58 protein-coding genes, 2 tRNA genes and 1 pseudogene (2 of these 61 only partly in view) are annotated in these 54,538 nt (G+C 66.7%); 40 read left to right on the top strand and 21 right to left on the bottom strand.

The window, feature by feature from the left end; genetic code table 11:
• Both D9601_RS06785 and D9601_RS06780 read right to left on the bottom strand, forming a co-directional pair.
• Nucleotides 1–514: the 5' portion of a pseudouridine synthase gene (locus tag D9601_RS06785; RefSeq protein WP_198353078.1), read on the bottom strand. It extends 29 nt beyond the left edge of the window; 514 of the gene's 543 nt are visible here — the first part of the coding sequence; it begins with the start codon at nt 512–514; its stop codon lies off the left edge, out of view.
• Nucleotides 511–2,127: an NAD(P)/FAD-dependent oxidoreductase gene (locus D9601_RS06780; RefSeq protein WP_198353077.1), complete on the bottom strand. Its 1,617-nt coding sequence runs from the start codon at nt 2,125–2,127 to the stop codon at nt 511–513. Before D9601_RS06780 ends, D9601_RS06785 begins: the two co-directional genes overlap by 4 nt.
• 176 nt (nt 2,128–2,303) lie before the next feature.
• Here D9601_RS06780 and D9601_RS06775 point away from each other — a divergent pair, with 176 nt between their 5' ends.
• Genes D9601_RS06775 through D9601_RS06760 form a run of 4 tightly spaced genes read left to right on the top strand, consistent with a single transcriptional unit; the run spans nt 2,304 to nt 5,377 of the window.
• Complete coding sequence (locus D9601_RS06775; protein ID WP_198353076.1) at nt 2,304–2,864, top strand: CvpA family protein; 561 nt, start codon at nt 2,304–2,306, stop codon at nt 2,862–2,864.
• Nucleotides 2,861–3,298: an iron-sulfur cluster assembly scaffold protein gene (locus D9601_RS06770; RefSeq protein ID WP_198353075.1), complete on the top strand. Its 438-nt coding sequence runs from the start codon at nt 2,861–2,863 to the stop codon at nt 3,296–3,298. Before D9601_RS06775 ends, D9601_RS06770 begins: the two co-directional genes overlap by 4 nt.
• The gene (locus D9601_RS06765; RefSeq protein WP_198353074.1) at nt 3,291–5,051 is read left to right on the top strand and encodes a cation:proton antiporter domain-containing protein; all 1,761 of its coding nucleotides are present in this window, start codon (nt 3,291–3,293) and stop codon (nt 5,049–5,051) included. The genes D9601_RS06770 and D9601_RS06765 overlap by 8 nt, the downstream gene beginning before the upstream one ends.
• Complete coding sequence (locus D9601_RS06760) at nt 5,051–5,377, top strand: DUF423 domain-containing protein (RefSeq protein ID WP_198353073.1); 327 nt, start codon at nt 5,051–5,053, stop codon at nt 5,375–5,377. Before D9601_RS06765 ends, D9601_RS06760 begins: the two co-directional genes overlap by 1 nt.
• 115 nt (nt 5,378–5,492) lie before the next feature.
• On the opposite strand, the gene D9601_RS06755 is transcribed toward D9601_RS06760, so the two are convergent.
• From D9601_RS06755 to D9601_RS06745, 3 genes are read right to left on the bottom strand one after another with little or no spacing between them, the layout of a single operon-like run.
• Nucleotides 5,493–5,666 (bottom strand): DUF2256 domain-containing protein, encoded by a 174-nt coding sequence (locus tag D9601_RS06755; RefSeq protein WP_198353072.1) that lies wholly within the window; start codon nt 5,664–5,666, stop codon nt 5,493–5,495.
• Nucleotides 5,666–6,769, bottom strand: coding sequence for a 3-dehydroquinate synthase (gene aroB, locus D9601_RS06750; RefSeq protein WP_198353071.1), 1,104 nt, complete (start codon nt 6,767–6,769; stop codon nt 5,666–5,668). The genes D9601_RS06755 and aroB overlap by 1 nt, the downstream gene beginning before the upstream one ends.
• Nucleotides 6,766–7,329 carry a shikimate kinase gene (locus D9601_RS06745; RefSeq protein ID WP_198353070.1) on the bottom strand — a complete coding sequence of 188 codons (564 nt, stop codon included), beginning with the start codon at nt 7,327–7,329 and terminating at the stop codon, nt 6,766–6,768. Before D9601_RS06745 ends, aroB begins: the two co-directional genes overlap by 4 nt.
• Before the next feature lie 74 nt (nt 7,330–7,403).
• On the opposite strand from D9601_RS06745, the gene D9601_RS20010 reads away from it, so the two are divergent.
• From D9601_RS20010 to D9601_RS06730, 4 genes are read left to right on the top strand one after another with little or no spacing between them, the layout of a single operon-like run.
• Complete coding sequence (locus D9601_RS20010) at nt 7,404–7,538, top strand: hypothetical protein (protein WP_269769645.1); 135 nt, start codon at nt 7,404–7,406, stop codon at nt 7,536–7,538.
• Nucleotides 7,522–9,324, top strand: a complete 1,803-nt coding sequence (locus D9601_RS06740; protein WP_232473844.1) for a hypothetical protein — start codon at nt 7,522–7,524, stop codon at nt 9,322–9,324. Before D9601_RS20010 ends, D9601_RS06740 begins: the two co-directional genes overlap by 17 nt.
• A complete protein-coding gene (locus D9601_RS06735) occupies nt 9,321–10,217 on the top strand; it encodes a tyrosine recombinase (RefSeq protein WP_332837920.1) in 897 nt (298 codons plus the stop codon). Before D9601_RS06740 ends, D9601_RS06735 begins: the two co-directional genes overlap by 4 nt.
• A 10-nt stretch (nt 10,218–10,227) precedes the next feature.
• A complete protein-coding gene (locus D9601_RS06730; protein ID WP_198353068.1) occupies nt 10,228–11,175 on the top strand; it encodes an acetyl-CoA carboxylase carboxyltransferase subunit alpha in 948 nt (315 codons plus the stop codon).
• A gap of 102 nt (nt 11,176–11,277) precedes the next feature.
• Here D9601_RS06730 and D9601_RS06725 read toward each other — a convergent pair whose 3' ends face one another.
• A complete protein-coding gene (locus tag D9601_RS06725) occupies nt 11,278–11,445 on the bottom strand; it encodes a Flp family type IVb pilin (protein WP_198353067.1) in 168 nt (55 codons plus the stop codon).
• A gap of 113 nt (nt 11,446–11,558) precedes the next feature.
• On the bottom strand, nt 11,559–11,759 hold the full coding sequence (locus D9601_RS06720; protein WP_198353066.1) for a Flp family type IVb pilin: 201 nt from the start codon (nt 11,757–11,759) through the stop codon (nt 11,559–11,561).
• A gap of 31 nt (nt 11,760–11,790) precedes the next feature.
• On the opposite strand from D9601_RS06720, the gene D9601_RS06715 reads away from it, so the two are divergent.
• Nucleotides 11,791–12,237 carry a (deoxy)nucleoside triphosphate pyrophosphohydrolase gene (locus tag D9601_RS06715; protein WP_198353065.1) on the top strand — a complete coding sequence of 149 codons (447 nt, stop codon included), beginning with the start codon at nt 11,791–11,793 and terminating at the stop codon, nt 12,235–12,237.
• Nucleotides 12,238–12,281: 44 nt separating this feature from the next.
• Nucleotides 12,282–12,355 (top strand) — tRNA-Cys (locus D9601_RS06710).
• A 32-nt stretch (nt 12,356–12,387) separates the two neighbouring features.
• Here D9601_RS06710 and D9601_RS06705 read toward each other — a convergent pair.
• The 4 genes from D9601_RS06705 to D9601_RS06690 are packed head-to-tail and all read right to left on the bottom strand — an operon-like array spanning nt 12,388 to nt 14,349.
• Nucleotides 12,388–13,536, bottom strand: a complete 1,149-nt coding sequence (locus tag D9601_RS06705) for a site-specific integrase (RefSeq protein ID WP_198353064.1) — start codon at nt 13,534–13,536, stop codon at nt 12,388–12,390.
• Nucleotides 13,533–13,712: a hypothetical protein gene (locus tag D9601_RS06700; RefSeq protein WP_198353063.1), complete on the bottom strand. Its 180-nt coding sequence runs from the start codon at nt 13,710–13,712 to the stop codon at nt 13,533–13,535. The genes D9601_RS06705 and D9601_RS06700 overlap by 4 nt, the downstream gene beginning before the upstream one ends.
• Nucleotides 13,709–14,167 carry a hypothetical protein gene (locus tag D9601_RS06695; protein ID WP_198353062.1) on the bottom strand — a complete coding sequence of 153 codons (459 nt, stop codon included), beginning with the start codon at nt 14,165–14,167 and terminating at the stop codon, nt 13,709–13,711. Before D9601_RS06695 ends, D9601_RS06700 begins: the two co-directional genes overlap by 4 nt.
• On the bottom strand, nt 14,164–14,349 hold the full coding sequence (locus D9601_RS06690) for a hypothetical protein (RefSeq protein ID WP_198353061.1): 186 nt from the start codon (nt 14,347–14,349) through the stop codon (nt 14,164–14,166). Before D9601_RS06690 ends, D9601_RS06695 begins: the two co-directional genes overlap by 4 nt.
• A gap of 363 nt (nt 14,350–14,712) precedes the next feature.
• On the opposite strand from D9601_RS06690, the gene D9601_RS06685 reads away from it, so the two are divergent.
• From D9601_RS06685 to D9601_RS06630, 12 genes are all read left to right on the top strand, one after another.
• Nucleotides 14,713–17,424 (top strand): hypothetical protein, encoded by a 2,712-nt coding sequence (locus tag D9601_RS06685; RefSeq protein ID WP_198353060.1) that lies wholly within the window; start codon nt 14,713–14,715, stop codon nt 17,422–17,424.
• An 8-nt stretch (nt 17,425–17,432) separates the two neighbouring features.
• Nucleotides 17,433–17,957: a hypothetical protein gene (locus D9601_RS06680; protein ID WP_198353059.1), complete on the top strand. Its 525-nt coding sequence runs from the start codon at nt 17,433–17,435 to the stop codon at nt 17,955–17,957.
• Nucleotides 17,938–18,225 carry a hypothetical protein gene (locus D9601_RS06675; protein WP_232473843.1) on the top strand — a complete coding sequence of 96 codons (288 nt, stop codon included), beginning with the start codon at nt 17,938–17,940 and terminating at the stop codon, nt 18,223–18,225. The genes D9601_RS06680 and D9601_RS06675 overlap by 20 nt, the downstream gene beginning before the upstream one ends.
• Nucleotides 18,226–18,237: 12 nt before the next feature.
• Nucleotides 18,238–18,771 carry a hypothetical protein gene (locus tag D9601_RS06670; RefSeq protein WP_198353058.1) on the top strand — a complete coding sequence of 178 codons (534 nt, stop codon included), beginning with the start codon at nt 18,238–18,240 and terminating at the stop codon, nt 18,769–18,771.
• A gap of 20 nt (nt 18,772–18,791) precedes the next feature.
• Nucleotides 18,792–19,178 carry a hypothetical protein gene (locus D9601_RS06665; RefSeq protein ID WP_198353057.1) on the top strand — a complete coding sequence of 129 codons (387 nt, stop codon included), beginning with the start codon at nt 18,792–18,794 and terminating at the stop codon, nt 19,176–19,178.
• Between the two features lie 34 nt (nt 19,179–19,212).
• Nucleotides 19,213–19,722, top strand: a complete 510-nt coding sequence (locus D9601_RS06660) for a TIGR02594 family protein (protein WP_198353056.1) — start codon at nt 19,213–19,215, stop codon at nt 19,720–19,722.
• A complete protein-coding gene (locus D9601_RS06655; protein WP_198353055.1) occupies nt 19,722–20,156 on the top strand; it encodes a hypothetical protein in 435 nt (144 codons plus the stop codon). The genes D9601_RS06660 and D9601_RS06655 overlap by 1 nt, the downstream gene beginning before the upstream one ends.
• Before the next feature lie 90 nt (nt 20,157–20,246).
• Nucleotides 20,247–20,546 carry a spike base protein, RCAP_Rcc01079 family gene (locus D9601_RS06650; protein WP_198353054.1) on the top strand — a complete coding sequence of 100 codons (300 nt, stop codon included), beginning with the start codon at nt 20,247–20,249 and terminating at the stop codon, nt 20,544–20,546.
• The gene (locus tag D9601_RS06645; protein WP_198353053.1) at nt 20,546–20,698 is read left to right on the top strand and encodes a hypothetical protein; all 153 of its coding nucleotides are present in this window, start codon (nt 20,546–20,548) and stop codon (nt 20,696–20,698) included. The genes D9601_RS06650 and D9601_RS06645 overlap by 1 nt, the downstream gene beginning before the upstream one ends.
• Nucleotides 20,695–22,380: an SGNH/GDSL hydrolase family protein gene (locus D9601_RS06640; RefSeq protein WP_198353052.1), complete on the top strand. Its 1,686-nt coding sequence runs from the start codon at nt 20,695–20,697 to the stop codon at nt 22,378–22,380. The genes D9601_RS06645 and D9601_RS06640 overlap by 4 nt, the downstream gene beginning before the upstream one ends.
• 64 nt (nt 22,381–22,444) lie before the next feature.
• Nucleotides 22,445–23,701, top strand: a complete 1,257-nt coding sequence (locus D9601_RS06635) for a DUF1996 domain-containing protein (RefSeq protein ID WP_198353051.1) — start codon at nt 22,445–22,447, stop codon at nt 23,699–23,701.
• Nucleotides 23,702–24,003: 302 nt separating this feature from the next.
• Nucleotides 24,004–24,279, top strand: coding sequence for a hypothetical protein (locus D9601_RS06630; protein ID WP_198353050.1), 276 nt, complete (start codon nt 24,004–24,006; stop codon nt 24,277–24,279).
• Nucleotides 24,280–24,297: 18 nt separating this feature from the next.
• Here D9601_RS06630 and D9601_RS06625 read toward each other — a convergent pair whose 3' ends face one another.
• Complete coding sequence (locus tag D9601_RS06625; protein WP_198353049.1) at nt 24,298–24,450, bottom strand: hypothetical protein; 153 nt, start codon at nt 24,448–24,450, stop codon at nt 24,298–24,300.
• 196 nt (nt 24,451–24,646) lie between these two features.
• On the opposite strand from D9601_RS06625, the gene D9601_RS06620 reads away from it, so the two are divergent.
• Nucleotides 24,647–25,396, top strand: a complete 750-nt coding sequence (locus tag D9601_RS06620) for a Mom family adenine methylcarbamoylation protein (RefSeq protein ID WP_198353048.1) — start codon at nt 24,647–24,649, stop codon at nt 25,394–25,396.
• 138 nt (nt 25,397–25,534) lie between these two features.
• On the opposite strand, the gene D9601_RS06615 is transcribed toward D9601_RS06620, so the two are convergent.
• On the bottom strand, nt 25,535–27,295 hold the full coding sequence (locus D9601_RS06615) for an ATP-dependent nuclease (protein WP_232473989.1): 1,761 nt from the start codon (nt 27,293–27,295) through the stop codon (nt 25,535–25,537).
• 1,137 nt (nt 27,296–28,432) lie between these two features.
• Here D9601_RS06615 and D9601_RS06610 point away from each other — a divergent pair.
• The 7 genes and pseudogenes from D9601_RS06610 to D9601_RS06580 all read left to right on the top strand — a co-directional run bounded on the left by D9601_RS06610 (nt 28,433) and on the right by D9601_RS06580 (nt 34,854).
• The gene (locus D9601_RS06610) at nt 28,433–28,750 is read left to right on the top strand and encodes a hypothetical protein (protein ID WP_198353046.1); all 318 of its coding nucleotides are present in this window, start codon (nt 28,433–28,435) and stop codon (nt 28,748–28,750) included.
• A 1,009-nt stretch (nt 28,751–29,759) separates the two neighbouring features.
• Nucleotides 29,760–30,074 carry an STAS domain-containing protein gene (locus tag D9601_RS06605; RefSeq protein WP_198353045.1) on the top strand — a complete coding sequence of 105 codons (315 nt, stop codon included), beginning with the start codon at nt 29,760–29,762 and terminating at the stop codon, nt 30,072–30,074.
• Complete coding sequence (locus D9601_RS06600; RefSeq protein ID WP_198353044.1) at nt 30,071–30,439, top strand: response regulator; 369 nt, start codon at nt 30,071–30,073, stop codon at nt 30,437–30,439. The genes D9601_RS06605 and D9601_RS06600 overlap by 4 nt, the downstream gene beginning before the upstream one ends.
• Nucleotides 30,436–31,086 (top strand): annotated as a pseudogene (locus D9601_RS06595) (Hpt domain-containing protein); the annotation flags it as partial. The gene D9601_RS06600 and the pseudogene D9601_RS06595, both read left to right, overlap by 4 nt.
• A 130-nt stretch (nt 31,087–31,216) precedes the next feature.
• Nucleotides 31,217–32,095, top strand: coding sequence for a CheR family methyltransferase (locus D9601_RS06590; protein WP_198353042.1), 879 nt, complete (start codon nt 31,217–31,219; stop codon nt 32,093–32,095).
• 1 nt (nt 32,096) lies between these two features.
• Nucleotides 32,097–33,164: a protein-glutamate methylesterase/protein-glutamine glutaminase gene (locus tag D9601_RS06585; protein ID WP_198353041.1), complete on the top strand. Its 1,068-nt coding sequence runs from the start codon at nt 32,097–32,099 to the stop codon at nt 33,162–33,164.
• A 7-nt stretch (nt 33,165–33,171) separates the two neighbouring features.
• Nucleotides 33,172–34,854: a hypothetical protein gene (locus tag D9601_RS06580; RefSeq protein WP_198353040.1), complete on the top strand. Its 1,683-nt coding sequence runs from the start codon at nt 33,172–33,174 to the stop codon at nt 34,852–34,854.
• Nucleotides 34,855–34,863: 9 nt separating this feature from the next.
• Here D9601_RS06580 and D9601_RS06575 read toward each other — a convergent pair whose 3' ends face one another.
• Complete coding sequence (locus D9601_RS06575) at nt 34,864–35,208, bottom strand: hypothetical protein (RefSeq protein WP_198353039.1); 345 nt, start codon at nt 35,206–35,208, stop codon at nt 34,864–34,866.
• Nucleotides 35,209–35,349: 141 nt separating this feature from the next.
• Between D9601_RS06575 and D9601_RS06570 the strand changes: the two genes are divergently transcribed.
• From D9601_RS06570 to D9601_RS06545, 6 genes are all read left to right on the top strand, one after another.
• Nucleotides 35,350–36,015 carry a protein-L-isoaspartate O-methyltransferase family protein gene (locus D9601_RS06570; RefSeq protein WP_198353038.1) on the top strand — a complete coding sequence of 222 codons (666 nt, stop codon included), beginning with the start codon at nt 35,350–35,352 and terminating at the stop codon, nt 36,013–36,015.
• A 20-nt stretch (nt 36,016–36,035) separates the two neighbouring features.
• Nucleotides 36,036–37,571 carry a TolC family outer membrane protein gene (locus D9601_RS06565; protein ID WP_198353037.1) on the top strand — a complete coding sequence of 512 codons (1,536 nt, stop codon included), beginning with the start codon at nt 36,036–36,038 and terminating at the stop codon, nt 37,569–37,571.
• 28 nt (nt 37,572–37,599) lie between these two features.
• Complete coding sequence (locus D9601_RS06560; protein WP_198353430.1) at nt 37,600–38,148, top strand: DUF2497 domain-containing protein; 549 nt, start codon at nt 37,600–37,602, stop codon at nt 38,146–38,148.
• Nucleotides 38,149–38,223: 75 nt separating this feature from the next.
• Nucleotides 38,224–40,254 (top strand): S9 family peptidase, encoded by a 2,031-nt coding sequence (locus tag D9601_RS06555; RefSeq protein ID WP_198353036.1) that lies wholly within the window; start codon nt 38,224–38,226, stop codon nt 40,252–40,254.
• A gap of 59 nt (nt 40,255–40,313) precedes the next feature.
• Entirely contained in the window at nt 40,314–42,983 is a 2,670-nt protein-coding gene (locus D9601_RS06550; RefSeq protein ID WP_198353035.1) for a valine--tRNA ligase, read from the top strand.
• A gap of 4 nt (nt 42,984–42,987) precedes the next feature.
• A complete protein-coding gene (locus D9601_RS06545; RefSeq protein WP_332837911.1) occupies nt 42,988–44,424 on the top strand; it encodes an MATE family efflux transporter in 1,437 nt (478 codons plus the stop codon).
• 13 nt (nt 44,425–44,437) lie between these two features.
• Here the strand turns inward: D9601_RS06545 and D9601_RS06540 are convergent, their stop codons facing one another.
• Nucleotides 44,438–45,322 carry a diacylglycerol/lipid kinase family protein gene (locus D9601_RS06540; RefSeq protein ID WP_198353033.1) on the bottom strand — a complete coding sequence of 295 codons (885 nt, stop codon included), beginning with the start codon at nt 45,320–45,322 and terminating at the stop codon, nt 44,438–44,440.
• Nucleotides 45,323–45,392: 70 nt separating this feature from the next.
• On the opposite strand from D9601_RS06540, the gene hemB reads away from it, so the two are divergent.
• Together hemB and D9601_RS06530 are read left to right on the top strand one after the other, a co-directional pair.
• Nucleotides 45,393–46,385, top strand: a complete 993-nt coding sequence (hemB, locus tag D9601_RS06535) for a porphobilinogen synthase (protein ID WP_198353032.1) — start codon at nt 45,393–45,395, stop codon at nt 46,383–46,385.
• Nucleotides 46,386–46,427: 42 nt separating this feature from the next.
• The gene (locus D9601_RS06530; protein WP_198353429.1) at nt 46,428–48,626 is read left to right on the top strand and encodes a spermidine synthase; all 2,199 of its coding nucleotides are present in this window, start codon (nt 46,428–46,430) and stop codon (nt 48,624–48,626) included.
• Here the strand turns inward: D9601_RS06530 and D9601_RS06525 are convergent.
• Nucleotides 48,623–49,120 (bottom strand): hypothetical protein, encoded by a 498-nt coding sequence (locus D9601_RS06525; RefSeq protein WP_198353031.1) that lies wholly within the window; start codon nt 49,118–49,120, stop codon nt 48,623–48,625. The two genes, D9601_RS06530 and D9601_RS06525, sit on opposite strands and share 4 nt — an antisense overlap.
• Before the next feature lie 84 nt (nt 49,121–49,204).
• Here D9601_RS06525 and D9601_RS06520 point away from each other — a divergent pair.
• A tRNA-Arg gene (locus tag D9601_RS06520) sits at nt 49,205–49,281 on the top strand.
• Nucleotides 49,282–49,415: 134 nt separating this feature from the next.
• The gene (locus D9601_RS06515; RefSeq protein ID WP_198353030.1) at nt 49,416–50,384 is read left to right on the top strand and encodes a bile acid:sodium symporter family protein; all 969 of its coding nucleotides are present in this window, start codon (nt 49,416–49,418) and stop codon (nt 50,382–50,384) included.
• Here D9601_RS06515 and D9601_RS06510 read toward each other — a convergent pair.
• The 5 genes from D9601_RS06510 to D9601_RS06490 all read right to left on the bottom strand — a co-directional run.
• The gene (locus D9601_RS06510) at nt 50,374–51,123 is read right to left on the bottom strand and encodes a 3'(2'),5'-bisphosphate nucleotidase CysQ (protein WP_198353029.1); all 750 of its coding nucleotides are present in this window, start codon (nt 51,121–51,123) and stop codon (nt 50,374–50,376) included. The two genes, D9601_RS06515 and D9601_RS06510, sit on opposite strands and share 11 nt — an antisense overlap.
• Nucleotides 51,105–53,018: a sulfate adenylyltransferase subunit CysN gene (gene cysN / locus D9601_RS06505; RefSeq protein WP_198353028.1), complete on the bottom strand. Its 1,914-nt coding sequence runs from the start codon at nt 53,016–53,018 to the stop codon at nt 51,105–51,107. The genes D9601_RS06510 and cysN overlap by 19 nt, the downstream gene beginning before the upstream one ends.
• Nucleotides 53,018–53,917, bottom strand: coding sequence for a sulfate adenylyltransferase subunit CysD (gene cysD, locus D9601_RS06500; RefSeq protein ID WP_198353027.1), 900 nt, complete (start codon nt 53,915–53,917; stop codon nt 53,018–53,020). The genes cysN and cysD overlap by 1 nt, the downstream gene beginning before the upstream one ends.
• A gap of 70 nt (nt 53,918–53,987) precedes the next feature.
• A complete protein-coding gene (locus D9601_RS06495) occupies nt 53,988–54,206 on the bottom strand; it encodes a hypothetical protein (protein ID WP_198353026.1) in 219 nt (72 codons plus the stop codon).
• A 53-nt stretch (nt 54,207–54,259) separates the two neighbouring features.
• On the bottom strand, nt 54,260–54,538 hold the 3' portion of the coding sequence (locus D9601_RS06490) for an N-succinylarginine dihydrolase (RefSeq protein ID WP_198353428.1). 984 nt of this gene lie beyond the right edge of the window; the window shows 279 of its 1,263 coding nt (coding positions 985–1,263); the start codon falls outside the window, past its right edge; it ends in the stop codon at nt 54,260–54,262.

The following is a 54,538-nucleotide window of genomic DNA, read 5'->3' as shown; positions in this document are numbered from 1 at the left end:
GGCCGTCCAGCGTCCAGTCGCCGATCGACCAGCGCACCAGCCGCAGCGTCGGCAGGCCGACCGCCGCCGTCATCCGCCGCACCTGCCGGTTGCGGCCTTCGCGGATCGTCAGGCGCAACCAGTGATCGGGAATGGTCGCGCGGAAGCGCACCGGCGGGTCGCGCCGCCACAGGTCCGGCGGCGCGATCGCCTCGACCTCCGCGGGGCGGGTCGGTCCGTCGTTCAGCGTCACGCCGTGGCGCAGCCGGGCCATGGCGCTGTCGTCGACCGCGCCTTCGACCTGGACAAGATAGGTCTTGGGGAGCTTGAACCTGGGATCGGCGATCCGCGCCTGCAGCCGGCCGTCGTCGGTCAGCAGCAACAGCCCCTCGCTGTCGCGATCCAGCCGTCCCGCCGGATAGACGCCCGGCAGGTCGACCAGCCCCGACAGCGTCGGCCGCGCGGTCGGCGATTTGGCATCGGTGAACTGGCTGAGCACGCCATAGGGTTTGTTGAGCAGCACCAGCCGCGTCATGCCGCGACGATGCTCTGCGCCACCGCCTCGGCCACCTTGATGCCGTCGACCGCCGCCGACAGGATGCCGCCGGCATAGCCCGCGCCCTCGCCGGCCGGGAAGAGACCGGCGGTGTTGAGGCTCTGGAAATCCTTGCCGCGGGTGAAGCGGACGGGAGAGGAGGTGCGCGTCTCGACCCCGGTCATCACCACGTCGGGATGATCGTAGCCGGCGATCTGCCGCCCGAAGACGGGGATCGCCTCGCGCATCGCCGCCACCGCATAGTCAGGCAGGCACAAGGCGAGGTCGGTCGGCGTCACGCCGGGGCGATAGGAAGGCACGATGTCGCCTAGGCCGGTCGACGGCTGGCCGGCCATGAAATCGCCCAACCGCTGCGCCGGCGCCTTGTAGTTCGATCCGCCGGCGACGAAGGCGCGTTCCTCCCAATGGCGTTGCAGCGCAAGGCCGGCGAGCGGATCGCCGGGAAAGTCGCGCGCCGGGTCGATCGCGACGACGAAGCCCGAATTGGCGTTGCGCTCGTTGCGCGAATATTGGCTCATGCCGTTGGTCGCGACCCGCCCCTCTTCGGACGTCGCGGCGACGACGGTGCCGCCAGGGCACATGCAGAAGCTGTACACCGTGCGCCCGTTCGAACAATGGTGCGAGATGTGATATTCGGCGGCGCCGAGGATGCGGTTGCCCGCCTCGCTGCCGAAGCGTGCGCGATCGATCCAGCTTTGCGGATGTTCGATCCTGACGCCGATCGAGAAGGGCTTGGGCTCGACGAAGACGCCCGCCGCATGCAGCATCGCGAAGGTGTCGCGCGCGCTGTGGCCGACCGCGAAGACGACGTGGCTGGTTTCCAGATAGCCGCCGTCGCTGAGGTGCAGGCCGCGTAGCTGCCGCCCGCCATCCGCCGCGACCGCGACGTCGATCCCGTCGACCCGCGTCGAGAAGCGATATTCGCCGCCCAGCGCCTCGATGCTCGCACGCATGCTCTCGACCATCGTCACCAGGCGGAAGGTGCCGATATGCGGATGCGCCTCGGTCAGGATCTCGGGCGGGGCGCCCGCCTTGACGAACTCGGTCAGCACCTTGCGGTTGAGATGGCGCGGATCCTTGATGCGGCTGTACAATTTGCCGTCGGAGAAGGTGCCGGCGCCGCCCTCGCCATATTGCACGTTGGATTCCGGGTCGAGCACGCCGCGCCGCCACAGGCCCCAGGTGTCCTTGGTCCGCTCGCGCACCACCTTGCCGCGTTCGAGCAGGATCGGGCGGAACCCCATCTGCGCGAGGATCAGCGTCGCGAACAGGCCGCACGGCCCCGCGCCGATCACCACCGGACGCGGCGCGCCGCTCGTCGCGGTGGCGACCGGATAATAGGACGTGTCCGGCGTCGGCCGCACGTTCGGATCGGCGGCGAAGGCGGCGAGCACCGCCGCCTCGTCACGCACCGTCACGTCGACCGCATAGACCAGCGCGATGCGGCCGCGAGCGCGGGCGTCATGGCCGCGCCGGGCGACGGCGAAGTCGATCAGCTCGGCGGGCTGCAGGTCGAGCCGCGCGAGGATCGCGGCAGGCAGGTCGTCCTCGGCATGATGGAGCGGCAATTTCAATTCGGTGACACGGATCATGGCGGCGCCATACACCGCCGCCGCCATCGCCGCCAATCGCCTCGCATCGCCGAACGCTGGTGCTGCAGCGGTCGCTATGCGGGCTCCGGCCGATGCGGCGCCGGGGGAGGAAGGGCGGGGCGATGCCGTCGCTTCCCCCCTAGCCGCCGCGCCTGCGCATCCCTATCGATACGATCATGGGGCTGACCGCACTCGACATCATCGTTCTCGTCCTCGTCCTCGGCGCTGCGGTGCTCGGCGGCCTGCGCGGGTTCGTCACCGAAGTGCTGTCGCTGTTCGCCTGGGTCGCGATCGTCGCGATGCTCAAGCTGTTCCACATCGCGCTCGCGGCCACGCTGGCGAGGACGATCGGCACGCCGTCGGGCGCGGCGGTCGCCGCCTTCGCGATCATCGCCGGCGGCACCTATGTCGTCGGCCGGCTCGTCGCCACGGCGATCGGCAAGCGCACCCGCACCTCGATCCTCGGCCCCGTCGACCGGGCGCTCGGCTTCGGCTTCGGCGCGCTCAAGGGACTGATCCTCGCCAGCCTCGGCTTCCTGCTCGCCGCTCTGGTCGTCGACACGGCGCGGGGCGGCGCCAGTCACCGTCCCGAATGGATGACGCAATCGCGCAGCTATCCGCTGCTCAACGCGACCAGCGCCGGCATCGCCGATTTCGTCGACCGTCGCCGCCGCGGCCTGCCCGTCTTCGGCGCCCGGACGCCCGATCCCTCTCCGTCAGCGAGTGACGCCCCGTGAACGCCCCCCTCTACAATGCGGACATCCTCCGCCTCGCCGCCTCGATCCCGCATCACGAGCGGCTCGAACACGCCATGGCCACCGCGGAGAAACGCTCGCCGATCTGCGGCAGCCGCGTGACCGTCGACGTCGGCGTCGACGACGCCGGCCGGGTCAGTGAGGTCGGGCTGCTGGTCCGCGCCTGCGCGCTCGGCCAGGCGTCGGCGTCGCTGCTCGCCGCCAACATCCTCGGCCGCACGCCGGAGGAGCTCGCCGCGGCGCGCGACGGGCTGGCCGGCTGGCTGGCGCGCGAGGGGGAACGGCCGGATTGGCCCGGCCTCGAGGTCTTCACCCCCGCGCTCGACTATACCGCCCGCCATCCGTCGATCCGCCTGGCGTTCGAGGCGGCGGCCGAAGCGGCGGCGGCGGCGCGCGAGGCGCATGCCCATGCATGACGCGGGCGGAACCGTCTCGCTGCTCCGCGACGGCATGGTGCTGCTCGGCGCCGGCCTCGCCTTCGTCCTGCTGTTCCGGCGCGTCGGCCTCGGCGCGACGCTGGGCTTCCTCGTCGCCGGCGCGGTCGTCGGCCCGCATGTCCTCGGCCTGGTCGGCGACGCGGAATCGAAGATCGGCGTCGCCGAACTCGGCATCACCCTGCTGCTGTTCGTCGTCGGGCTGGAACTGAATCCCAGCCGCCTGTGGCGGATGAAGCAGGAGATCTTCGGCGTCGGCCTGCTCCAGGTCGTCGCCTGCGGCCTCGCCATCACCGGCATCGTCTTCCTCGCCCGCTTCTCGGGGCCAGCCGCGCTCGCGCTCGGCCTGCCGCTGGCGCTGTCGTCGACGGCGCAGGTGCTGCCGATGCTGCAATCCGCCGGCCGGCTGCGCACGCCCTTCGGCGAGCGGGCCTTCTCGATCCTGCTGTTCCAGGACCTGTCGATCGTGCCGCTGATCACGATCGTCGCGGCGATGAGCCGCAATCCCGCCGACGCCCATGCCCCGCCGGGCTGGCTGCTCGCCATCTACACCGTCGGCGCGGTGATCGGCCTGATCCTCGCCGGCCGTTTCCTGCTGCGCCCGCTGTTCCGCCTGATCGGCAATCTCGGCGAGCGCGAGATGTTCGTCTTCGCCGCGCTGTTCACCGTCATCGCCAGCGCCGCGGTGATGGAGGCGCTCGGCCTGTCGACCGCGCTCGGCGCGTTCATTGCCGGCGTGATGCTCGCCGACAGCCCCTACCGGCACGAGCTGGAGGCGGACGTCGATCCGTTCCGGTCGATCCTGCTCGGCCTGTTCTTCCTCGCCGTCGGCATGATGCTCAATCTGCCCGCGATCGCCGACCGGCCGGCCTTCGTGATCACCATGGCGCTCGCCCTGATCGCCACCAAGACGTTCGTCATCTTCCTGATCGGCCTGGCCTTCCGCATGACCTGGCGGAGCGCGCTGGCGCTCGGCCTGCTGCTCAGCCAGGGCGGCGAGTTCGGCTTTGTGCTGTTCGCCCAGGCGCAGGCCGGGCTGCTGATCGCCCCCGATGCGGCCAGCCTGTTCGGCGCGATCGTCACCCTGTCGATGGCGACCACGCCGTTCCTGATGGGCATCACCAGGCGCTTCCGCGAGGAGCCGATCGCCAAGGATCAGGAGCGCGACGGGCCCAAGGCGGACGGCGCCAACGCGATCATCGTCGGCTACGGGCGGTTCGGCCAGACGGTCGGCCAGATGCTGCTCGCCAGCAACATTCCGGTGACGCTGATCGACACCGACATCGAGATGATCGACATCGCCGGCGAGTTCGGCGCCAAGGTCTATTACGGCGACGGTACCCGGCTCGACCTGCTGCGCCAGGCGGGCGCGGCGGAGGCGGAGCTGATTCTGTTCTGCATCGACGGCGATCAAATCCAGCCCGATACCCTGGAAGCGGTACACGAAGCCTTCCCGAACGCGGAAATCTATGTCCGCGCCTATGATCGCCGCGCTTTGGTCAAGCTGAAGCAGGGGCCGGCTAAATACGTCGTCCGCGAGGTGCTCGAATCCGCGGTGAAGATGGCGCGGCTGGCACTCGACGGGCTCGGCGTCTCGGAGACTGATATCAACCGCGCCGAGCAGATGTATCGATCGCGCGACAAGGAGCGGCTGCGCATCCAGATCGAGGCTGGCGACATCCGTGCCGCCCGCGCGCTGGTCGCGGAGCAGCAGCCTTGGGGGAACGACCGCTGATGCTCGGCTTGCTCGCCGCTTTGTCGGGTGCGCTGGCGGTCGCGGCCGGGGCGTTCGGTGCGCATGGCGCGACCGGCGCGGCCCAAGAATGGCTGAAGACCGGCGGCCATTACCAGCTGATCCATGCCGTCGCGGCGCTGGTCGCGCTGCGGATGGAGGCGCGCGGGCCGGCATGGCTGTTCGTCGCCGGTGGGGCGATCTTCGCCGGCACGCTGTACCTGATGGCGCTCGGTGCACCGCGCTGGCTCGGCGCGGTCACACCGATCGGCGGCGCGCTGCTGATCGGCGGCTGGCTGTGGCTGGCATGGCAGCTGCGCGGTGCTTGAACCGCTGTCCTACAAGGGCGCCGTTCGCTAGACCGGTGGGCACGCGCTCTTTCTGATCGTCCATAAAGCTGACGGCATGCCGCGTCTCACTATCGGGGCAGCGGACATTGCACGGTCAGGCGTCAATTCTGTCAAGACTCGCGGTTTTGCCGCGCGACTTCCGGCACTTGTCCGAGCAGTAGATCACGCTGTCCCAGTCGCGCGCCCACTTCTTGCGCCAGCTGAACGGCCGCCCGCACGCTGGGCAGACTTTGGTCGGCAGGTCCCGCTTGGCGACGCCGTTGGGCATCAGCGGGTTTGGGCGTCGAGGAAGCGCTCGACCGCGGCGAGGTCAACCGTCTTGTCGAGATAGGTCTGGCCGATCCCGCGGGCGAGCAGGAAGGGCAGGGTGCCTGCCGCCATTTTCTTGTCGTGTCGCATATGCTCGACCAACGTTGCGCCGGCCGCCGGGATCCCCGCCGCGGCGAGCCCGTCGGGCAGGCCCACCGCCCGGAAATGGCCGGCGACCCGATCGGCGTCGGTCACGCTGCACAGGCCCTGCGCCGCGGAAAAGGCGAAGGCGAGGGCGCAGCCCGCCGCGACGCCCTCGCCATGCAGCAGCGCCTGCGAATAGCCGGTCTCCGCCTCCAGCGCATGGCCGAAGGTATGGCCGAGGTTGAGCAGCGCGCGGATGCCGTTGGTCTCATGCTCGTCCGCGGCGACGATCCGCGCCTTGGCCGCGACGGCGTGGCCGATGGCATATTCGCGCGCCGCGGCGTCGCCGGCGAGCAGCGCTGCGCCGTGCGATTCGCACCAGGCGAAGAAGTCCGGATCGTCGATCAGCCCGTATTTGACCACCTCGGCATAGCCCGCCCGCGTTTCTCGCGCGGGGAGGGTGTCGAGCACGTCGGGATCGATCAGCACCAGCGACGGCTGGTGGAAGGCGCCGATGAGGTTCTTGCCCGCCCGCGTGTTGATCGCGGTCTTGCCGCCGACCGAGCTGTCGACCTGCGCGAGCAACGTCGTCGGCACCTGCACGAAGCCGCATCCGCGCTTCAGTATGGCGCAGGCGAAGCCGACCAGATCGCCGATCACTCCGCCACCCAGCGCGATGACATGATCGCCGCGCTCGATGCCGAGGTCGAGCAGCCGGTCGCACAGCGATTCCAGCTGCGCCCAGCTCTTGGTCTTCTCGCCGGGCGGCAGGACGATCGCCTCGCTCGCGATCCCGGCCGCGTCCAGCGACGCCTGCAAGGTGGCGAGATGCCCGCGCACATGCTCGTCGGTGACGATCGCCATCCGCCGCCCCCGCGCCAACGGTGCGAGATGCGTGGCGGCGCGGGCGAGTACGCCGGCTTCGATCAGGATCGGATAGCTGCGGTCGCCGAGCGCGACGGTGACGGTGCGGCTCACCGGCGGCCCGCCGGGCGCAGCGCCTTGAGGATGGCGGCGACGGTCGCCTCGTGCGGAGCCTTGTGGCTGGTGATGTGGATATGCGCCTCGGCATAGATGGGGTTGCGGACGGCGGCGAGCTCGCTCAGCACCTGGTGCGGATCGCGATTGCGCAGCAGCGGGCGGGTGTCGCGCCGGCGGACGCGCTCGGCGAGCACGGTCGGATCGGCGTTCAGCCAGATCGCCGTGGATTCGCTGAGGATCAGCGCGCGCGTCTCCGGGTTGATGAAGGCGCCGCCGCCGGTCGCGATCACCTTCGGCCGGCCGTCCATCAGCCGGGCGATGACGCGCCGCTCGCCGTCGCGGAAATAGGGTTCGCCGAAGCGTTCGAAGATCTCCGCGACGGTCATCCCCGCCGCCTCCTCGATCGCGTGGTCGGCGTCGACGAACGGCAGCGACAGGCGTGCGGCAAGGCGGCGGCCGACGGTCGACTTGCCGACCCCCATCAGCCCGACGAGCACGATCGGTCGGGTGGCGGCACCGGCCGATCCGGCGTCGTGGGGAAGAGCGCTTTGCAACATGGTCCGCCGCGCTATACAGCGGCGCAGGACGGGGCAAAAGCTCTGCTCCGTGTTTACGTGACTTAAGGTACGCTATGTCCCGCCTCGCGATCACCGCCGTCGTGCTCCTCGTCGTCATCGTCGGTGGCCTGTTCTTCCTCGCCGGCCGCGCGTCGGAGCGGCCGCAGACCCATGTCGAGAAGGCCGTCACGCTTGCCAATCTCAGCTAGGGCGCGCGTCGGCGCCGCCGCGATCGCGCTGGCGGCGACCGGCATTGCCGCCTTTGGTCCGGCGATCGGCCAGGACCGGCCCGAATCGATCCTGCCGCCCGGCTTCGGCGAACCTGCCGCGCAGCCGAGCCCGACGCCGCGCGCGACCCAGGCCGCGCCGGCCGGCGTACCGCTACCGGGCCCGACCGGCGTCGCGACGATACAGCCGCTGCCCGGCCTCAGCCCGACGCCGACGCCGAGCGCGACCCCCAGCGCGACGCCGACGATCGATCCGCGCACGCTCGCGCAATATGAGATGCCGGCTTATGCCCGCCGCTCGCTCGACATGGTCGGTCCCGCCGGCCCGCGCGAGGGTGCGCTCGGCGCCGACACCTTCGACAAGACCGACGGCCGTTTCGCCGAGGGGCTGATGCGCCGCATCGCGGCGCCTTTGCCGTCGCGCTGGATGTCGATCCTGCTGCGTCGCACGCTCGCCGCGCAGCTTTCTACGCCGGCGCGCGTTGACGGCGCCGATTTCGCGGCGGAACGCGCCTGGCTGCTGCTGCGCATGGGCGAATCGACCGCGGCGCGCGCCGTCGTCCAGTCCGTCGACACCGGCAATTACACGCCCAAGCTCTATCAGGTCGCGATGAGCGCCGCACTGGCGACCGGCGACCCCGCCGGCCTGTGCCCGATCGCTGATGGTGGCGCACGGCTCGCGCCGGCGCGCGGCTGGACGCTGGCCCAGGCGATCTGTGCCGGCCTGCGCGGAGAGGCGGCGCAGGCCAAGTCGCTGCTCACCGCCGCCCGCCGCCGCAACGTCGCCACCGGCATCGATCTGCAATTGACGCAGAAGGTCGTCGGCGCCGCGCCCGGCGGCGGCCAGGCGGTGACGATCGAATGGGCCGGGGTCGACCGGCTCGACGACTGGCGGTTCGGCCTCGCCGCCGCGACCGGCGTGACGATCCCCGACACCCTGTTCGGCAGCGTCGGACCGCAGGTCCGCTCCTGGTATGCGCTGGCGCCCGGTATCGGCCTCGCCGACCGGATAGCGGCTGCCGAGGCTGCCGCTGCCCAGGGCGTGCTGTCGAATGCGGCCTTGGTCGACCTGTATGGCGCGGTCGATGCCGCCGACGACATGCCCGGCACCTCCAGCGCTGCCGCCAGTGACTTGCGGACGGCCTATGTCGGGGCCAGCGCCGATGCCCGGCTCGGCGCCTTGCGTCAGCTGTGGGGCGATCAGACGCCGTCTTACGCGCGGCTCGTGCTGACCGCGCGGGCGGCCGCGCGCCAGCCGGTGCGGCTCGGCGTTGCCGATGCCGACCGGATCGTCGCGTCGCTGTTGACCGCCGGGCTGGACCGCGGCGCGGCCCGCTGGCGGGCGGCGGTGCCCGAGGGCGGCGACGGATGGGCGATGATCACGCTCGCCGACCCCGACACCGACGCACGCGTCGGCTATGGCGTGCTGTCGCGTTACGCCGGCAGCGGTGACGCAGCGCTGAAGCAGCGCCTGTTCTTTGCGGGCCTGGCTGGGCTCGGCCGCCTGTCGTCCGAGGATGTCGAGCGGGCGGCGCAGGCGCTCGACGTGCGGATCGGGGCGGAGACGTCGTGGACGCGCGCGATCGACCGCGCCGCCGCCGATGGCGACCGCGGCGGCGTCGTGCTGCTCGCGGCGATCGGCATGCAGACGCCGCACTGGCGGGGCGTTCCCCCGGCCATGCTCTATCGCATCGTCGGGGCTTTGCGGGCGGTCGGCCTCGATGGCGAGGCGCGGATGATCGCGGCGGAGGCGCTGGCCCGGGTGTGAGCGACCGGGCACTGATCGACCGGTTCCTCGAGATGCTCGCGGCGGAGGCGGGCGCCGCCGCCAACACGATTGCCGCCTATCGCAGCGATCTTTGTCTCGCCTCGCAGGCGCTGGACGGCGCGCTGGTCGATGCCGACGAGGCCGCGTTGCAACGGCTCACTGCCGAATGGAGCGGTCTGGCGCGGGCGACGGTGGCGCGCAAGGCGGCGGCATTGCGACGCTTCTTCGCCTTTCTGGTCGACGAGGGGCATGTCGCCGGCGATCCCACCGCGGCGCTGCCGCGCCCAGGCACGGCACGGCCGCTGCCCAAGGTGCTCAGCCATGCCGATGTCGACCGGCTGTTCGCGGTGATCGGTGAACGAATCGCAGCCGAACGGCCGCTACCCGGCGACCTGCGGCTCGCCGCCTTGGTCGAACTGCTCTACGGGTCGGGGCTGCGGGCGAGCGAGTTGGTGTCGCTGCCGCGCAATGCCGTCCATCCCGACCGGCCGTTCCTGATCCTGAAGGGGAAGGGCGGTCGCGAACGGCTGGTGCCGATCTCCGATCGCGCCCGCGCCGCGGTCGCTACCTGGCGTGCGCATGTCGCGACCGACCGCGCCTTTCTGTTTCCGTCGGGTCGCGCGCATATGTCGCGGATTCGGCTCTATCAGCTGATCAAGGCGCTCGCCGCCGACGCCGGCATCCCGCCCGACCGGGTCAGCCCGCACGTCCTCCGCCATGCCTTCGCCACGCATCTGCTGGCGGGCGGGGCGGATCTGCGCGCGTTGCAGGCGATGCTCGGCCATGCCGATATCGCGACCACGGAAATCTACACCCATGTCGACACCGGCCGGCTGGTCGAGCTGGTCAACACCCGCCACCCGCTCGTTGACGCGAGCCCGGCGCGGGCTTAACCGACTGCCGATGCCGAGCTTCCTCGATTTCGAAAAACCGATCGCCCAGCTGCAAGGCCAGATCGACGATCTGCGCGAGACTGCGGCCGACGGCAACGTCGATATCGCCGCCGACGTCGCGCGGTTGCAGGCCAAATCCGACAAGCTGTTGCGCGATACCTTCGCGAAACTGACGCCGTGGCAGAAGACGCAGGTCGCGCGCCATCCGGAACGCCCGCATTTCCGCGACTACGTTGCCGGCCTGTTCGACGAATTCGTGCCGCTGGCGGGCGACCGCGCCTTCGCCGACGACCAGGCGATCATGGGTGGCTTCGCCACGTTCCGCGGTCGCCGGGTGATGGTGATCGGCCACGAGAAGGGCTGGGACATTGCCAGCCGGCTCAAACACAATTTCGGCTCCGCCAAGCCGGAGGGCTATCGCAAGGCGATCCGCCTGGTCGAACTGGCGGCGCGCTTCGGTCTGCCGGTCGTAACCTTAGTCGATACCGCTGGCGCCTTCCCCGGCGTCCAGGCGGAGGAGCGCGGTCAGGCGGAGGCGATCGCCCGTTCGACCGAGGCGTGCCTCAATGCCGGCGTACCGGTGATCGCGGCGATCGTCGGCGAGGGTGGCTCGGGCGGTGCGGTGGCGCTGGCCGCCGGCAATCGTGTGCTGATGTTCGAACATGCCGTTTATTCGGTGATCAGCCCGGAAGGCTGTGCCGCGATCCTGTGGCGGACGTCGGACAAGGCGCCGGATGCGGCGGAGGCGATGAAGATCACCGCGCAGGATCTGCGTGGCTTCGGCATCGTCGACACGATCGTACCGGAGCCGGTCGGCGGCGCGCATCGCGATCATGCGGCGGCGATCGCGGCCCTGGGCGATGCTTTGGACGGAGCGTTGCAGGGGCTTGCCGGTATGGACGCGGCGACCCTGCGGGCGGATCGTCGCCGCAAGTTCCTGGCCATCGGCCGGCTGTAACGCCGGAGTTGTGCGAAGTCGTCGCTCGGCCGAGGTGCAATGAAAAGGGCGGCGGATCCTGAAGATCCACCGCCCCGGTCGTATCGTAAGCTGATCGTCGGCTTAGCTGACGGTCATGTTGCTCGACACGTTGGTGAAGGTCGTCTTGAGCTTGTTGCCCAGGCCCTGCATCGCGGCGATGGCGGCAACGGCGATCAGAGCGGCGATCAGGCCGTATTCGATCGCGGTCGCGCCCTTGTTGTTCTTGATGAACTTGCGAATCGTCTGCATTCCGGTCTCCACTATCAAATCACTTCAGTCACCCGGCTGAACCGGTGACACCGGAGCAGCGGAACGGGAAATAGCGGGTGAGAGGTTGCGAAAGCTTTAAAGTTGCGGGAAATTCAGTTGGCGGCCTGCACCTTGGTGCTGACATTGCCCCACAGGCTGGTGTTGGCGTTGGCGACGCCCTTCAACGACGCGATCATCGCCACGACGATCAGCGTCGCGATGAGTCCGTATTCCACGGCGGTCGCGCCGCGCGGGTCGCGGCCGAGCCGGGTCGATCCACGCCTCAGACGGCGAAGGGCAGAGCGCAGCGTCATGCCCGGTCTTTTCGCAGCAAGGCCTTAACGAATGACTGAAATCGGGGCCGATTCGGGGCTGGTCAAGGACTTAGCCCTGCTGGTCGTTGCCGCGGCGCTGATCGATCCGCGCGGCGACGTACTGTTGCAGCGCCGCCCCGAGGGCAAGGCGATGGCCGGCCTATGGGAATTTCCCGGCGGCAAGGTGGAGCGAGGCGAAACGCCGGAGGCGGCGCTGGTGCGCGAACTTTACGAAGAATTGGGCATCGTCGTCGCGCCGGCGGCCCTCTCGCCGCTGACCTTCGCCACCGCCGATCTCGGCGCGCGGTCGCTGATCCTGCTGCTCTACGGCATTAGAAGCTGGGAAGGTTCGCCGCGACCTCTGGAAGCGCCCGAGTTACGATGGGTCGCGCCAGTAGCGATGCATACGCTGCCGATGCCGCCCGCGGACCTGCCGCTCGTCGAATACCTCGCCGGCGATTTGCAGCTGAGAGGTTGACCGGGACCAAAAAAGCCATCATCAGCCCGCCTCCACCGCATCGAGGCCCGATGGCGGAGTGGTGACGCAGAGGACTGCAAATCCTTGCACCCGGGTTCGATTCCCGGTCGGGCCTCCATCCTTGCCGAAAAGGCAAGGATTTCTGCGGTGTTAGGCGCTTTTGGTGTCTAACCTTGGATCGAGGTTAGACACTTCCCACCGTGAAAGTGCTGCCACAGCAGCGTCTGCCATGCGCTTCTGATTGGCTTCTCGGGTGTAGAGCGCGACCTCGTCGTCGTTCGTGTGACCCGACATCGACTTCATCGTCTGATTGCCCATGTCGAGCTCCGCCATGCGGCGCATGGTTGCCTTTCGCAGGCCGTGAGCGGTGCACAGTGGCAGGCCAGCTTCGTCGCACCAGTCGCGCATCCGGTTGCCGAAGCCCTTCGTGCTGTAGGGGCGACCATGCTCCGTCAGCAGGAATGTCAGCGCCGTCGGGTTCGGTGGCATGGCGACGATCGCCTCCAGCAGCTGGGGCGCGATGGCGATCCACAGTGTCTTGCCGGTCTTGGACTGCGTGATGCGGAAGCGACCGTCCTGGATGTGCTGGCGGCCGAGGTGGATCGAATCGACCTTCCGCTGGTCGGTCCAGAGCATGAGCTCCATCGCGAGCCGTGCCGCTGTCCCGAGCGGGTGACGTGCCCGGTATCGGGCGATTTCGTCCTCCGTCCAAGTATGGAAGCCGCGCGTGCGCTCGGACGGCGCCACCTTGATCCGGTCGGTATGCTCGACCGGGTTGTCCGCACGAATGCCGAGCTTCACCGCGAAGGCGAACATCCGCATCAATTCCTTGCGGAGCTTGCGCGCTGCCTCGATGCCGCCCCGCTGCTTGTTGCCGGTGCCGGTCTTCTTCCGCGTGCGTGCGATGATGGCGTCGAGGTGGTCGAACCTGACGTCCCTGACCAGGCGGTGCTCGTTCCCCTCCACGAATCGTTCGAGGATCGAGCGGACGCGGTCCTGCGTCGTCTTTGTCGGGCCGAGCCGTTCCGGCGTGGCCACGTATCGCGTGAACAGGTCTAGTAGGCTGCCTGGGATGGCGCGATCGAGCCGCGCCTGCTCGGCGGCCTTGCGAGGGGCTTCCGGGTCCATGCACGCCGCGTATTCGATCCGGAAATCTTCCGTGCCGAGTGCCGCCTTGAAATAGTGCGAGGGATAGCCCTTGCGGCGAAACCGAAGCCGCTCCTTGCCGTGGCGGTCCTTGAAGCGCGTCACGTACTCAGGGAGAAACCGGTTGCTCTTGAGCATGCGGCGGTTGGTCATACCGGCAGAACATCGTCCCACGAGTTGCGATCCGCGGTGGGCGCGGCCGTCTCGCTAAGGATGACGATCCTTCCGTTCGGGTCAATCTCTATGCGCCCGACGCGCATTCCGGCCGCCACAGCGCCTTTCAGCGCCCGGGTGACGTCTTCCTGCCTGAACCGGGCACGCGCGCTCATGCGGCCTCCGCCAACCGAGCGGAGGCCATTGAACGCTCAACATCGACTTCGCCGACAACTAGGGCTGCGCCGACACGGACGCGCTGCAGGTGAGCGAGGGCCTCGTAGAAATCGGCAAGCGCCGACGCGTCCTCTGCCGCACCGGGACGCTCGGCCCGCGCGCGCTGGCGTCGGGCGGCCGTGGCGAGATCCTCGGCGAGCTCGAAGCAAAACGCGCCGAAGAAACCTGTGCGATCGTCGAATGAGGGCAGGCCCGGGCGCGCCGGATCAACTATCCAACGCCACTGCGCGACCAGGCACTCGGCGAGGCGGATCGCGCGATCGGCGTCGGCCTGCTCGATCTGGCCCTGCTCCACAAAGCGAGGAAGGGCGGCCTGACGATCGCGCAGCAGACGCAGCGCTGCGCGCGCGCAGTCCCGGCGGTAACGGGGGTCGGCGAAGCGAGGGGCCGTCATGCGGCGTTCACGGCATTCAATGCCGCCTCGACGCGAAGAATGGCGCGGCCAATCGCTTCAGGTATTTGTGGGATTACTGCGTCGCCGAACGCCTCGACAACGACGCTGGCTGCAGACTGCCCCTTGCCATTGCCGACCGCAATGCGCGTCCCAGCCAGCCAGGCGGATAACCCATCATCCAACCGTAGGTGATCGGCAAAGTGTTCGAGGGACCAATCAGGCCCGCTGTGCTCAGCTGCGTCGCGATCTGTCGCGCATATTCCCATTTGTCCGGCGCTTTCCCGGTCTGCGCTCCGTCTAATACGGCATCCATCGTCGGTGATTTTCGACGATCGTAAGCCGGGGACCACGGGTCCATGCGCTTGTCCCGCTTCGTCGGTGTCGGCAGAGAGGCCGCTGCCCCCCTCTCCATCGCCGGCGCATGCATAATTTCGCGCATGCTGATGCCACGCTTCCCATCCGGGTCGTAGCGAGCGCCGCCCTGCAGATCCCGGGCAAGGGGTGTCGGCAGGATAGCCTCCCTGATCGAGGGCGTGCGACCGGTCATGAACGCCGGGCTCCGGACTGATCGCGCTTTCACTGGCGTCATCAATCTGGGCGGGATCGCATCCGATGACACGCCCATCCGCGCGCTGATCAACGACGTCGACACCGCGCGTGCCGACGACAAGCGGGCGATCACGCAGCGGGTCGAGGACGCCGAGGCCGAATATCGCGGGCTTGATGCCACCACGAACACCCGGATCGCGCGGACCGAGACAGCCCTGAGCGATGCGCAGCGGTCGATCGCGCAGCAGATCACCGAGGTCACCACCGATTACCAGGGCTTAGATCGGGCGACGAACAGCCGGATCACCAACTCGGTCGCGTCGCTGTCGGATGCCGACCGGTCGCTCAGCCAGCGGATTGACGCTCTTGTCGCGCAGGGCGGTGGTGGCAGCGAAGGTGTCGACAGCGTTGCACGGTCGGAGGTCAGCCGGGTCGAGCAGGCCTATATCGCCGCGGACGTTGCGATCGGGCAGCGGCTCGACAGCGTCTCGGCGAGCTTCACAAGGTCGGGTGGCAATCTGATCCCAGGCAGCGAGTTCACCACGCTGGATGGCTGGTCGCTCAGCGCGGCACTCCCCGACACCACGCTGTCGCGCAATGGCTCGGGCAGTGACTGGTTTCCGGGTGGCATCGAAGATGTGATGACGGTGAGGCAGGCTGGCACCGCCAATAATGCCGGCGCGTATTGCGAGGTCATGAGCGCGCCATTCGCCGTGCAGCCGAGCGCGTGGTACCAGTTCTACGTCTTTTCCTCGTCCCATCGCGCGCGCAACTGGGTGACGCTGTTCTACTACGATGTCAGCGGCGCTTTCATCGGGTATTCGGGCGAGAACATGGCGCCCCGTTACGACAACGGCGGCCGCGACATCCGGGGCTGGGATCAGAACGGGCTCAAAGCGGTGCAGGCGCCAGCATCGGCCGTCTACGCCCGCATGGTGCTGCGCAAGTACGACACGTTTCCCGATAAGGGGGACAGCTATGCGTGGTGGTGGCACCCCTATGTCGGCGAAGCGCGCGAGGGGCAGACCAATTGGAACCCCTATGCGGTAGGGAACAGCCGCGGCGCGCAACTCGCCGCCAGCGCCCGGATCGACCAGGCGGCAACCAGCGCCGCGAACGCCACACAGGCCGTGGCGAACCTCTCGACCAGCGTCGACACCCGCTTCACCGGGGTCAACCAGACGCTCGGCACGTTCGATCAGCGCATCACCGGCCTGTCGACCGACCTGAGCGGCTATGCCGGCCGCACGACCGTGCTGGAGGCCGCGGCTTCGGCTGGCGTGGCGACGGCCCGAAACGATCGCTTCGCCTATTGGACGGATGGGCAGCGATACCCAACCGGCTGGATCGATTGGCCGAGCACTCCGCCGCCCGCATCGTACACCGTACAGCGCGTGGGGAGTGATCTCGGTTCGCCCTACGGCGTCCGGACAGAAGCCAGCGCTGGTCTCGACTGTGGCTTCTGGCAGGTAGTGCCCGTATCGCCGGGCCTCTGGATTATCGAGGTCACCGCTCGCCGGGTGTCGGGTAGTCTCAGCGGCGCTGGTGTGACGCTGAGCGGCCAATGGAACCTCGATTTTCTGTCCGACCCTGACATCAACGGCCGGGTCGGCGACAGCGTCGATGGCCAGATCCGCACTTGGTCCAAGGCCGTGAGTATCGACGAGAGGACCGGCCAGACGGTCAATCTCCATGCGATGCAGGGTTGGTCCGGCTTCGGTCGCGCCATCGCCTCGCACGTCATCGTCTGGTCGAAGCTGTCGCTTCGCCCGGCGAGCCCTGGCGACATTGCCGGCATCAAGAACGCGGCCGACCTCGTCAGCGTCACCGCGCGGGTGCGGGCCACCGAGGACGTCGTCGCCGATCTGCCGAACCGCTACGCCGCGGCGTCGCGCGTCGGCGTTGTCGAGGCGCAGCTAACCCGCAGCGTGGCCAGCCCGCTCAACAGCTACGTCGATGCGGTCAACAACCGGATCGACACCGTCAACAATGGCACCGTCGCCAGCCTCAATGCCCGGATCGAGGACAGGGCCAACGCCATCGCCGACGCGAAGGTCGGCCCCGTCGCGCAATCCGTGCAGAACGTCTCGACGCAGGCCGGCGACGCTTACAGCCGGGCGAGCGTCGCGCTGTCGGCTGCCAACGATGCGGCGGGCAAGCTGTCGGCCGCGCGAGTACAATTCGTCGCTGATGCCGGTAATGGCGTCGCCAGCTTCACGCTCGCCGCAGATGGCTTTGGTGCCGGGTGGGAATTGACAGGCAATGGGCGCATCGGGGGCAATCTGTTTGTCGATGGGACTATTCAGACGGCCAAAGTGGCGCCGAATGCTATCACTGGTGCGACGTCGGTCGTTGGCTCAACGCGATCGTTTTCTACCGCGTACACGCTTGTTGCCGAGTTGAACTATAATGTCACAGCGGGCACTTCACAGATTGTTGTTCTGGCAAGCGGCAACGCGCTGATCAGTTCAGGTGCACCGACAGGTACGACCGCGACCGTTCTGATTGCCGTCAACGGTACCGTTCTGATCAATCAGCGCGTCGGCTCTCGCCTCAACGTCTCACAATTCACCTTCATATTGCCGACATCGGGGCTTTCGGGTGTCTGCAACTTCCAAATGACGATCGGCGCCTCTGCTGGCTACGGGCAGGCTGACCCTCACCAGATCGAACGGCCGACGCTGATCGTCCAAGAGTTCAAACGCTGAGGCATCACATGGAATATTGGGTACTCTACGACCTCGCCACCGGTGCAGACCGAGTGCGCGGATCGGGGCCGATCGGCTCTGCAGCGCTTCAGTCGATACCGCCTGGCCTCGGCCTAGTGCTTGTGCCAGCTGCTGCCTTGCTGGGCCCGGAGCTCGATCTCGTCGTGATCCGCTCGTGGGTGGCAACCCAGATCGATGTTGCTGCCGAGCAGCTGCGTCAACGCTTCCTGACGCCCGGTTCGGGACAGGCCATGACCTATCAGCGCAAGGAGACCGAGGCGCGGGCGTGGCAGGCGGATCAGGCCGCCGTGACCCCGTTCCTCACCGCTGAAGCCGCAGCGCGGCGCATGACGCTCGAAGCGTTGGCGGCCGAGGTGGTCGCGCAGGCAGACGCCTGGACGAGCATCGGATCGGCGATCGAGGCGGCGCGGATGGGCGCTAAGGCCGGGCTCGCGCAAACGGCAACCTTAGGAGCGATTGTCGCAGCGTCCGCAGTCGACTGGGAGGCTGTCATTGCTGCGGCGGTCGCTTAGCGTCGCCCGCCAGCTGCTGGTCTCGATCGACCAGTTGGCGCAGGTGCTCGTCGTCGGCATGTTCTTCGTCGCGGGCCTAACCGAGGCTTGCCCGTCGGCCGACGAAACGATCAGCAGCTACGTCGGACGTGGCGAAATGCGCGGAGCGCGTTGGGCGCAGATCCTCGCATCGATCATCGACCGTCTGTTCGTCCTGCTCGGCGAGCAACCCGGCCATTGCCGACGCAACGTTGAAACCGCGTTTCTCGGCCTCCCCCCGACCGCCTGAGTGGAGATTATCATGGACAACACCAGCCTTGCCGCGCAGGCGGTTGCGAAGGGGCCACCGACGCTCGCCCCGCCTTCATTCGACGGCCATGGTTGGCTGGTCGTCGTCAACCTCGCCGGCATGACATTCACCTGCATCGTCGCGGCGATGTTCGCCTATGACGCGCTGGCGGCGATGCTGCGCAACAACGGCCGCGACCTTCCGAACCACCCGGTGACGATATGGCGGCGGGCGGGCTTCTGCTTCGCAGCCGGCATCGCGGTCAGGACGTTCTTTGCGGCGGTCGCGCTGTGGAACTGGAACCCACGCGACCCGATTGGCACGGGGTGGTTCCTCACCCTCCAGCGCTTCGCAGACCCCATCGCCCTCGCTTTCGGTCTCGCAGGGCTCGGCATGTTCTACCTCTCCGCACCCGGCATGGTCGCACACCTTCGCCGCAAGCCGTTTCCCATCGCCATGTGGGCCTCGCTCCCCATGCTCCGCCGGCCGGCCGCCATCGCGCTGCTGAGCCTCATTGCAGCCGTCGGCGTGGTGTCGACCCGATGATATGGAAGGGGGCAGCAACTATGGGGGCTCTTATCCCGGTCGCGGCGGCTGCGCTCGCGGCCGACAAGGGCGCGACGATCGCAAGCAGCCAGCCGGTCGTCTGGCATTTCTTCGGCTCGCCATTCGAGGCGGGCAGCATGATCGCCGGGCTGTGCGCCTGCCTGGCAGTCCGGTTCTACGTCTCGGCTCGCGCCGGCAAGGAACATCGCTGGACGCTCGATCTGCCGGTGACTGCGCTGGCGCTGTTGTTCACGGCCGGTGCGGTCATGCGGCAGCGGCCCGACCCGGCGCTGGCGCTGATCTACGGCACCGGCCTCGGCGCGCTTGGCGTCGGCATCATCACCTTCGCGCTGAATTTCGTCCAGGCCCGCATGCCGGGCGCTGAGGATAGCAAGCCGCCCGCCTGACGGCGAGCGCATCCAACCTCCCGAAAGGACTATCATGAACAAGGAACCTGCGTGGCTGTCGGCCGCGCGGGCGAAGCTTGGCACGCGTGAAGCGCCAGGCCTCGCCAACAATCCGACGATCATGGGCTGGGCGAAGCGCCTCGGCATCAAGCTGCTCGGCGTGGTCTACAATGCCGACAGCGTGCCATGGTGCGGCCTGTTCGTCGCCACCTGCGTGTATGAGGTCGGCCTGCCGCCGGCGCCGATTGCCGTGCGCGCCAAGTCGTGGGCGGCTTGGGGTCAGGCCGTTGCCGCTGATCAACTGGCGCCGGGCGCTGTGCTGGTCTTCGAGCGGCCGGGCGGCGGTCATGTCGGCTTCTACGTCGGCGAGGATGCCACCGCCTATCATGTCCTCGGCGGCAATCAGGGCGATACCGTCTCCATCACCCGTATCGCCAAGAGCCGCTGCGTTGCCCGCCGCTGGCCGGGGCAGCAGGCGATCGTTGGCGGGCCGGTGAAGATGACTGCCATCGCCGGCATTCCGCTGTCGCGGAACGAGGCGTGATGTGGACCGCGCTCCGCCGGTTCTGGCCGGCCCTGCCGGTGCTGCTGCTCGGCCTTTGGGCCGCGCGGCTCGATCACCTGCGCAGCAGCTACCGCGAGCAGCTGATCGAATGTCGGTCCGGCCGGCAGGTCGACCGCGCGAACGGCGACCGCGACGTTGCGAAGGCTGAGGCCAGCTTCGCTAAGCAGCGCGCCGACGCGGCCGAAACCTATGCGCAATCCGCGCAGGCGCGCGAGCCGCTCATCGTGCGCTCCACCAACACCGTGAGGGAATATGCTCAGACAGACGCTGGCCGGGCTCAGTGCCTTGGCGCTGACCGCGTGCATGGGGTCGACGAGTTCTCCGCCGCCCTCTTCGCCGACCATTCCGCCAGTTCCGGAGGCGGCCAAGGTCGAGTGCCTGCCGACGCCGGTACCGCGCCAGCCGGACGGTAGCGCGAACAGCGCCGATGCCGAGGCAGCGATCCGTAACGGTCTCGCTGATCTCGCCACCTGTAACGCCCGCCGACGCCTCGCCGTCGATGCGTGGCCAGCCAAGCCGAGGTGATCATGCAGGACAATTACCGAGACAAATGGAATGGGGTCGGGGACCCCGGCGTAGCATCTGAATCCATCCAGCCGGACGATGCCAACGACCTCAACGAGGTGCCGAAGGGTATCTATGTCGGGACGGGCGGGGATCTGGCCATGATTGGGGTCGGGGACCCTCCGGAGTCGGCAGGTGTCATCTGGCGAAACGTTCCCGCCGGTGCCCTTATACCGTTCCGGCCTCGGCGCATTCTCGCCACCGGCACGACGGCTGCCGATCTGATCGCGGTGCAGTGATGCGAATCGGAGTCGCGATCAGTCTCGCGGCGCAGCGCGCCCGCGCCATCGTCGGCCTCGCGCTCGGTGCGGCCGGCGCCATCCTCATCCCCCGCCGCTGGTCCGACGCCGGCAGCTGGCAGGACAATCAGACTTGGAAGGACGCAGCATGACGGTGCTGACCACGATCCCCAACGGGGCATCGAACCGTGATATTCGCGAAACTCTCAACCAGCTGCTGGCGGACGTCGCGGCACTGAAAGCCGGAGGCGGCACCGGCGGCACCGGCGGCACGGGTGGCACCGGTGGTACGCCGACGCCAAGCCCGACGCCTCCGCCTGCCGCGGGCACGTTCGATCGCGATCTGACCGTCGTCGGCGACAGCCAGACGGTGAACGGCGGCAACCCGATCTATGCGATGCAGACGGATTATCCCGGCCGGAACATCTCGGTCCTGGCGCAGACCGGCCGCAACCTTGGCACGCCCGACAACCTCAACGACGGCGGCAACACCGTCTACGGGCAGCTCGCCAACATCATCGCCCAGAAGGCGCGGATGTATATCATTCACGACGGCGCCAACACGCTCGGCTCCTACGGCTGGACGTCGGCACTGTGGATGGAGCGCATCCAGGACATCGCGAAGAAGATCAAAGCCGGCGTCGCCGGCACGTCCGTCTTCTGCGTCACGCCGCTGCCCAACGGGAACGCCTCGCAGGCGGCCGCCGGCTTCGAGCAGCAGCGCCAGGACGTGAACACGGGCCTGCGCGCGGCGATCGGCGGCTCCTGGCTGACCGGCATCCTGCCCTATGGCCAGCACCCGTTCCTCAGCGACACCACCGACGCGACCTACTTCCAGTCGGATCAGATCCACCTCAAGCAGGCCGCTTATGATGCGATGAAGCCGCAGCTCTACGCCGTGGTGAATGCGTTCCTCGCCGGCAGTAACGCCCTCGAGCCCAGCGCCTTCTCGCTGACCGACCTCAACAACCGGGCGGCGTCGACCTCCTACACCTCGGAAGTCGTCGTGGTGGCGGGCCTTGGCCCGGCGGTGACCGTCACCGCCTCCGTCACCGGCGGCACGATGCAGGCGCGGCAGGGGGCGTTCAGCGCGGCCAACGTCGCCGGCATGGTCAACGGCGACGCCGCCCGGCTTCGGGCGACCACGGCCGCGACCAGCGGCACCGCGACCGACGTCGTGCTGTCGTTCGGCGCGACGTCCGACACCTGGACGCTGACGACGCAGGCGGCCGCCGGCAATCAGGTGACGCTGGCGACGTCGTCGGTTCCGTTCACGTCGAACCACAACTTCGACACGGCTCATACCTATGCCGCGGTGCCGTTCCCGGCTGGCCGTCCGCTGCTGCTGCTCGAAATGAACGGCGGGCAGGCACCCTTCAGCGTCCAGATCAACGGGGTGGCGGCCCAGGTGGTGATCAGCGACGGCGGTCGCCTGGTAGCGCTCGGCGCGGCGGTGCTCGATGCCGGCAGCTATGACGTGAAGGTCACGACCGGCAATCCGGACAAGGCGTTCAATGCCGCGATCATGCACGCCGGTGCGATCACGAACGCTGCGGCCGGCAATCCGGTCGGCGGCACGGCATCGCTCGGCTACCAGTACCGCGGCGACGACGACCAGGCAGTCGGCCAGGCGATCGCTATCCCGACCTCGGGTCTGGCGGTCATCCTCTATTACAACGGCACCGCCGACTTCACGCTGCCGGACGGCTATACGCTCGCCCGCGACATGGGCGACGGCTGGTACTGGATCACCACCACCGCCAGCGACACCTACCACATCAAGTCCAACGACTATGGCAACACCATGATGCTCGCGATGGGCTTCACGGCCTGATGGCCAGCCGAGGGTGGCCCGGCCGGTCAGGCTGCGGTCATCCTCCCTTCACCAAGGAAATGACATGACCCGTTGGTTCATCCTGGCCGCGGCGCTCTTCGCCGCGCCTGCTGCTGCACAGACCGTATCCGGTTGCGGAACGACCGCGATCAGCAAGGCCGAAGCCTCCAATCCGGCAAAGCTCGCCGCCTCGGCCGATTGCTTCGGCAAGGCGAAGGTAATCGCCGCTACCGCCGAACAGGCGCGGCGCGATCGGATCGCCGCCATCACGCCGGCGCCCGTGCCGACGCCCGTGCCGTCTCCGGCGCCTACGCCGCAGCCGGCCGCAGTGACGCCGATCGCGAGCAACTTCGCCACTGCGCCGCTGATCGGGCCGGGCGCGCACAACCCCGTGCCCTCGGGCAAGCCGGACAATGTCGGCGCCTTCCGCTTCATCTGCACCGCCGGCCAGCTGAATTATGACGACCCGATCCTCTATCCGGGCATCAAGGGCGGCTCGCCGCACCTCCACCAATGGTACGGCAACGATGGCGGCAATTGGGCCTCGACCTATGCCAGCCTGCGCGTGAGCGGTGAAAGCACCTGCTCGAACAAGCTGAACCGCTCAGCCTATTGGGTGCCGGCGCTGATGAATGCGGCCGGCAAGGTGATCGTCCCCGACTACATGTCGATCTACTACAAGCGCCTGCCCGACGGTGATCCGCAGTGCCTGAAGGAGTCGGCGAAGGGCTGCGTCGGTCTGCCGACCGGCCTGCGCATCGTCTCCGGCTACGACATGAAGCGGATGGGGCAACCGCAGCCCGAGAACGCCACCTATACGCATCGCTGCATCACCGACGGCAAGCCGCAGATCGAGCGCGCCACACTCGCCGAGGCGATTTCCGACTGTGGCGGCGCCGGTCAGATCATGTCGGCGATCAACTTCGGTGCATGCTGGAATGGTGACCTCGACAGCGATGACCACCGCTCGCACGTCACCCAGGCCAAATACATCGGCGAGGCGTACCCTCAATGCCCGGCCGACCATCCCTACCTGATCCCGCAACTGCGCCAGCAGCTGGCCTATACGATCACGGCCGATGACGGTGACGTGTGGTTCGCGTCGGACCGCATGAACGGCATGACCATGCCCGGCGGTTCGACCTTCCACGCGGACTATATGGAAGCCTGGGACCCGGCGACGCGGGCCATTTGGGAGAGCCGCTGCATCGGCCAGCTGCTGAACTGCTCGGATGGCGAGCTTGGCGATGGCACGATGCTGAAGCGTGGCGGCCTGACCTATCTCGCCACTCAGCGACTGGTCGATGCGCCGACTCGCTGACGTTCTCCGCGCGATAGCACGAGAGGCCGGGCCGAGAGGTTCGGCCTTCTGCGTTTCTGCCGCGGCTGCTCAGCCGTCCGTTAGCGCCTGTCGCGCCGCGACAGCGAGTTCGCGGAATGCCGCCTGCCAAGTCGCTCCGGCTTGATCCCACGGCAGCGGACCTTCCATTCGCTCGATCCGGCTGTCCCATAGCTTCTCGGCGAGGTGCTCTATCAGTGCCTCATCATCGTTACTGGTGCATAGACGGCAGCGGGCCATCGCGAATCTCTTGCAGCGTTGTTCCTGTTGCGTTCCATAGCGCAATGGCGCGGCAGCAGCGAATCACGATCGACCTCGCGGTGAAGATCCTGCGGCAGGCCATGACTGCGACGCGGGCGACCGACGTCGAGCCGGAGCCGGTTCGCCTCGCGCTCCGTTGCCTGATGCCGCACTGTCCAGAGCGCTGGCCGCTTCTCCAATTCTGGGAGGGCTGGCTAGGCACGCATGAGATTGGGCGCGCTCAGTCGATGACGGCCGCCTTCAACGGCATTATCCGCCAGCTGCGCAGATCGGGCAGCTGGTGCGACAGCAGCGACTAGGCCGGCGTCGCCGACACGTCAGATGTCCAGGTTGCGACGCTCAATTTCGGCAAGCAGCGCCTCGACCTCGGGGTCACCAGCCTCGCCGGACGTCTGCTGATACGCATCCAGCAGCTGCTTGTCCGTCCACATGACGAGGATGGCAGGATCGGTCGTGGCCCAGCTAATCATCGCGCCATTCTATCGACCGGCGCTTCTGGCGCCACCCCAACAGTTTCTACGAACACGTCCGCAGGCCAATGGCCGAGCGGGGGTGCTGGGCTGCAACCCAGCAACCGACGGACTGGAGATCCGTCACGCGCGGCTGGCCTAGCCGCAACGCCCCGCGCCTGTGCACCAGGCGGGGCTCCAATGAGCATCAATCATCATGGAGTCGAATCCTTATCTCGCGCCCTCGTTCATCGGCGGGGCGGCCGGGGAACCTACCGGCTATCTTTTGAGCGCCAGCGGCGACCTATTCGGACACCGCGAAACCCTCGGCTTTGGTGAGCCGGCATTCTATGTCGCCGTCATGGATCGCGCCGCGGCCGACGCGATCATCTGCGCCAAGCATTACAGCAAGCGCGTCTATCGCGGGTCGACCCTCCACCTCGGCTTGTGGATCGACGGCAGCTTGGCGGGTGTACTGCAGTTCGGGTTCGCCATGAACCCTGCGTCGGCGGACAGCGTGGTGGCAGGCACCGCAATGTCGGAATACCTCGAGTTGAACCGCATGTGGTTAGATGATGCCGCCCCGCGAAACAGCGAGAGCAGAGCGCTAGGCGCGGCGATCCGGCTAATCCGTCGGCTGCGGCCGGCGGTGAAGTGGATACAGTCATTCGCAGACGAGCGCTGCGGACTGTTCGGCACCGTCTACCAAGCCGCGGGGTTCACCTTCCATGGCGAACACATTGGCATCTTCTGGGAATTGGACGGCGATTTCTACCACAACACGTTGATGACGGCCGGCGGGCAGCGGGCGCAGTCCCCTCGGGCGGCGCACCTTCTTGCGAACCGTGATCGAGCGGTTCGGCATGAATTGCGCCAATTCCGCTATCTACGTTTCCTCAAGCCGCGCTTCGCGCGGGGCTGCCGTTATCCGGCATTGCCGTTTCCGAAGCCGTCATATGCTGACTGAGTGGTGATGGAGCGGCCCGACGGGGTCGCACCGTCCTCGCACCCCCTGGGCGGGGGCTCGTCCGCTGGACGGGCCGCGTTGATCAATCTGCTGCCGCTCATTCCGACGATCTGCAAGCGGAAACCGTGCTTTATAGCGTCAAGCATTAGCCCGCCGTATCATTGCGACCAGCTCCTGCACGCGGTCTCTCAAGTCCAGCATATTTAAGTCGGCATTGCCGAGAGCTACAACAGATCTGGCTACCTTCACCTTATCAACCTTTTCCTCAACAAGGTTCGCAGTTGCGCGCAATCCACCTATCGGCTTCTTCGTGTACTTCGTTGGTCTAGTGCGAGTAAAATGTAGAGCATGATCATACTGCCCGCCGGCTAATGGGCTATCATATAGTGTCCCATATACCTGCTTAACGGATTGCTGCAGGGTCGCATGGTCGATGTAGTTTTCTACCTCACGTCCTTTCGTCAACCAACCAACAGCACCATCTTTTCTAAACTCCGCCAGTATGCGCTTCTTTGTCTCGTTGATCCGACTGTAGGGGCTTGTCCGATCGCTATCGATCATGATGGCTAGGTTTCGATTAAGAGCGCGCAATTCGATAAATTCGGACACTTCATCATCGGAGGCGGAAAGATGGCTTAGTAGTCGGCCCCCATAGAACATGATAGAATAGTGAATGCTTTCTTGAATATCGGGCGCGACGAGCCGAATCCAATTTTGGAGATAAATTCGATCCGAAGGACCCTCCACCCAAATTACCGCATTTGCTTGGATAATGTCTGAAGCTCGGTGTCCTAAGTCGACGCAGATTGCATGGCGCTCGGCTCGGAGCATAGCTTCCTTGATTGAGGTGCGTCCGTTCGTCGACGTAACATGAAATATGGCAGAGTCGGGAGTATCTATAAAGCTTGCGGAATGGGTCGCGATAAAATATTGATTGTTAGTGTTTTTGGATAAGAACTGCATTAGCTTTCGCTGAAGCAATGGATGCAGGTGTAACTCCGGTTCCTCAATGCAAACAATTTGGTAATCGTGTAATATACATTCGGCTGCAATAATGACGACTTCATGTATGCCGCTACCAAGATTCTCTAGCGGCAAAATCTTGTTGTTAATTTTCACCAAAATATGCTGACGATGGTGAGGTATCTCAATGGCAGCGGTTTCCTCATCCGTAACGAATTGAAGAAAGCTATTTATCTGATGAAATTTCTTTCGTTCGCGCATATTGAAGACATCGGGGTTTTGAAGCTCGATCAAGCGATCGATTAGCCCTGCTCCTCCAATGTCGGCGTCTGTCGCCGGACGTATCTGACGAATAGCTGGAATTAGGCGGGTTGGTGGAAGGCGTATATCCACCGCTTGCTGCGTCATCATGACCAGCTGGGGAATGCAGTGTTGTAGCACATCGGCGCCCTCCCTGCCGGTGGCAGCCCGCCAGAGACTATACCACTCTTCACGAGACATCGCCGAAAGAAGCTCTTGTGGGCGCGGTGCTGGGTCGAAGACCATCGCTTTTGCAGCAGGCAAAAACGCGGTAAGCCAAACGACCCCATCATCGTCACTCAATGCCGCGATCAGCTTATCAACTGATATGTCTAATGTTTTCGTTCGATGGTTCAATTGGGCCTTGAGGCGATTGCCCACCTCGACTGCCGGATTGCCTATCTTAAAACCAGCTTGATCAGCAACTAAGTGGAGTTCGTGGTCGTCAAGCTTAGCCGCCGACAAGTGGCGCTCACCGTTAGGGTACGGAAGATGCTTACTTATGAAATTCAGGGCAATTGACTTCCCCGAGTTGTTCGCGCCAATGAAAAAGTTAAACCTCTTGAAAGACGGCATCGAAATCCACTCAGGCCCGATGCCTCGGTAATTTTTTAACTGCAAAGCCTTAAGGAACATAATCGGCAACACTTTCGGCTATTACGTCTGGATGTGATCGGTCAAAATCACTCGTGTAGTCAAGTCCGACAGAAGATAGGCTTTCCAGACCGGCGCGCATTCGACTCAAAACGGTTATCGTGCTCCGACTGCCGCGACCAATAGGCGGAGTGCCCTCGCATGGGTCGCCTCCGGCGCAAGAGTAGGTGATTATTCCTCGCCCCACGGAGTAACCTGGTTACAAATGATCCCCCCCTCGCGCCGTGCCTCTAGTGACCTCCTAAAGGTTAGACGTTAGTGACTGGGAGCCGCAGTTCTTCGTGAGGTCGACCAAAGAGGTTAGACATCGTCGGCATACGGATTTTCGTGCTTCTTGCGGTCCCGGTCGGACTCGTTAGCCACCATCGCAGGTAGGCGGTGGCGACCCGGCTTCCGGGCTCGGTCACGACCCTGAATGTCCGCTTTTGGGGGGAGAGCGGACATTCCGGCTTCGGGACTTTACGCTACCAGCCCAGGCGGTGGCGCGTCCGCTGCCACCATGAACCGCGCCCCAAGGAAGCGGCTGCCGTAAGCCGCCTCGCCTGCGTTGCGGAGACACCGAGCAGAAGCGCGATCTCGTCCACGGAGATGTTAGGCCGTTCCTTCCGCAGGTCCTCCGCAGTCCAGACCAACGAAGGAGATAGTCGCTCTAGGAAGATGCAGGGACGAATACGCAAGGCATGTCCTGTCTTTAGCACGCGCTCGTAGCTTAGAAACTCGACTGGCCATTCGCCTTTTTGGGAAATGCGGCAGGCCTCATCTACGCTCAAACGCCGGAGGAAATACTCGTCGAAAATCCGTTCTTCCTGAGCAATCATCCAGTGCTGGCCGCACGCGCGGCACTGCGAAAGGTGTAGCCACCAAGCGTCTCCGCCGTGATCTGCAACGTTCTCGACGGTCGCGAACACCCGCTCGTCAAGACCGTCGCCCCCCATTGGCACGGCGGCCAAGTCAGGTAGGGATGCGCAGCAACAAGGGCCCGATGCTTCATTCATCGGAGGCATGATGTGGCCTAGAGCCAAAGTCCGCAACTGGGCGTTAGCGGAATGTCGGCTTCTGGGAGGAGAGCGGACATTCCGGCTGGCCTAGCGAGCAAGGCTCCTGCTAGGTCCATCTGCGATGAAGAAGGTTGCCTGCGCAGCTTGGCCGACATTTCCCGCGCTCGTCGTGCTCGCGTCGTGCGCCACAACTGGCTTCCAACAGTCCTCCTTCGAACTGATCGTTGAAGGTAATGAGGCAAGCTATCCAGCTTTCGAGACGGCGGCGAAGGATTGCGGGTATGATGGCCTTCGCAAGTTTCCCGGTGCGACGGTCCAGAACAACATCACCGTAGGTCCCCATTATAACCTATCGCGTGTCCGCAGCCGTGCTGCCCATTGCACGACAGACTGGGTGGACGCTCATCCCGAAGCCGGTCTCAAAATTAGCGAAGAGTAGGTCCGCTTTTGGGCGAAAGCGGACGTGGGTATCGCGTACGCGAGTTAGGGTGTCAGAGCCTTCTGAATACGCCGGATCGCGTCGGTGCGGCGGAGGGTATCTTCGCCGCGAATGTCTGCTTGTTGTGGGGAGATTTTGACCCAGGACAAGCCGCTAGGATTGGTAATTACCCTCTACAAGGTCGGCCCAGACATGGACGTCTGCACTCCCGTCAGGCGAGCCTGCGGCGATTGGCAGGTGAAACACAGAGGCTACGCGCAGTGTGACATCACGCTCATCCTCAATGATGGCGACATGCTCACCGACTCTTGGGAGCATCGAAAAGGTATATCGACCACGGAAGCCATTTAAGCCGCCTGACGCTTTGGCGACAAACAAAACCTCGATCATATACGTATCAGCCTATTTTAAGTTCGTGTTCAGGGCCACTGCCGGGGTTGCAATAGCGCGACCGCGGATGGCGGGGAACGTCCGCTATTGGGCGTTAGCAGCCACTAAGCTACGAGCCAAAAGGCCGCGCATAACGGTTAGACATTTGCCCTTGGGCGCCGCAGTCCGCCGTGGGTAAACCCACTGGGGTTAGACACCGCAAAGCCGCAGAAAACTCAACTTTTGCGAGGCCCGGTCGGGCCTCCACGCCGCGCGACGGCAGCGGCATTTCGCCGAGCCGGCGTCGACGTATGGTATCGTTGCGCTGACGGTCGCCACCCATCACCGTGCGGGCTTTCGCCGTTAGTAGGAAGAACCGCGACTGGCGGGATCACGCTATAATGCGAACACCGGCGACGGTGGCATTGCGATTTAACTAAAATTTCATGGCTGCCGGTCTACCGGAATACGTGTCCGATATGGACATGACGGGGCGGGAGTGGCGAGAGACATACGCCGGATGTGGCACAACAATCAACGTAAGCCGCAGGCTGTGCCGCAGCGAACGTAGATAGAATCGGCGGATGCGGCAGGCTTGGCCTGCCGCGGATCGCAGGCCTTCATATTTAGGGAATGACTGATGTCGATCACCATCGTGACGGCCAATGGGGATCTGTGCCTGCCCTCGATCGGCACCTGCGCCGCGGACTTGCGCCAGGCGTTCGACGAGGGCGGCGCCGTGCGTCTCGATCTGTCCTCCGTCCGGACGCCCGACCTCAGCGTCGTGCAGCTCGCCTGCGCCGCGCGTGCCAGTGCCGCGAAGATCGGGCTGGACTTCGGCTTGAGTACGCCGGCCCACGCGGCGCTGCGGGCCTTGCTCATCCGGGCCGGCCTGATGACCGACGCATCCGCTGACGACCTGCAATTCTGGTTCCATGGAGAAGCGACCCAATGACTGCTGCGATCCTGACGGTGGACGACAGCGCCAGTTTGCGCATGGCGATCCGCATCGCACTGACCGGGGCGGGCTATGCCGTGACCGAAGCGGTCGACGGTGAGGACGGTTTGACCAAGGCGGCGGAGACGCGCTTCGATCTGATCGTCACGGACCTGAACATGCCCAACATGGACGGTCTGGCGATGATCCGTTCACTGCGCGCGCAGCCCGCGCAGGCCGGCATCCCGATCATCTTCCTGACGACCGAATCGGATGCCGCCATGAAGGCACAGGCAAAGAATGCAGGCGCGACGGGCTGGCTGGTCAAGCCGTTCGAAGCGGAACAACTCATCCGCGTCGTGCGCAAGGTGCTCGGCCGGTGACCGCAGAGGATCCGATCGCGACCTTCCGCATCGAAGCGGCCGAGCTGCTCGACCAGATCGAGCAGAGTCTGCTCGACCTTGGGCATCGTCTCGATGATGCCGGCCTGATCAATGCGGTGTTTCGCGGCCTGCATACGCTGAAAGGTTCGGGAGCGATGTTCGGCTTCGACGCGCTCGCTGCCTTTACGCATCATTGCGAGAGCGTGTTCGATCGGGTCCGCAAGGGCGAGGCTCGCGCCACCCCGGAGCTGGTCGCGGTCATCCTTTCGGCGCGCGACCATATGCAGGCGCTGATCGACGGTGACGCGCCGGACGCTGACGGGCGCACGATCCTCGACCGGCTCGCCGCGGCGGTCGCCGGTGCGGACGGTGGCGCCACGTCGGTGGGGCAAGACAACGGCTGGCGGCTGTCGTTCCGGCTGCCGCCGAACGCCATGGCCAATGGTACCAACCCGCTGATGCTGCTGGACGAACTGCGCGAGCTGGGTGATTGCCGCATCGTCGCGCGGACGGATGCCGTGCCCCCGCTGGCGGATCTGGTGCCGGAGGAATGCTGGATCGGCTGGGACGTGACGCTGGTCGGCGACGTGCCGCGCGAAGCGATCGAGGACGTCTTCCTGTTCGTCATGGACGACATGACGCTGTCGGAATACGCTGGCGGTCGGATCATATCGGGGGGATTCTGCGCCGCGGGAGCGGCTTCATCGTCCTGCTCGACTTGCGCCATATCGTCGCGGCCGACGTCGACCTGCTGATCGCGCCGATCGACGAGGCGGCATGAGCAGCAGCCTCGTCGCCCTTCCCGCCGACGGAGTCGGCCTGCCACCCGACGACCCATTGTCGCCCGCGGATTTTCGCCGGCTGGCCGACTATATCCATGCAGCGTCCGGGATTCATCTGCCGCCGGCGAAGAAGACCATGATCGAGGGGCGGCTGCGGCGCCGTGTCCGGCAGCTGGGCTGTGGAAGCCTGGCCAACTATTGCGCCTGGCTGTTTGACGAAGGCCATCTCAGTGACGAAGTCGAATCGTTGCTTAATGCGGTAACCACGAACAAGACCGATTTCTTCCGCGAACCGCGGCATTTCACCTATCTGGCCGAGGAAGTGCTGCCGCGCTGGCGCGATGCCGGGGCCCAGCGCCTGCGGGTATGGAGCGCCGCTTGCTCGACAGGGCCGGAAGCCTACACGCTGGCCATGCTGCTCGACGCCTTCGCCCAGGATCACGGCGGCCCGGACTATGCGATCCTTGCTACCGATCTTGACACCGAGGTGCTAGAGATCGCGAGGCGTGGGGTCTATCCCGGCGCGCTGTTCGATCCCGTGCCGCCGCTGCTGCGCGCACGTTATTCGCTGCCCGCGCGCGATCCGCGCCGCGACGAGCGTCGCATCGTGCCGTCACTGCGCGCGGCGGTCGGCTTCGCCCGGCACAATCTGATCGACAGCCACTATCCGATCGGCGCGCCGATGAATCTGATCTTTTGCCGCAACGTGCTGATCTATTTCGACAAGGAAACGCAAGCGCAGGTCGTCCGGCGACTTGCACGCTGTTTGGTTCCCGGTGGCCTGCTGGTCCTCGGCCATTCCGAAACGATCGCCGGGCTCGAATTGGACGACGAATTGGTCGCCGTCTCGAACACCGTCTTCCGGCGCGTCTGACATGAGGAAGAAGATCCGCGTCCTGATCATCGACGACAGCGCGAGCGTGCGTCAGGCGATGACGGCGATCCTGTCCGCCGATCCGGATATCGAGGTGATCGCTGCGGCCGCCGATCCGTTTGCGGCGGCGCGCTATATACAGGGCGAGGTGCCCGACGTCATCACACTGGACGTCGAAATGCCGCGGATGGACGGCATTACCTTCCTGCGCAAGTTGATGACGCAATGCCCCGTGCCGGTGGTGATGTGCTCGTCGCTGGTCGACGAAGGGTCGGACACATTGCTCCAGGCGCTGGAGGCGGGAGCGGTCGACGTCATCCTGAAGCCGCGCCTCGGCGTCGCCGATCATTTGGTCGAGGCGCATCTTCAGATCCGCGAGGCGGTGAAGGGCGCGGCGAGTGCCAGGCTCGGCACGCGGCCGGTGCTCCGCCCGGCGGCGCGCCTGTCGGCCGACGCCATGCTGCCGCCGCCGAACGGCCGCGCCCTCAGCCGGACGACAGAAATGGTCGTCTGCATCGGCGCCAGCACGGGAGGAACGGAGGCCTTGCGTGCCGTGCTGGAGGCGCTGCCGGCCAATTCGCCCGGCATCGTCATTGTCCAACATATGCCGGAAAGCTTCACGCGCGCCTTCGCCCGGCGGCTGGACGGGCTGTGCGCGGTCGACGTCAAGGAAGCCGAACATGGCGACACGGTGATGCGCGGCCGGGTGCTGATCGCGCCGGGCGGCCTGCGTCACACCATGTTGGAACGCCACGGCGCCCGCTATGCGGTGGCCGTGCGCGAGGGGCCGCTGGTGTCGCGGCACCGGCCCAGCGTCGATGTGCTGTTCCGTTCCGCGGCGCGCAATGCCGGCGCCAATGCCGTCGGCGTGATCATGACCGGCATGGGTGATGACGGCGCACGCGGCCTGTTGGAAATGCATGAGGCCGGGGCGCGCACCTTCGCACAGGATGAGGAGACGTCGGTGGTATTCGGCATGCCCAAGGAGGCGATCGCGCGCGGCGCGGTCGATCGCGTCGTGCCGCTGGAGGCGATCGCCCGCGAGATGCTCCAGGCGACGGCACGATGAGAGACGGATGATGACGATGATCGAGAACTCGACCCACATCCCTCTGCCGATTGCGGAAATGGCCGACCAGCTCGACGAGATGGTCGCGGACCTCGAATTGCGCTTTCGCGGGGTCGGTGAGACCTTGGCGCAGGCGATCGAAACCATCGACCGGATGGGCGCCGATCTTGACGATATTCAGGCCTCGCTGGCCCCGGAGGTGGTCGGCACGGCGATCAAGCGGCTGCGCAACGCGGCGCACCGGTTGAAGACATTGCCGGCGGCGCAGGAACGCCGTGCCGCGGAGATCCAGGTGCTGACCTGTCGCACGCGCGAGATGCGGTCGCTGCTCGCCGATGTCGGCGAGATCCTGCATCTCCTCGGCATTTACGGCATGAGCATCAAGATCGCCTCGTCCGGCGAAACCGCCTTCTTCAACTTCGTCGCGGGGATGGAGGGCAAGCTGGAGAGCGGGCGACGCGAGCTGCGCTATTTCGGCGACGAGCTCGACCGGTTCGGCAAGGTCATCGCCGACATGCGTCAGGCGGATCATCTGCTCGCGGTCGAATCCCGCAAGATCGGGCCGGAGGCGCCGGCCGAACTGACCAGCAATGCCGACGCACTGGAGGTTCAGCTGGAGACGGTGGCGCGGATGGCGCAGGACGTGAGCGGCGTGATGCGAACCGTTCAGGCCGAAGTGGCGCGCATGCTCGGCGCGATCCAGATCGGCGACAGTGTCCGCCAGCGGGTCGAACATGGCGCGACCATCTTGCGCATGCTGCTGCCGCAAGGCGACGATGCTGCACCGCCGCCGACGGTGGTGGCGACCATGGCGGCGCTGGTCGCCGCGCAGATGCGGGCGACCGCGCAGGACTTTTCCCGGGAGATCGGCGCGTTGATCGCCGCGATCGACCAGCTCGGGCCCTTGACGACGCGGTTGCTGGGTCTGGTCGAGCGACAGGGCGCCAGCGGTGACGATGGCGATGTGCTGGTCCGTATCGAGCACGGCATCGCCGACGTCAGCCAGGTTACCGGGCAATTGTGCGAGGCGGATCGGCGGCTGGCGACGCTGGCCCAATTCGTGCGGCGGACCTTCGCCGATCTGCTCGGCGGCCTGTCGCGAATCCAGCGGATCGCCCTCGACGTGCAGGACATCTCGACCAACACCCGGCTGCTCTGCCGCCGCCATGGCACGACCGGCCGCGCCGTGGCGGTGATCGCGACCGAGGTCGCCCCCTGCGCCAGCCGGCTCGATGCATCGAGTGCCGGTGTTGCCCGGTTGATCGCCGATCTGAAGCGGGTGGAACTGACCCAAGCGCAGGGCGATGGCGAGGAGGGCCAGGACGATCTGGCGCTGGATGCAGCGTTGAAGGTCGTGCGCCAGGCCTGCGCGACGTCGGACCGCGCGGTCAGCGATGGCGGCGGCGAGGCCCGGGCGATCGTGACATCGCTGGAGCGGAGCGCCGACACACTACATGAGCAGCGTGTAGTGGTGGAGGCACTGGAACGGGCTGCCGACCTCCTGACCGGGGTGCCTGTCCCGGAGGAGCGATCGGCGGATGAGGAGGAGGCGTTGCGGGCGGTGCTGGTCCGCGCCGCCTCGTTTTATACGATGGCGCGCGAGCGCGAAGTGCATGCGCCGTTCCTGCTGCCGGGCATGGCGGTCGTCGACGCCGACGCCGCGCTGGAGGATGATGACGGGCTGTTCTGACGTCGGGCGTCAGCGGCCCTGGCGTGTCTCGACCCGAGCCGAATCGCGCGGCAGGAGCATCGGACGCAGCCGGATCCCCAGGCAGATCACCGTCGGCCAGAACAATGTATTGATGATGTCCGAGGTCGTGTCCGGCCAGCGCCACGAGCCGAAGTGGAGCCGGTCCATGACCTCGTTGAACGCCTCGGCGAGGGCGACGACCGACAGGGGCACGAAGCTGCCCAGCGACCGCCGCGTCAGGACGCGCGCGACCATCAGTACGGCAAGACCCGCGTGCAGGTGGAGGATCGTGTCGGGCAAGCCCGTGCCGTCGCCGATCCAGTCGATGAAACGGTGATAGGTCGCCGGGATCATCGCCGCGCCTTAGGCGGTGCCGCCACGCTCGCCAACCCATATTGCCCATCCCCGGCTTGGCGGCGACCGGCGCGCACGATACAAGCCGGTGGATCACGAAGTGTATTGCGCAGCTAAGACAGTTGTGCGAGAGGGGTAAGCATGAACACGAGCATCGACGGCACGACCACCCAGACGATGCGCCACGCGATGGTGGCGAGCCAGCTGCGGACGAATGCGGTCAACGACCAGCGCGTCATCGCGGCGATGATGAGCGTGCCGCGCGAGATCTTTGTGCCGGAAGCTTCGCGGCTGCTCGCCTATCGGGACACGGCATTGCCGGCGGGCAGGGGCAGGGCGATCAACCTGCCGATGGTCACTGGTCGACTGCTCACCGAAGCCTATCTGACCGCCGACGATCGCGTCCTGCTGATCGGCGCGGCGGGCGGTTATGCGGCGGCGCTGCTCGCCTCGATCGTCGCCAGCGTCGTTGCGGTCGAGGAAGACGCCGAACTGGTCGCGATCGCGCGCGATGCCCTCGCCGGCACGCCGAACGTCGAGATCGTCGAGGGGTCGCTGGCCGAAGGCCATGCCGCTGGCGCACCCTATGACGTGCTGATCGTCGACGGTGCGATCGAACAGGTTCCGGATCTTCTGGTCAACCAGGTTAGGACGGACGGGCGCGTCGTCACCGGTCTGGTCGAGAAGGGCGTGATCCGGCTCGCCAGTGGGCGCAAGACCGATGGCGGTTTCGGCCTGACGCCGTTCATGGATAGCGACTGTGTCATTCTTCCCGGCTTCGAAAAGCCGAGCGGCTTTACATTCTGAGACAAGGGTTAAGGGGGGGCATGCACGCGTTTCGGACAATCCTGGCCAGCGGTGTCGCGCTGGTTGCCGTGCCCGCGGGGGCAGAAACCCTGCGCGAGGCGATGGTCAAGGCCTATCAGGGCAACCCCACGATCACCGCGCAGCGCGCCGTCCAGCGAGCGACCGACGAGACGGTGCCGATCGCACGGGCGAGCGGGCTGCCATCGGTCAACTTGACGGGCGGCTATGTCGAGAACGTTCTGTCGCCCGGCGGTTCGAACCTGGGCAGCAACAACAACAGCTTCGCCAATCCCGCCCGCCAGGCGACGAGTGCCGCCCAGCTGAGCATCCCGCTCTATCGCGGTGGTTCGGTGCGCAATTCGATCGAGGCGGCGGAGACGCGGGTCGAGGCGGGGCGGGCGACGCTGCGCGGCACCGAATCCGATCTCTTCACCGCCGTGGTCGGCGCCTATGAGGACGTGATCCGCGACGAGGCGATCGTCAGTCTCAACCAGCAGAACGTCAAGGTGCTGGAGATCAACCTGCAGGCGAGCCGCGACCGGTTTCAGGTCGGCGATCTGACCCGCACCGACGTCGCCCAGTCGGAAGCGCGCCTGGCATTGGCGCGGGGCCAGCTGCAGTCGGCGGAGGCGCAGCTGATCGCCAGCCGAGAAACCTATGTCCGCGTCATCGGCACGCCGCCGACCAGTCTGGAACAGCCGCCGGCGCTGCCCGCCCTGCCGGCGACGCCGAATGACGCCGTCCAGGACGCGCTGCGAAACAATCCGGTGCTGCTGGCGCAGCAGCGTCTGCGCGACGCGACCCGTTACGACATCGGAGTCGCGCGCGCGACGCGCTTGCCGCAAGTCAACGCCGTGCTCGGCGGCAATTATTACAGCTACCTCGGTTCGCTCGGTGCCGGCACCGGTGTGCGGGTCGGTCAGTCCGCGACCAGCGGCACCGTCGGCCTGGCGCTCAACCTGCCGATCTTCCAGGGCGGCCGTCCCGCGGCACAAGTTCGCCAGGCCGAGGCGCTGCACGCCCAAGCGATCGAAAATACGACCTCGACGGAACGCGCGGTCGTCGCTCAGACCCGCTCCGCCTATGCGGCATGGAAGTCGGCGCAGGAGGTGATCGCGAGCAGCGAGATCGCGGTCAATGCCAACAAGCTCAGCCTAGAGGGCGTCCGCGCCGAGAACAGCGTCGGCACGCGCACGATCCTCGACATCCTCAATGCCGAGCAGGAATTGCTCAACAGCCAGGTGACCTTGGTCACGGCGCGTCGTAACGCCTATGTCGCTGGCTTTGCGCTGATCGCCGCCATGGGCCATGCGGAGGCGCGGGACCTCGGGCTGGAGGGCGGATCCCTCTACGATCCGGTGGCCAACTACAATCGCGTTCGCGGCCGGATTTCCGATTTCGGCGACGACGGTCGGCCCGATCCGGTGGCCGCCTCGACCGCCAATACCCCTGCGCAAACCTCTGTAGTCACACGGCCTCTTGATCCGATGCTCGATACGCCGGTTGACAGAAGCCCTGCATTAACCACAGGTGCTGCGGCACCCAATCGCCAATAACGGCGGGCGCAACGCAGGAATCGAGATGATGGGGGACATCAGCGCGGAACCGTCGATGGAGGAGATCCTGTCCTCGATCAAACGGATCATCGCCGAAGAGAATGACGGTGCGCAGGTGCGGCCGCGCCGAACGCAGCGCGCGGTCGCGGCGTCGGTCGAGCACGAACCCGAAACCGACGAAATTCTGGAGCTGAGCGATCCCATGCCCGCACCGCGTTCTCCATCCGATCCCTCGCGCGGCACCGCACCGGTCCCTCCCGTGCAGCCGCAAGCCGAGCCGATGCGGGCGGCGGAGCAGCCGCGGGCGATGGAGCCCCGCCCCGAACCCCGTATGATAGCAGAGGCAGAGCCCGAGCCGATCCTGTCGCATCAGGCCGCTGCGGCGACGCGCGCGCCGCTGGAAACGCTCAGCCGGATGCTGGTCAAGCCGGAGCCGCAGGGTGACGGCACGCTGGAAGGTCTGGTGCGCGAAATGCTGCGCCCGATGCTACGCGAATGGCTCGACGCCCATTTGCCGGAGATGGTCGAGACGATGGTCGCGCGCGAGATCGCCAAGCTGACCGCGCCGACGCGCTGATCGACTGCTCCTTTCACCAGAGGTGGAAGGAGCCCGCATTTGCCCCGCCGCGCGGCATCTGCTTAGTTGCGCGGCATGAAGATCTTCCTGTCCGCGAGCCTGCTCGCCCTTGCCGCTGCGGCCCCTGTCGCGGCCCGCCAGATCACCATCGACGACGTCGCGACGCTCAGTCGCGTCGGCGCGCCGACCGCCTCGGCGGACGGTCATTGGCTGGTTTGGGCGCAGCGCGAAACGGACCTCGACGCCAATCGCGGGCGGTACGATCTCTGGCGGCTCGACCTGACGCGCAAGGGCGCGGTGCCGGAGAAGCTGCTCGCCGATCCGGCCGTCGACGAGAATGACCCGCAGATCGTCGGGGACACCGTCTATTACACGGCGAACGACGCGATTTGGGCGGTGGCGGTGACCGGTGGTACGCCGCGCAAGCTGACTGACTTCGCCGGCGGCTTCAACGGCTTCAAGGTGGCGCCGACCGGCGACCGGATCGTGGTCTGGGCTGATCGCCGCCCCGATGCGCCCAGCCTCGAGCCGGCGATGGTCAAGAAAGACGCGCGGGCCGGGCAGGCGCGTGTCTATGACAAATTGTTCGTCCGTCATTGGGATAGCTGGGTCGACGGCACCCATTCGCAGCTGTTCGTGCTGCCGCTGACCGCTGCCGGAGCGCCGGGCAATGGTATCGCGGTCGAGCACGGCCTCGACGGCGACACGCCCTCGCGCCCGTTCGGTGGCGGCGAGGAGGTGTCGTGGAGCGCCGATGGCCGCACGCTCTATTTCGCGTTGCGCGTCGCGGGCACGACGGAGCCGCTGTCGACCAACCTCGACATCTGGCAGGCGCCCGCCGACGGCTCGGCCGCGCCGATTAATCTGACCGCGGCGAACCAGGCGACCGATACGCTGCCGACGGTGTCGCCCGATGGCAAGACGCTTGCCTGGGTGGCGATGAAGCGGCCGGGCTTCGAAGCGGATCGGCAGGTCTTGATGGTGCGCGACCTTGCCAGCGGGCAGGTGCGCGCGCTGACCGAAGGGTGGGACCGGTCGGTGGGATCGATCGCCTGGTCGCCCGATTCGAAGCGGCTACTCGTGACCGCGCAGAACACGCAGGAGATGCCGCTCTGGTCCGTCGACGTACGAACGGGCAAGCCGACCCGGTTGACGCAGCAAGGGCATGTCTCTGCCGTGGTAGCGACGCCCAAGGGCAGCGTGATCGCGATGAACAGTCTCACGGCGCCCGACGATTTCTACGCGGTCGCCGGGCCGGGCAAACGCACGCGGCTGACCAGCGTTAACGCGGCCAAGCTCGCCGGTATCGACATGCCGAGCGTGACGCGGTTCAGCTTCGCCGGCGCCAATAACGACCAGGTGTGGGGCTATGCGGTCCGACCGGCGGGCAGCACCGGCAAGCTGCCGATCGCCTATATGGTCCACGGTGGCCCGCAGGGATCGAGCGACAACAGCTGGTCGTATCGCTGGAACCCGGCGGTGTTCGCCGGTGCGGGCTTTGGCCTCGTCGCCGTCGATTTCCACGGCTCGACCGGCTACGGCCAAGCGTTCACCGACGCAATCAGTAACAATTGGGGCGGCTGGCCGCTCGAGGATCTGCAGAAGGGCCTCGCCGCGGCGACCGCCAAGTTCGACTGGCTCGACGGCAACCGCGCCTGCGCGCTCGGCGCCTCCTACGGCGGCTATATGATGAACTGGATCGAGGGGCGCTGGCCGGATCGTTTCAAGTGCATCGTTCAGCATGACGGCGTCTTCGACGCCCGCGCCATGGCCTATGAGACAGATGAACTGTGGTTCGACGAATGGGAACATGGCGGCAAGGCCTATTTCCAGGACCCGGCCGCTTTCGAAAAGTGGAACCCGGTCAATTACGTCCAGAACTGGAAGACGCCGATGCTGGTGATCACCGGCGAAAAGGATTTCCGTATCCCCTATACCCAGGGGATCGCCGCCTTCACCGCGCTGCAACGCCGCGGCGTCCCGTCGCGGCTGGTGGTCAACCCCAACGAGAACCATTGGGTGCTGAAACCGAACAATTCACGGCAATGGTATCACGAGGTGCTTGGCTGGATGGACAAGTGGACGAAGGACGCGCCTGCCCAGTGACGAGCGCGGCACGGGCCGGGGGTGACGGGGGCATCGGCGCTGGCTAAGAGCCGCTGCCTATGACCGAGCTTCCCAAGACCTTCGACCCCGCCGCCATCGAAACCCGCTGGTACCAGCATTGGGAGGAACAAGGCCTATTCCGTCCCGACCGGCCGGGGGCGGAGCCGTGGACGATCGTCAATCCGCCGCCCAACGTCACGGGCAGCCTGCATATCGGCCACGCGCTCGACAATACGCTGCAGGACATCCTGACGCGCCATGCGCGGCTGAAGGGCAAGGATGCTTTGTGGGTGGTCGGTACGGACCATGCCGGCATCGCGACGCAGATGGTGGTCGAGCGCCAGATGGCGGCCAAGGGCGAGAAGCGCACCGACTTCGGCCGTGACGACTTCGTCGCCAAAGTCTGGGAGTGGAAGGCGGAGAGCGGCGGGCAGATCACCCGCCAGCTGCGCCGGCTCGGCTGCTCAATGGATTGGGCCAACGAGCGATTCACGATGGACGAAGGCTTTTCGAAGGCTGTGCTCAAGGTCTTCGTCGAGCTGCATCGGCAAGGGCTGCTCTACCGCGACAAGCGATTGGTCAATTGGGACTCCGGCCTCGGTACCGCGATCAGCGACCTGGAGGTCGAGACGCGCGAGGTGAAGGGCAGCTTCTGGCGGCTGCGCTATCCGCTCGCCGACGGTTCCGGCTTCATCGAGGTGGCGACGACGCGGCCCGAGACGATGCTGGCCGACATGGCGGTTGCGGTGCACCCGGACGATGCGCGCTACACAGCGTTGGTCGGCCAGCAGGTGCGGCTGCCGATCACTGGGCGGCTGATCCCGATCGTCGCCGACGAACATGCCGATCCGGCGCTGGGATCGGGCGCGGTGAAGATCACGCCGGGCCACGACTTTAACGACTTCGATGTCGGTCGCCGCGCTGGGATCGAGGCGCGCGACATGCTCAACATGCTGGATGCCAAGGCGCGGATCGGCCAGACCGCCGACGGCCTGATCCCCGACGCGTTCCTCGGTCTGTCGACCGCGGAGGCGCGCGCGGCAGTGGTCGCGCGGCTGAAGGCGGACGGCGTCCTGATCCCGCACGTCGACAAGGACGGCGTGGAGCACGACGCCGAGCCACGCACGATCCAGACGCCGTTCGGCGACCGATCGGGGGTGGTGATCGAGCCGTGGCTGACCGACCAATGGTATGTCGATGCCAAGACGCTGGCGCAGCCGGCCATCGAGGCGGTGCGGAGCGAGGCGATCAAGATCGTTCCCAAGACATGGGAGAAGACGTTCTTCAACTGGATGGAGAACATCCAGCCGTGGTGCGTATCGCGGCAATTGTGGTGGGGGCATCAGATCCCTGCCTGGTTCGCCGACGATGGGCGGGTCTTCGTCGCAGAAACTGAGGCCGAGGCGCAGGCGCAAGCCGGCGAGGGTGTCGTGCTGACCCGTGATCCGGACGTGCTCGACACTTGGTTCTCGTCCGCGCTGTGGCCGTTCGCCACGCTGGGCTGGCCCGATGGCGATGACCGCACGCTGGGCGGCCGCTATCCCAATGACGTGCTCGTGTCCGGATTCGACATCCTGTTCTTCTGGGATGCGCGGATGATGATGCAGGGGCTGCACTTCATGGGCGAGGTGCCGTTCAAGACGCTGTACCTGCATGGCCTCGTGCGCGCCGCAGATGGCGCCAAGATGTCGAAGTCGAAGGGCAATACCGTCGATCCGCTCGGGCTGATCGACCGGTACGGCGCCGACGCGCTGCGCTTCTTCATGGCGGCGATGGAGAGCCAGGGCCGCGACATCAAGATGGATGAGAAGCGGGTCGAGGGCTATCGCAACTTCGCGACCAAGCTGTGGAATGCGGCCCGTTTCGCGCAGGCGAACGGCATCGGCGGATCGTCGACGCTGGAGGCGCCGGCCGCGACGCTGGCGGTCAACCAGTGGATCGTCGCGGAGACGATCCGCACGGTGCAGGCGGTCGACCTCGCGCTTGCCGACTATCGCTTCGACGGGGCCGCCAACGCCATCTACCAATTCGTGTGGAGCCGCTTCTGCGATTGGTATCTCGAGCTGATCAAGGGGGCGATCGACGACGAGACCCGCGCGGTCGCCGGCTGGGTGTTGGACCAGATCCTGGTGATGCTCCATCCGTTCATGCCGTTCATCACCGAGGAATTGTGGCATGCGATGGCACCGGAGGGGACCCCGCGCGACCACGATCTGATCGTCGCGCGCTGGCCGATGGCGGACGCGCGCAGCCTCGATCCCGCCGCGGAGGCGGAGGTCGACTGGCTGATCCGTCTGGTCGGCGAGATTCGCGCCGTGCGGACCGAGCTCAACGTCCCGCCAGGCGCTCGACTGCCGTTTCATGTCCGCGGCGCCGGGGAGGGGACGGCGGCCCGGCTCGCGCGCCAGACGGCGGTGATCGCCCGTCTCGCGCGGGTCGATCTCTCCGCCGACGACGCGCCGTCGGGCGGAGCGGCGCAGGTCGTCGTCGACGAGGCGACCTTCGTCTTGCCGCTGGAGGGGGTGATCGATCTCGACGCCGAGCGCACGCGCCTGACCAAGGCGATCGCCGCGGCGGAGAAGGAGCGCGACGGGCTCGCCGGTCGGCTGAACAATCCGAGCTTCGTCGAGCGGGCCAAGCCGGAGGCGGTCGACAAGGCGCGTGCCGATCATGCCGACAAGAGTGCGGAGGCGGAGCGCCTGTCCGCCGCGCTGGCGCGGCTGGGCTGAGGGCGTGGCCGGGCGCCCGCCACGCGATCTGACCAGCGGGCCCATCGGGCGCACGCTGCTGCTCTTCGCTTTGCCGACGCTCGGCTCCAGCATCCTGCAGTCGGTCAACGGATCGATCAACGCGATCTGGATCGGCCAGTTGCTGGGTGAGCGGGCGCTGGCGGCGACCACCAATGCCAATCTGGTGCTGTTCCTGCTGGTGGCCGCGGTCTTCGGCTTCGGCATGGCGGCGACGATCCTGATCGGCCAGAACATGGGCCGGCGCGACATCGACGCGGTACGACGCGTGTTCGGTGCGGCGCTGGGCCTGTTCGGCGTCGCCTCGCTCGCCGTGGTGGCGATCGGCATCGCCGCGGCGCCGGCGATCCTCCACGCTCTGGCCACCCCGGCGGAGGTCTACCCGCTGGCGCGCGACTATCTGCGGATCATCTTCCTGTCGATGCCGATGGGCTTCCTGGCGACGCTGATCAGCATGGCGCTGCGCGGGACGGGCGATTCGGTGACGCCGCTGCGCTTCATGGCGCTGGGTTCGGTGATCGACGTGACGCTCAACCCCGTGCTGATCCGCGGGCTGGGACCGATCCCGGCGCTTGGTATCGCCGGATCGGCGACCGCCACGGTGATCGGCAATGCGGTGGCGCTGATAGCCCTGCTCGCTTTCGTCTATCGCCGCGACCTGCCGATCCGACTGCGCGGTGCGGAGTGGCGCTATCTGCGCCCGACGGGCGCGGAACTGCGACCGATCGTCGCCAAGGGGATACCGATGGGCCTGCAGATGTTCGTCGCGACCGGATCGGCGCTGGCGATGATCGGTCTGGTCAACCGTCAGGGAACCACCACCACCGCGGCCTATGGCGCGGCGACGCAGCTATGGACCTATATCCAGATGCCGGCGATGTCGATCGGGGCGGCGGTGAGCGCGATGGTCGCGCAGAATATCGGTGCCGGTCGCTGGGATCGCGTCGATCGCATCACCCGTTCGGGATTGCTGATGAACCTTGCCCTCACCGGCGGGCTGGTGGCGGTCGTCGCCGTACTCGACCGGCACGTGCTCTGGCTGTTCCTGGGTGACGTGCCGGCGGCGATCGGCATCGCCGGCAAGATCAACCTGATCGTCAGCTGGAGCTTCATCCTGTTCGGCGTCACCATGGTGCTGTTGGCGACGGTACGTGCCAATGGTGCGGTCGTCGCGCCGCTGGTCATCCTGGCGATCGCGCTATTCCCGGTGCGGATCGGCACCGCCTATGCGCTGCTGCCCGGCTGGGGGGCGGACGGCCTGTGGTGGAGTTTCCCGGCGGGGTCGATCGCCTCGATGGTGATGACGATCGCTTATTACCGTGCGGGCACGTGGCGACGCGGCCGTCTGGTCAGCCGCGACGAGGCGCATGAGCAGACGCTGTCGCAGAGCGATCCGGCCGGCAAGCAGATGCCGGTCGGCTAGACCGCGGCCGCGCTCAGATTTCCGCCGGCACCATCACCTCGATCACGCCCGCCGCGATCCGGGCGGTGACCGGCGTGTGGGCGAGTACCTCGCCGTCGATCGAGATCGGCAAGGGCGGCTCGGTCGCGACGCGCAGGCTCCTGCCGCGAAAGGTGACCGTGTCGTGGTGGCGCGCCGACGAGCCGACGAAACTCGCCGCCCAATTGCGCACCAAACGGCGCTTGTAGTGGCCGACCACAGCCTGCACGACGATCTCGCCCGAGTCGACCGCCGCATCGTCGACCAGCCAGGTGCCGCCATGATAGGGCCCATTCGACATCCGCACCTCGGTGACGCGCATCCGCTTCTCGCCCGAACCGTCGTCGACGATCAACGTGAACGGCTTGAAGCGCGCGAACTGATAGGCGGCCCAACCAAGATAGCCGACCCGTCCCAACACCTTCTTGAGGTTGTGCGGTACCGTCTCGGCGATCTGCGGGCTGATCCCCATCGCCGCGCAATTGGCGAAATAGTCGTTGTCGATCATGCCGAGATCGATCCGCTTGCGCCGGCCGCTGCGGATCGCCTCCACCGCCCCCGGCACGTCGAGCGGCAGGCCCAACGTGCGCGCGAAACTGTTGGCGGTGCCGAGCGGCAACACGCCGAGCACGACGTCCTTGCCGACGAGCAGATCGACCAACCCGCTGATCGTGCCGTCGCCGCCACCCAAGATGACGAGCTGCGGCTTCTTGGCCAAGGCCCGCGCGACCGTCACCTCCAAGTCGTCCGGATCCTCGACGGCATGAGCATCGACCGGGAACGGCAGGCCGTCCATCGCCGCGCAGGCGCGGCGGAACAGCCTCTGTCCCTTGCGCGACTTGGCGTTGACGATCAGCGCGGCCGAGGTGAAGTCGGTCATGACACATCCAGTGGTTACGGCCGCGCAACGCTTGGCAAGCCGGTCGAGATCCATCATGGCAAGGAACGTCATGACCGCTGCCTATCCTGCGCTCCGCCTGCGTCGCACCCGCGCCTCCGCCTGGAGCCGCCGCCTCCACGCCGAAAACGTCCTCACCCCGGCCGACCTGATCTGGCCGCTGTTCGTGACGGAGGGGCAGGGGGTCGAGCAACCGATCGACAGCCTGCCGGGTGTGTCGCGCTGGTCGGTCGACGGCATCGTCGCACGGGCTCGCGAGGCGCGTGACCTCGGCATCCCCTGCGTCGCGTTATTCCCCTACACCGATGCCGCGCTGAAAACCGACGACGGGCGCGAGGCGCTCAATCCGGACAATCTCATGTGTCGCGCGACCCGCGCGATCAAGGATGCGGTGCCGGAGGTCGGCGTGCTGACCGACGTTGCGCTCGATCCCTACACGACCCATGGCCATGACGGGCTGGTCGACGCGGCCGGCTATGTCCGCAACGACGACACGGCCGCCATCCTCATCGAGCAGGCGCTCAATCAGGCACGCGCCGGCGCCGACATCGTCGCGCCGTCCGACATGATGGACGGCCGCATCGGCATGATCCGCACGGCGTTGGAAGGCGAGGGTGCCCACAATGTGCAAATCATGAGCTATGCCGCGAAATACGCCAGCGGCTTCTATGGCCCATTCCGCGACGCGGTCGGCAGCCGCGGCCTGCTGAAGGGCGACAAGAAGACCTATCAGATGGATCACGCCAATGCCGAGGAGGCGCTGCGCGAGGTCGCGCTCGACCTGGCGGAGGGGGCCGACAGCGTCATGGTCAAGCCCGGTCTGCCCTATCTCGACATTATCGTCCGGGTGAAGCAGCGGTTCGAGGTGCCGGTCTTCGCCTATCAGGTGTCGGGCGAATATGCGATGCTGGAGGCCTCGGTTGCGGCCGGGGCGGGCGATCGCGACGCGCTGGTGCTGGAAACGCTGCTGGCCTTCAAGCGCGCGGGCTGTGCGGGCGTGCTGACCTATCATGCGGCGCATGCGGCGCGGCTGTTGCATGGCTGATCGACGCTGCGGTCCGGCGCAGCCGTGACCGAGATCAGGCCGATGGGGCGTGGCGGGCGGATGCTATTCGTCGCGACGATCCTGACCGGATCGTTCCTGCTGTTCCTGGTCCAGCCGCTTGTCGCCCGCATCGCATTGCCGCGGCTCGGCGGGGCGCCGGCGGTGTGGAATTCGGCGATGCTGGTCTACCAGACGCTGCTGCTGTGCGGCTATGCCTATGCCCATGCCCTGGCGAGGGTGCGGCCGTGGCTGCAGGCGGCGGTGCATCTTGCCGTCCTTGCGATCGGCGCGCTGTTCCTGCCGATCGGCCTGATCGCCGCCGGCCTGCCGGCCGGCGCCAGCCCGGCATGGTGGGTGCCGTGGTTGCTCCTCGTGTCGATCGGGCCCTTATTCTTCGCCGTGTCGGCACAGGCGCCGTTAATCCAACGCTGGTTCGGCCTCGCCAGCGGTGGCGACCCCTATGGTCTGTACGCCGCCTCCAATCTGGGTAGCTTCGCCGGGCTCGTCGCTTATCCGTTGCTGGTCGAACCCTTGTTCGCGCTCCGGCTGCAACGCTGGGGGTGGAGCGCGGGCTATCTGCTGCTGATCGCCCTGGTGCTCCTCTGCGCCTCACGGCTGCCGCGCGCGGGCAGCGGCGAGCGCGCGCGGCCGACCAGCGCGCCCGCGAAACCTTGGCGGGTTCCGCACTGGATCGCGCTGGCGGCGGTGCCGTCCGGTCTCATGCTGGCGACGTCGACCTATGTCACCACCGACATCGTCGCCATGCCGCTGCTGTGGGTGTTGCCGCTCGGCCTGTATCTGCTGAGCTTCACGATCGCCTTCGCCGCGCGGCGCGACACGGCCGATTTCCTGACCCGCGTCGCGCCGATCACCATCCTGCTGTTCGGCGGAGTGATCATCGGCGGCTTCAATACGCAGCCGTTCGCCAATCTCGGCGTCGCGCTGCTGCTGCTGTTCATGGCGGCGGTGGCTTTGCATACCCAGCTCTACCGCCTGCGCCCGGCACCCGACCGGCTGACCGGCTTCTATTTGGCGACGGCGGTAGGCGGTGCCCTCGGCGGCGCATTCGCCGGCCTGGTGGCGCCGGCGGTGTTCGACTGGACGTACGAATATCCGCTGCTGATCCTCGCCGCCGGTGTGCTGGTGCCGCAGGTCTATCTGACCGGCTGGCTGCGCGATCTCTGGTGGTCCGATGCCTTGCGGCGGATCGCCTGGAGCATCGTCGCCGCAACCTGCGCCTTGCTCATCGCGGCGGCGGTGTTCGACCCCACCGGTCGCTTCGGCGAACGGCATCAGGGCTTTGCCTTCGTCTTCGTCGCGGTGATCGGCCTGGCGACGATCGGCCGGCGCCGCGCCTATGCGACCGTGCTGGTTAGCGCCCTGGCGCTGTTCGGGGGCTGGCGCGCCATCGAATTGTCGCTGGACCGTGGCGCGCGGACGCGAAGCTACTTCGGCGTCTACACGATTCGGGACGGGGACGGGCGCCGGGAGCTCGACCATGGCACCACCGTCCATGGCATCCAGCTGACCGGCAATGCCACCCGCGAACGGATGCCGACGACCTATTATGTCGCCGGATCAGGCGTCGGGCAGGCGTTACAGGCCGTGCCGGCGCTCTACGGCGAGTTGGCCCGCGTTGGCATCGTCGGGCTGGGGACGGGCACGCTCGCCTGTTACGCTCGGCCGGGCCAGCGCTGGACCTTCTTCGAGATCGATCCGACGGTGGTGCGCATCGCACGCGATTCGGGACGGTTCACCTATCTGCGACGCTGCACGCCCGGCGCCACGATCACGCTCGGCGACGCGCGCGTCAGCCTGTCGCGATCGCCCGCCGACAGCCTTGACCTGCTCGCGCTCGATGCCTTTTCTTCGGACGCCATACCAATGCATTTGATGACCCGGGAGGCGTTCGCCACCTATGCCCGGGTATTGAGCGAGCGCGGGCTCCTCCTCGTCCACATCTCGAACCGCTTCCTCGACCTCGAGCCGGTCGTGGCCGCGGCGGCGCGGGCGGGTGGCTGGCATGCGGCGGAATATTATTTCCAGCCTTCCTCGCTCGATCCGGATGCCTCGCCCAGTCAATGGATCGCCATGTCGCGCGATCGGGCCGCGCTGGACGCCGTAACCGGGGGCGACCCCGACTGGCGCGCGATCGTCGGACGGCCCGGCGTACCGGCCTGGACCGACGATTATTCGACGATCCTGCCGCTGCTGCGCCTGACGCCGGGACGTGCCGGCTAGGCCTTCGCCAAGCCGTCCTGCAGCCGGTCGATCGTCGTGCCCTGGCGGTCGGCCTCCGTGGCGACGGCATCGTGGAGCGCCTCCAGCGCCGGATATGGAGGCTGCAGCTCAGCGGCGCGATCGCCAGCCCGCGACTCGACATCGGTCAAGAGTGCGCCGGTTTGCGCCCGCCAATCGTCGAGCTGGGCCAGTGCGGTCTGCGCCTCCAGCCAGGCGTCGCTACCCGCCGCGGCTCCCCGGGCGCGGCTGGCGGCGGCCTCCGCGGTCCGGGCGTCGCCCGCAAAACCGTCGGCGAGCTTCGTCAGCTGGGCGCGCAACGTGGCGATCTGCGCATCCAGCGCCGGGTCGGGCACCAGCTTGGGCGCGGTCCGCACCGGTTCGGCGAAGCCGACCCGCTCCACCGCACGCGGCGCCAGCGAGGGATAGACACGCGTATCATGCGTGCAGCCAGCCAGGGTAACGGGGACGAGAGCGAGCAGTGCGAGGGTTTTCATGGCCGCTGTAACTATGGGGCGAAGAAAAAGTGCGCAACGCACTTGCGCGCTCCGAAACGTCTGCTATCAGCGCGCCTCCGGTTGGCGCCCGTAGCTCAGCTGGATAGAGCATCAGACTACGAATCTGAGGGTCGGACGTTCGAATCGTTCCGGGCGCGCCAAAATCCCCCGCCAGGTCTACTGACCTGGTGGGGGTTTTGCATTCTGGCAGGTGCGGCATCGCAGCTGTCCGATCTGCAGCTCCTCTGAAGTAACATGCATTCGCCTAACGGGCGCAAGCGGCTAGACAGGCGCCATGTTGCGTCGCTTGCTGTCGTTCGTCGAACCGTTCATCCTGTTGCTGCTGGCCACCGTGCTGCTGGCCTCGCTGTTGCCGCCGCGTGGCGCGATGGCGGGGATCGTCGCGACGGCGGCGGACGTTGGCATCGTGCTGCTGTTCTTCCTCCATGGCGCCAAATTATCGCGCGAGGCGATCTGGCAGGGCGCACGCAATTGGCGGCTGCACCTCACCGTGCTTCTGGTCACCTTCGCGCTCTTCCCGCTGCTCGGTCTCGCCTTGCGTCATGCGCCGGGGATCGATCCGACCGTCGGCATCGGCCTGCTCTTCCTGACTCTGCTGCCCTCGACGGTACAGTCGTCGATCGCCTTCACCGCCATCGCGCGTGGCAATGTCGCCGCGGCGGTATGCAGCGCGTCGTTCTCCAATCTGATTGGTATCGTCGTGACGCCGGCACTTGTCGCCTTGCTGATCGGCGGCATCGGCGGACAGGGCAGCGGACTGTCGCTGTCCGCCGTCGAATCGATCGTGTTCCAGCTGCTCGTGCCGTTCGTGGCAGGACATCTGCTACGGCCGTGGATCGGCGGTCTGGTGACGCGCTGGAAGGGGCTGCTCGGTATCGTCGACCGCGGTTCGATCCTGCTCGTCGTCTATTCCGCTTTTGGCGCAGCGGTCGTCGAAGGGCTGTGGCACAAGGTGTCGCCCGGCGACCTCGTGCTGATCGGCGGCCTGTGCGTCCTCCTGCTGGCGGTCGTATTGAGCCTGACTTGGTTCGCCGGACGTCTGCTCGGCTTCAGTCGCGAAGATGCCATTGTGCTGCTCTTCTGCGGATCGAAGAAGAGCTTGGCGTCGGGAGTGCCGATGGCCGGCGTGCTGTTCGCCCCGGCAGAGGTGGGCGTCATCCTCCTGCCGGTCATGCTGTTCCACCAGATCCAGCTGATCGCCTGCGCGGTGATCGCGCGACGTTATGCCAAGGCTAGCGAATAGCCGCGACCGCAGCGAGCACCTGCTCGGCCAATTCGGGCCGGCAGATCAGCAGGTCTGGCAGCAGGGGGTCGGCGCAATTATAGACCAGCGGGCTGCCGTCGATCCGCGATGCGTGCAGGCCCGCCGCCAGCGCCACCGCGGCCGGGGCGCAATTGTCCCACTCATATTGACCGCCGTCATGCAGGTAGATGTCGGCCCGCCCGTCGACCACCGCCATCGCCTTGACCCCGGCCGAGCCCATGCCGCGATGCGTCGCTGCCAAGGCCGCGCCGACCTGGTGGACAAGGCTGGAGGCGCGGGTGCGGCTGACCACCATGCGCGGCGGGGCACCGCAGGCGCTGGCCGCCTGCCGCGCCTGCGCCGTCGTATAGACCCGCCGCTGCGTCGGCACTGCGACGGCCCCGACAGCGGGGCGGCCGTCGATGGCCAGGCCGACATGCACCGCCCAATCGTCCAGCCCATCCGCATAGTCGCGCGTGCCGTCGAGCGGATCGACGATCCAGACCCGCCTTGCCGCGCAACGCGCCCCGTCGTCGAGTGATTCCTCGGACAGGATGAAGTCGTCCGGACGGGCGCGGCGCAGCCGGTCGAGGATCAGCCGATTCGCCTCGGCGTCGCCCGCGTCACCCAGCGCCTTGCCCGTCGCCCCGCCGCGCGCGCGGATGGCGAGCAACAAGTCGCCCGCTTCCTCCGCTACCGCCGCGGCGAGTTCGACATCGGTCACAGTTCGAAACTCCATATACCCAGCACATGCTCGACGATCCGCTCGGCGGCAGCTTCGGCGCTTTCGTGGCGCGTGTCGATGCGGATATCGGGGCGCTCCGGAGGCTCGTAAGCGCTCGAGATGCCAGTGAAATGCGCGATCTGCCCGGCGCGCGCCTTGGCGTAGAGGCCCTTGACGTCGCGCGCCTCCGCGTCCTCCAGCGGCGTGTCGACGAAGATTTCGACGAACTCGCCGGCCGGTAGCAGCCCGCGGACCAGTTCGCGTTCGGCGCGGAACGGCGAGATGAAGGCGGTGAGCACGATCAGCCCCGCGTCGCACATCAGCTTCGCGACCTCGCCGACGCGGCGGATATTCTCGATCCGGTCGGCGTCGCTGAAGCCGAGGTCGCGATTGAGGCCGTGGCGGACGTTGTCGCCATCGAGCAGGAAGCTGTGTCGGCCGAGCGCGTGCAGCTTCTTTTCGACCAGATTGGCGATCGTCGACTTGCCAGAGCCGGACAGGCCGGTGAACCACAGCAGCCGGGGCGATTGGCCCTTCTGGCGGGCATGCGCCTCGCGACCGATCTCGATCGACTGCCAATGCACGTTCTGCGCGCGGCGCAGCGCATGAGAGATCATCCCGGCCGCCACCGTCGCATGGCTTTCGCGGTCGATCAGGATGAACCCGCCGAAGATCGGGCTTTCCGCATAAGGCGCAAAGGCGATGGCCGCGTCGGTATAGACCTCTGCGACGCCGATGTCGTTGAGGGTCAGCGTCTTTGCGGACAATTTCGCCTGGGTGTTGACGTCCACGACATGGTCGGGCGGCTGTACGGTGGCGCCGACGGTGCGGGTGCCGATCTTCAGCCAATAGCCGCGACCCGGTACCAGGGGCGTGTCCGCCATCCAGACCAGCGTCGCCTGGAATTGGTTGGCGACCTGAGGCGCGTCAGCCGCTGCGGCGATGACGTCGCCGCGCGAGCAATCGACCTCGTCGGCGAGTACCAGCGTAACCGCCTCGCCTGCCGCGGCCGTGTCGCGGTCGCCGTCGAAGGTGACGATCCGCGCGATGCTGGTCGTCCGACCGGATGGCACGATCCGCACCGGGTCGCCGACCGCCGCCCGCCCTTGCGCGACGGTGCCGGCGAAGCCGCGGAAGTCGAGGTCCGGCCGGTTGACCCATTGTACGGGCAGGCGGAACGGTCCCGCCGCAGCGCGATCGGTTTCGACCGGTACGGCTTCGAGATGCGGGAGCAGCGCAGGGCCACGATACCAGGGCATGGCGTTCGAGCGCGTCGTGACGTTGGCGCCGGTCAGGCCCGACAACGGAATCGCGGTGAAATCGGCGATGCCGATGTCCTGGGCGAAGGCGGCGTAATCGGCGACGATCGCGTCGAAGCGCGCCTGATCGTGCCCGACCAGGTCCATCTTGTTCACCGCCAGCACGATGTTCCGGATGCCGATCAGATGCGCCAGGAAGCTGTGCCGACGCGTCTGGGTAAGCACGCCCTTGCGGGCATCGACCAAGATCACCGCCAGATCGGCGGTCGACGCGCCGGTGATCATGTTGCGGGTATATTGTTCGTGGCCGGGCGTGTCGGCGACGATGAACTTGCGTGTTTCGGTGGCGAAGAAGCGATAGGCGACGTCGATCGTGATGCCCTGCTCGCGCTCGGCGGCGAGGCCGTCGACGAGCAGCGCGAAGTCAATGTTCTGCCCCTGCGTCCCGACGCGGCGGCTGTCCGCCTCCAGCGCGGCGAGCTGGTCCTCGAAGATCGTCTTCGAATCGTAGAGCAGCCGGCCGATCAGCGTCGACTTGCCATCGTCGACCGAGCCGCAGGTGATGAAGCGCAGCATCGTCTTGGCGGCGTGGCGGTCGAGATAGGCGTGAATGTCCGCGGCGATCAGCGCGTCGGGGGTATAGGCGGTCATCAGAAATACCCCTCGCGCTTCTTCTTCTCCATGCTCGCCGCCTGGTCGTGATCGATCGCCCGGCCCTGGCGTTCGGAGGTTGTGGTCAGCAGCATCTCCTGGATGATCGCGGGCAAGGTCGCCGCCTCGCTCTCGACGGCGCCGGTCAGCGGATAGCAGCCGAGCGTCCGGAACCGGATCGACCGCTCGACCGGCCGTTCGCCGGGACGCAAGCGGAACCGATCGTCGTCGACCATCAGGATAAGCCCGTCGCGTTCGACGGTGGGGCGCGGCGCGGCCAGATAGAGCGGCACGATCTCGATGCCCTCACGCAGGATATATTGCCAGATGTCGAGCTCGGTCCAGTTGGACAGGGGAAAGACGCGGATGCTCTCGCCGCGGTGGATGCGCGCATTGTAGAGGTTCCACAACTCGGGCCGCTGCGCCTTGGGATCCCAGCCCTGGCTGACGGAGCGGAACGAGAAGATGCGTTCCTTGGCCCGGCTCTTCTCCTCGTCGCGGCGCGCGCCGCCGAAGGCGACGTCGAACCCGCCGGCTTTCAGCGCCTGCTTCAACCCTTCCGTCTTCCACAAGTCGGTATGGCGGCTGCCATGATCGAAGGGGTTGATGCCGGCGGCGAGCGCTTCGGGATTGCGGTGGACGATCAATCGCATGCCGGCGGCTGCGGCGGCCTTGTCGCGAAGGTCGTACATCGCGCGGAACTTCCAGGTCGTGTCGACATGGAGCAGCGGAAAGGGCGGCGTTGCCGGGTAGAAGGCCTTGCGCGCCAAATGCAGCATCACGGCCGAATCCTTGCCGACCGAATAGAGCATCACCGGGGCCTCGGCCTCGGCGACGACTTCCCGCAGGATATGGATGCTTTCGGCTTCCAGCCGATCCAGATGCGTCACGCCACTCATCCGTGCCCAGATAAGCGGATGTCGCTGCAATGCGACAAACTTGTCCTGTTGGCGGCGAAAGCCGCACGCGTCATTCGTGCTGCCGTCGCTCCGCCACGTCGATCAAAATGCCACCGACCATGAACACGGAGATCGGGCAGACCGCGAAGAGCAGCCATCCACCGTAACCGGGATAGAGCTCGAGATAGTGCACCCCGCGTTCGACGGCGCCGAGCGCGAGTGCGTAGATGACGAGGAACGCCTCGAACTTGGTCTTGATGACAAACAGGCGACGGATACGGCTCCACATAACCGAATGTTAAGCACGAACGATGCCAACCGCAGAAAACCGGGCTTTACGGGTTACCCGATTTGGTTACCTGTCAGGTAACCCGACAGGTCGAGAGCCGCCAGCAGCGCGTCATGCGCGGTTTCGATCGCCGCGACCAGGGTCGGATCGCCGAGCATCCTGGGGTCGATCGTCTCCGGCCACCAGCGCTGCACCACCGCCGCGATCCGGTCGAGCCGGGCCGGATCGACGAGGAAACGCGGATCGATCGTCGCCGGGTCGGCGACGACGCGCAGCCGCAGGCAGGCCGGGCCGCCGCCGTTCGCCATCGACTGTTTGACGTCCACCACCTC

It is taken from the genome of Sphingomonas sp. MA1305, assembly GCF_016107325.1.
In the GTDB taxonomy this organism is placed as follows: domain Bacteria; phylum Pseudomonadota; class Alphaproteobacteria; order Sphingomonadales; family Sphingomonadaceae; genus Sphingomonas.
The sequence above is the reverse complement of the archived record's forward strand: the minus strand, read 5'-3'. Positions and strand labels throughout refer to the sequence as shown.

What these genes read in the sequence shown, in the direction of transcription:
- D9601_RS06780 (WP_198353077.1), bottom strand. Translation starts at nt 2,127, where the DNA reads ATGATCCGTGTCACCGAATTGAAATTGCCGCTCCATCATGCCGAGGAC.
- D9601_RS06775 (WP_198353076.1), top strand. Translation starts at nt 2,304, where the DNA reads ATGGGGCTGACCGCACTCGACATCATCGTTCTCGTCCTCGTCCTCGGC.
- D9601_RS06765 (WP_198353074.1), top strand. Translation starts at nt 3,291, where the DNA reads ATGCATGACGCGGGCGGAACCGTCTCGCTGCTCCGCGACGGCATGGTG.
- D9601_RS06760 (WP_198353073.1), top strand. Translation starts at nt 5,051, where the DNA reads ATGCTCGGCTTGCTCGCCGCTTTGTCGGGTGCGCTGGCGGTCGCGGCC.
- D9601_RS06755 (WP_198353072.1), bottom strand. Translation starts at nt 5,666, where the DNA reads ATGCCCAACGGCGTCGCCAAGCGGGACCTGCCGACCAAAGTCTGCCCA.
- D9601_RS06745 (WP_198353070.1), bottom strand. Translation starts at nt 7,329, where the DNA reads ATGTTGCAAAGCGCTCTTCCCCACGACGCCGGATCGGCCGGTGCCGCC.
- D9601_RS20010 (WP_269769645.1), top strand. Translation starts at nt 7,404, where the DNA reads ATGTCCCGCCTCGCGATCACCGCCGTCGTGCTCCTCGTCGTCATCGTC.
- D9601_RS06730 (WP_198353068.1), top strand. Translation starts at nt 10,228, where the DNA reads ATGCCGAGCTTCCTCGATTTCGAAAAACCGATCGCCCAGCTGCAAGGC.
- D9601_RS06725 (WP_198353067.1), bottom strand. Translation starts at nt 11,445, where the DNA reads ATGCAGACGATTCGCAAGTTCATCAAGAACAACAAGGGCGCGACCGCG.
- D9601_RS06720 (WP_198353066.1), bottom strand. Translation starts at nt 11,759, where the DNA reads ATGACGCTGCGCTCTGCCCTTCGCCGTCTGAGGCGTGGATCGACCCGG.
- D9601_RS06715 (WP_198353065.1), top strand. Translation starts at nt 11,791, where the DNA reads ATGACTGAAATCGGGGCCGATTCGGGGCTGGTCAAGGACTTAGCCCTG.
- D9601_RS06705 (WP_198353064.1), bottom strand. Translation starts at nt 13,536, where the DNA reads ATGACCAACCGCCGCATGCTCAAGAGCAACCGGTTTCTCCCTGAGTAC.
- D9601_RS06700 (WP_198353063.1), bottom strand. Translation starts at nt 13,712, where the DNA reads ATGAGCGCGCGTGCCCGGTTCAGGCAGGAAGACGTCACCCGGGCGCTG.
- D9601_RS06695 (WP_198353062.1), bottom strand. Translation starts at nt 14,167, where the DNA reads ATGACGGCCCCTCGCTTCGCCGACCCCCGTTACCGCCGGGACTGCGCG.
- D9601_RS06685 (WP_198353060.1), top strand. Translation starts at nt 14,713, where the DNA reads ATGAACGCCGGGCTCCGGACTGATCGCGCTTTCACTGGCGTCATCAAT.
- D9601_RS06680 (WP_198353059.1), top strand. Translation starts at nt 17,433, where the DNA reads ATGGAATATTGGGTACTCTACGACCTCGCCACCGGTGCAGACCGAGTG.
- D9601_RS06670 (WP_198353058.1), top strand. Translation starts at nt 18,238, where the DNA reads ATGGACAACACCAGCCTTGCCGCGCAGGCGGTTGCGAAGGGGCCACCG.
- D9601_RS06665 (WP_198353057.1), top strand. Translation starts at nt 18,792, where the DNA reads ATGGGGGCTCTTATCCCGGTCGCGGCGGCTGCGCTCGCGGCCGACAAG.
- D9601_RS06660 (WP_198353056.1), top strand. Translation starts at nt 19,213, where the DNA reads ATGAACAAGGAACCTGCGTGGCTGTCGGCCGCGCGGGCGAAGCTTGGC.
- D9601_RS06655 (WP_198353055.1), top strand. Translation starts at nt 19,722, where the DNA reads ATGTGGACCGCGCTCCGCCGGTTCTGGCCGGCCCTGCCGGTGCTGCTG.
- D9601_RS06645 (WP_198353053.1), top strand. Translation starts at nt 20,546, where the DNA reads ATGCGAATCGGAGTCGCGATCAGTCTCGCGGCGCAGCGCGCCCGCGCC.
- D9601_RS06640 (WP_198353052.1), top strand. Translation starts at nt 20,695, where the DNA reads ATGACGGTGCTGACCACGATCCCCAACGGGGCATCGAACCGTGATATT.
- D9601_RS06635 (WP_198353051.1), top strand. Translation starts at nt 22,445, where the DNA reads ATGACCCGTTGGTTCATCCTGGCCGCGGCGCTCTTCGCCGCGCCTGCT.
- D9601_RS06630 (WP_198353050.1), top strand. Translation starts at nt 24,004, where the DNA reads ATGGCGCGGCAGCAGCGAATCACGATCGACCTCGCGGTGAAGATCCTG.
- D9601_RS06625 (WP_198353049.1), bottom strand. Translation starts at nt 24,450, where the DNA reads ATGATTAGCTGGGCCACGACCGATCCTGCCATCCTCGTCATGTGGACG.
- D9601_RS06620 (WP_198353048.1), top strand. Translation starts at nt 24,647, where the DNA reads ATGGAGTCGAATCCTTATCTCGCGCCCTCGTTCATCGGCGGGGCGGCC.
- D9601_RS06615 (WP_232473989.1), bottom strand. Translation starts at nt 27,295, where the DNA reads ATGTTCCTTAAGGCTTTGCAGTTAAAAAATTACCGAGGCATCGGGCCT.
- D9601_RS06610 (WP_198353046.1), top strand. Translation starts at nt 28,433, where the DNA reads ATGAAGAAGGTTGCCTGCGCAGCTTGGCCGACATTTCCCGCGCTCGTC.
- D9601_RS06605 (WP_198353045.1), top strand. Translation starts at nt 29,760, where the DNA reads ATGTCGATCACCATCGTGACGGCCAATGGGGATCTGTGCCTGCCCTCG.
- D9601_RS06600 (WP_198353044.1), top strand. Translation starts at nt 30,071, where the DNA reads ATGACTGCTGCGATCCTGACGGTGGACGACAGCGCCAGTTTGCGCATG.
- D9601_RS06590 (WP_198353042.1), top strand. Translation starts at nt 31,217, where the DNA reads ATGAGCAGCAGCCTCGTCGCCCTTCCCGCCGACGGAGTCGGCCTGCCA.
- D9601_RS06585 (WP_198353041.1), top strand. Translation starts at nt 32,097, where the DNA reads ATGAGGAAGAAGATCCGCGTCCTGATCATCGACGACAGCGCGAGCGTG.
- D9601_RS06580 (WP_198353040.1), top strand. Translation starts at nt 33,172, where the DNA reads ATGATGACGATGATCGAGAACTCGACCCACATCCCTCTGCCGATTGCG.
- D9601_RS06575 (WP_198353039.1), bottom strand. Translation starts at nt 35,208, where the DNA reads ATGATCCCGGCGACCTATCACCGTTTCATCGACTGGATCGGCGACGGC.
- D9601_RS06570 (WP_198353038.1), top strand. Translation starts at nt 35,350, where the DNA reads ATGAACACGAGCATCGACGGCACGACCACCCAGACGATGCGCCACGCG.
- D9601_RS06565 (WP_198353037.1), top strand. Translation starts at nt 36,036, where the DNA reads ATGCACGCGTTTCGGACAATCCTGGCCAGCGGTGTCGCGCTGGTTGCC.
- D9601_RS06560 (WP_198353430.1), top strand. Translation starts at nt 37,600, where the DNA reads ATGGGGGACATCAGCGCGGAACCGTCGATGGAGGAGATCCTGTCCTCG.
- D9601_RS06555 (WP_198353036.1), top strand. Translation starts at nt 38,224, where the DNA reads ATGAAGATCTTCCTGTCCGCGAGCCTGCTCGCCCTTGCCGCTGCGGCC.
- D9601_RS06550 (WP_198353035.1), top strand. Translation starts at nt 40,314, where the DNA reads ATGACCGAGCTTCCCAAGACCTTCGACCCCGCCGCCATCGAAACCCGC.
- D9601_RS06540 (WP_198353033.1), bottom strand. Translation starts at nt 45,322, where the DNA reads ATGACCGACTTCACCTCGGCCGCGCTGATCGTCAACGCCAAGTCGCGC.
- hemB (WP_198353032.1), top strand. Translation starts at nt 45,393, where the DNA reads ATGACCGCTGCCTATCCTGCGCTCCGCCTGCGTCGCACCCGCGCCTCC.
- D9601_RS06530 (WP_198353429.1), top strand. Translation starts at nt 46,428, where the DNA reads ATGGGGCGTGGCGGGCGGATGCTATTCGTCGCGACGATCCTGACCGGA.
- D9601_RS06525 (WP_198353031.1), bottom strand. Translation starts at nt 49,120, where the DNA reads ATGAAAACCCTCGCACTGCTCGCTCTCGTCCCCGTTACCCTGGCTGGC.
- D9601_RS06515 (WP_198353030.1), top strand. Translation starts at nt 49,416, where the DNA reads ATGTTGCGTCGCTTGCTGTCGTTCGTCGAACCGTTCATCCTGTTGCTG.
- D9601_RS06510 (WP_198353029.1), bottom strand. Translation starts at nt 51,123, where the DNA reads ATGGAGTTTCGAACTGTGACCGATGTCGAACTCGCCGCGGCGGTAGCG.
- cysN (WP_198353028.1), bottom strand. Translation starts at nt 53,018, where the DNA reads ATGACCGCCTATACCCCCGACGCGCTGATCGCCGCGGACATTCACGCC.
- cysD (WP_198353027.1), bottom strand. Translation starts at nt 53,917, where the DNA reads ATGAGTGGCGTGACGCATCTGGATCGGCTGGAAGCCGAAAGCATCCAT.
- D9601_RS06495 (WP_198353026.1), bottom strand. Translation starts at nt 54,206, where the DNA reads ATGTGGAGCCGTATCCGTCGCCTGTTTGTCATCAAGACCAAGTTCGAG.